Below are 57,138 nucleotides of genomic sequence, written 5' to 3' on the forward strand. Positions count from 1 at the left end.
ATTTTTCTCAAGATCTTCAACTTCATCACGTATAGCAAAAGCAATTTGTTGAGCGGTATCTTTTCTTGGCTGGTCATCTCTTACAAATGACCATTGAAGAATTGTTATTGGACCTGTTAACATTCCTTTAACAATTTTCTTTGTTTGGCTTTGTGCAAATTTTGACCATTTCACAGTCATTGATTCTGGACGAGAAACGTCTCCGTAAATAATTGGTGGTTTAACACATCGAGAACCATAACTTTGTACCCAGCCACTAGATGTAAATGTAAATCCTTTAAGTTGTTCACCAAAGTACTCAACCATGTCATTTCTTTCAAACTCTCCGTGAACAATAACATCGATGTCTATTTGTTCTTGTTTTTTTATAGCATCGATTGTTTTTGCTTTAAGAAAATCCTCATACTCATTCAGGCTTAATTCGTTTTTTTTAAATTTAGCTCGAGCATTTCTAACGTCTGTTGTTTGAGGAAAAGATCCAATAGTTGTTGTTGGATATAAAGGTAAACCAAAAACATCGCTCTGCATTTTACATCTTTTTTCAAAGCTAGATTTTCTATTTAGGATTTCAGCTGTGATATTTTTAGCTCTTTGTTTAACTTTGTCATCATGAATTAACTCAGACTTTTCTCTGCTTGTAATATCTTTTTTATTTTCATCTAAGTAATTTTTAATTTCATTATTGCCATTGTTTAATGAAATTTTAATATAATTAAGCTCAACTAATTTCTGTTTGGCAAATGATAACCATTTTCTAATTTTTTCAGGAACTTTAGTTTCTAAACCTAAATCATAAGGCGAGTGCAATAATGGACAAGAAGATGAGATCCATAAATTTTTAATGCTTTTTGCATATTCCGCAACTTGTTCAATCTTTTTATTAACATCAGACTTCCAAATATTTCTCCCATCAACAATTCCAATTGAAATAGTTTTGTTAGAATTTTTTAAAGCATCTATATTTGTGATTGTGCCACGTATTAAATCAAAGTGAACAGCATCGACATCACTTGTTAAAACTTCTTTCTCAATTTCAGAGTCAAGTTTCTCAAAGTAAGTTGTTAGTATAATTTTAGATGAACCGGCAAATTTCTTTAATTGATTTAAAGTTTTTTTGATCAATTTAATAAAATCAGCGTTCTGATTTTTTACTAAAATAGGCTCATCAATTTGAATCCATTCAGCGCCTTTTTTATTGAGCGTTGATAAAATTTCTCCATACACAGGAAGTAAATTGTTTAACAAATCAATGCTTTTAAAAGATTCATCGGTAGTTTTTCCAAGGCTTAAAAAGGTAAGAGGGCCTAAGATAATAGGCTTTGTGTTAAAACCTAATTTTTTTGCCTCATCAAGTTCATCAAAGGGTTTATTAGAACTTAATTTAAATTTTTGATTTTTTGAAAATTCGGGCACTAAGTAATGATAATTAGTGTCAAACCACTTTGTCATTTCAAGTGCTGGCACATCCAAATCTTTTGTTTGCGAACCACGCGCCATTGCAAAATAAGTTTTAAAAGAAACTTTATCGTCTTTATGTTTGTATCGTTCTGGAATTGCACCTAATAAACAAATAGCGTCCAAAACTTGATCGTAAAAAGAAAAATCATTTGAGCAAATATAATCAACACCATTATCTTTTTGTGTTTGCCAGTTTTTTTTTTTTAATTCACTAGCACATTTTAACAAATCACTTTCAGAGATCTCAGATTTCCAATATTTTTCTAAAGCAGTCTTTAATTCTCTTTTAGGTCCTATTCTTGGGTACCCGATGCAGTTTATTTTGATCATTATATGTATATCTCCTTTGTTTTAATAAATTGGTTTGTATTTTTATCGTATTCTTTTTTTTCTACTTTTTTTGTATTTAGTAAATTTTTACAAACCTCATATGACAATTCATATTTATTAAGTGTGTAAAAATGAAACTCGTTAACACCTTCTGCTTGCAATTTGTTTACAATATTGCAAGCAATATCCACGCTAACGAATTTCTGGTCTTCTAGATTAATTTTTGAATTAGAGAATTTATCTTCAATCCATTTAGGAATAGATGTTCCGCATTTTATACTAAAATCTTTTACTTTCTGAAAATTACCAATAGGTAAGATACCTGGAATGATGGGTGCCTTAATGCCATAAGCAATTGATTTGTCTCTAAATCTTAATAATTTTTCATGATCAAAAAAAAATTGAGTAATAATCTTATCACCGCCCTGTTCCACTTTAATTTTTAAATTTTCTAAATCTTCATTTTCATTCTTAGATTCAGGATGTTTTTCAGGATAGCCTGCAACAGCAATACTAAAGTTACCTAATTTTTTTAAACCCTTAACCATATCAGCAGCATTAATGTAGCCCTTTGGGTGTGGTTGATATTTTGAATTTTTTGTTCTTACATCTCCTCGCAAAGCAACGATATTGTTAATTCCGTTATTTAACCAATCTAATGCAATGTTATTAATTTCATCTTTACTCATATCAACACAGGTTAGATGACCTGCAACTGGAGTCTTTGAATTTTTTTTTATTTTTTTAACAAGATAATCGGTTTTATCTCTTTCCCCACCACCCGCGCCAAAAGTAACCGATACAAATTTTGGATCAAACACCTCTAATTTAGTAAAACTTTCCCATAGACCTTCATCACTCACCCTGTCTTTGGCTGGGAAGAACTCAAAACTAATATTTAAATCTTTGCTCATAATTCATTCTAAACAAAGGTTTTTTTGGAAAATTTCGAAAAAAACCACCAGATAAAGCGGCGGTTATTAAGTGCATCGCTTTAGCTGGATTTATAAAGCGCCCGCAATTTGAAAATAACTCAGCGCTGAAATTAAATAACTTTATTAAGATAATTAGTCAATATAGACCTAGATTTATCAATGATTCCAAACAATTTTTTACTGTTTGTTCAATTAATCACCATACTCTTCATTACCCCTGGGCCGCAGAGAATTTTAATTATTAGCAATTCAATGAATTATGGTTTTCCTAAAAGTTTATGGACAGGACTAGGAGATGTTTCTGCAAACGCAATTCAAATGATTTGCGCAACCTTTGGAGTTTATGCTCTCATAAAACCACATCCGCAGGTATTAGATACTTTTAAATGGATTGGTGGATTATATTTAATTTATTTAGCAATAAAGTTTTTAAGAAGAAAGAACAAAGTTTCAATAGATAAAGGCTTTGGAACTCGTTCAGCAATAGATTTATTTAAAGATGGATTCATTTCTGCTTTTTTTAGTCCAGGCGCTATAGTTTTTTTTGTTGTTATGTTTCCTAATTTTTTAGATCCAAATCATAATTTTATCATTCATTTTATTATTTTAATGGTAACCCATGTTGTTTTAGACTTTTTCTTTTTATCAATCTATGCAGGAGTATCTAGCAAGATTGCTATTTTTTTAAAAAACTATCCTAATTTAATAAGCAGATTATCAGGATGCGCTTTATTATTCCTGGCTTATAAAATTTTGAGCACAAAAATTAATTTATTAGCATGACTTTTAATCAATATTTTAAACAAGGTTGTATTGCTGGAGCAGGAATTCCCGGAATAAGTCTGGCAGCAAGTTTCTTTGCTTTAGGAGCTCTTTTTAAAAATGCAGGTTTGAATGCTACGCAAAGTTTTCTTTCAACATTAATTAGTTTTGCTTTGCCAGGACAAGTAGTGATGGCTGAGACTGTTATAGTTCATGGAACTTTCTTAAATATTTTTCTATCGGTATATTTAACAAACGCCAGATTGTATCCAATGACTATTAATTTAATTCCTGTCATTAGAGAGCAAGGCAGACCTAATTGGCACTATTATTTAATATCGCATTTAATAGCAGTCACTAGTTGGGTTCATATGCTTAATAATTACAAAACAATTGATAAAGGAAATCGTTTTAGTTTCTATTTAGGACTTAGCGCTACTCTTTGGATTTTATCGACTATTGCAACAGTTGTTGGTTTTTATGCCGCCGGAGCTCTCAGTAATAATATTTTTATTGCAGTTATTTATTTAAATCCAATTTATTTTATGTGTATGATTGCAGCTGGATTAAATAAGAAACATATTATCTTAACAGTTGTTTTATCAGTTATTTTATCTCCTCTTTTATTTTTAGTAACACCTAGTTGGTCAGTACTAATTTCAGGATTGGTATCTGGAATAATTTCTTATTTAATTTTTATTAGGTAAAACATGTCATCAAATTATATTTACATAGCAATTTTAATAGCATCAGTTGCAACCTATGCCTCAAGGCTTTTAGGAGCTATTTCTGCACATTATGTAAACGAAGAAGGCAAATTGTTTAAGTTTATATCTTGTATTTCTTATGGAATTTTAGCTGCTTTGATTTCTAGAATTTTTATTCATCCAGTAGGAGCACTTGAAGAAAGTTCGACCTTTGTTAGAATTTTTGTAGCAGGTCTTACTCTCGTTGTACTTTTCCTTTCAAAAAAAAATGTATTATTTTCATCTTTATTTGGGATTATCGTTTTTGGAATTATAAATTTTTACATTCAATAGAATGAAAAATTTAATAGTTATATTTTTTATTTTATTAGTTTCATCGTCAGGTTATTCACAAGAAAAAAAATATGCATATCTTGCGGGTGGTTGCTTTTGGTGTATGGAAGCTGCATTTGAGAAAATAGAAGGAGTAACTACAGTAATCTCGGGTTATAGCGGTGGCTCTAAAGTTAATCCTACTTATGAAGAAGTGCTCAAGGGTAAAACAGGTCACATAGAAACTGTCAAAGTTATTTATGATCCAAAACAAATTTCTTATTTAGAGTTACTCAAAAAATTTTGGATAAATATTGACCCATATGATGGGCAAGGTCAGTTTTGCGATAAAGGAAAAAGTTATGCTTCGGCAATTTTCTATCAAAATGAAGAAGAAAAAAAATTAATAGACCAGTCTATTAATGAAATGAAATCATTAAATAGAAATAAAATTAAAACAGCCTTTGTTGAGTATAAAAATTTTTATCCCGCTGAAGACTATCATCAAGATTTTTATAAAAAGAACCCAAATCATTATTATTCTTACTTGGCAGGCTGTGGAAGAGTGGATAAATTAAAAGAGATTTGGAAGTAAGATTATATAATTTTCCATGTGCCAGATGCAGTTGCAACTAAGTTGTCTTTCTCAAATAGTTCTGCCAGCACAAAAACTAAGGAATTAGTTTTTCTTGATATTCTAACTTTACCAATCAACTTATCGTTTTCTCTTGAGGCTGAAATAAATTTTATATCTAAGGCAATTGTCACACATCTTTTGCCATCTATAACTTGATGAGCAGCTGATCCCATTCCATTATCTAAAATAGCAGCAATATAACCACCATGACTTATTCCTGCTGAATTTAAATTAAAACTTTGAACTTTAGATTGAAATTCAAAAGTACTTTCGGAAATTTTTTTAAAATCAATCCCACCAATATGTTTAACAAAACCTTTTTTATTAACCCCGTCTGCGATGTTAGAATTTGTCATACTAACTAATTTTTCCCGGTACAAATTTTAATACAAGGCCATTATTGCAATATCTTTTGCCTGTAGGTTTAGGACCGTCATCAAATACATGGCCATGATGACCATCACATTTTGAGCAATGATACTCAGTTCTTGGATAAACTAATTTATAGTCAGTGCTTGTTTCAAAAGCCTCAGAGTAAGTTTCAAAAAAAGAAGGCCAACCCGTTCCACTGTCGTACTTCATTTTTGAACTAAAAAGCTTGTTATTGCATCCTGCGCAGTAATAATTTCCTTCTCTTTTTTCATCATTTAACGCGCTTGTATAAGCTCTTTCCGTACCTTCGTTTCTTAGAACATCATACTGCTCAACAGTTAGGATTTTTTTCCACTCTTCTTTGCTTTTGGTCACTTTTTCTTTTGCGGTTATTTTTTTTATTTTAATAAAATTACTTATTAACAGTATTGTAAATATTTTTTTGAAAAAAACTCTTTTATTCATATCGCATTAAACTAGAACACAATCTAGAGTAGAACAAAAAAATATATCCAGTTTGCGTTTTTTCTAAATTTATAATTTAATGAACTATAAACAATTTAAAAAGGATTTATATGTTTAAAAAAATATTAACAACAATCGCTGCATTGTTGTTTGCTATCAATACTTCAAATTCAGCAGAATTTATAAATATTCTAACAGGCGGAACTTCAGGAGTTTATTATCCTTTAGGCGTTGGAATTTCAAAAATTTACGGTGAAAAAATTAAAGAGGTAAAAGTTCAAGTACAAGCAACAAAAGCATCTGTTGAAAATTTAAATCTTCTTCAAGATGGAAAAGGAGAATTAGCATTTGTTTTAGGAGATGCTCTTAAAGATGCTTGGCAAGGAAATGAAGACGCAGGTTTTAAAGTTAAACTTGATAAATTAAGAGTGATTGGCGCAATTTATCCAAACTATATTCAAATCGTAGCTTCAAAAGATTCTAAAATTAAAACTTTAGCAGATCTTAAAGGAAAAGGTTTGTCAGTCGGAGCGGCTAAATCTGGAACTGAATTAAATACTAGAGCCTTATTTAAAGCGGCAGGTATGAGTTATAAAGATTTAGGTAAGATCGAGTATTTGCCTTACGCAGAGTCTGTTGAACTAATTAAGAATAGACAATTAGATGCAACTCTTCAGTCGGCAGGTCTTGGTGTGGCATCACTTAAAGATCTTTCAACTTCATTAGATATCGTTGTGGTTTCTGTTCCTGCGGAAATAGTAAAAAAAATGGGGGCACCATTTGTTGCTGCTAAAATTCCAGCGAACACTTACAAAGGTCAAACAGAAGATGTTAACACTGCATCAGTAATCAATTATTTGGTTACTCGCAAAGATGTTTCTGAAGCAACGGCATATCAGATGACAAAATTATTTTATGAAAGCCTTCCTGAAATGATTGCGTCTCACTCTGCGGCTAAAGATATTTCTTTAGAAAATGCAGCTAAGAACTCACCAGTTCCTTTGCATCCTGGTGCTGCTAAATATTATAAAGAAAAAGGACTTATTAAATAATTTTAATTTAATAAGTTAATTCATGAAAAAATCAAAAGGATCTAAGACAGCTGACAATAGTTCAGCTGTCTTATCTGATGCTATTATTGAAGATTTCCCAAGGACTACTGAAGGAAGAATCTTATTTTATATAGCAATTCTTTTTTCTGTTTTTCAGTTATTAACTGCTGCTCATATTATTGATTTCTCAAGCCAAGTTGTCCGGGCAATCCACGTTGGATTTTTAGGCTTAATAGGCCTTCCGCTGATTAGTTCTTTAAAAAAATATAGTTTAATTTCCAGAACTTTTTTCTGGATTTTAGGAATTTTAAGTTTTGGAATTGGTCTGTATCAACTTATTGAATACAAAGATTTAATCGTTAGAGCAGGAGATCCAAACACTACAGATATAGTTGTAGGCGTTGTAGCTTTAGTGGTACTTTTTGTTGCCTGTTGGATTTTGATGGGATCTTCACTTCCAATCATGTCAGGTTTTTTTCTTCTTTATTGTTTGTTTGGAAATTATTTACCAGGAATTTTTCAACACCGCGGATACGATTTCAAACAAATCATAGAACAAATGTCCTATGGTACCGAAGGTATTTATGGAGTGCCTATCTATGTTTCTTCTACTTATATTTATTTATTCATTTTATTTGGTTCATTTTTAGAGCGAGCAGGGATGATCAAATTATTTAACGATGTTTCCATGGGTTTAGTTGGACACATGACAGGAGGTCCTGCGAAGGTTGCGGTTATATCTTCAGGAATGATGGGAACAATTTCAGGATCAGGAATTGCAAACGTTGTAACAGTTGGACAGTTCACTATACCGTTGATGAAAAAATTTGGTTACAGATCTGCTTTTGCAGGTGGAGTTGAATCCACAGCTTCAATGGGCGGACAAATTATGCCACCTGTAATGGGAGCAGTTGCTTTCATCATGGCAGAAACTTTAGGAATTCAGTATTACGAAGTTTGTATTGCAGCAATACTTCCTGCTTTCTTTTATTATGCATCAGCTTTTTGGATGGTGCATTTAGAGGCGAGCAAAAACAATTTAGTTGGTTTACCAAAAAATAAATTACCCTCACCATTAAAAGCCTTAAAGCAAAAATGGTATTTAGTTTTACCATTAGCGGCTCTTGTTTATCTTTTATTTGCTGGTTATACGCCTTTGTATGCTGGAATTATTGGTTTAATTTTAACAACATTTTTAATTTTAGGAGCATCCATCACTCTTGGTTTTTCATCTAAAGTAAATAGATTTATTTTTTGGATCGCTTTAGGTTTTATTGCTTCTTCTTTCTTTAAATTAGGAACAACAATTATTATTGCAACTTTATTTATATTATTAGTTTGGAACTTTTTTGTTAAAGGCGGAAAAAAAACTTTAATAGATTGTAGAGACTCTTTAGCAGATGGAGCTAAAACAGCATTACCAGTTGGACTTGCCTGTGCAATTGTTGGAATAATTATTGGCGCCTTAACATTAACTGGAATTGCAAACACAATTGGTCAGTTAATTATTGAGATCGGAAAGAATAGTTTGATAGTATCTTTGTTTTTGACGATGATCGTTTGCATTATTGTTGGAACTGGTATCCCAACTATTCCAACTTACATCATTACTTCTGCTATAGCAGGACCTGCTCTTTTTAAGTTAGGAGTTCCTCTTTTAGTAAGTCACATGTTTGTCTTTTATTTTGGAATTTTAGCAGATCTTACACCACCGGTTGCTCTTGCCTGTATGGCAGCAGCGCCTATTGCAAAAGAAGATGGCAATGTAATTGCAAATGAGTCTATGAAAATAGCAGCAGCAGGATTTGTAATACCATTTATGGCAGTCTACGCCCCAGAACTAATGCTACAGAATCCAACTGGTAAAAGCTTAGATGCGTTTTCACTTTCAGTTATTTATATTTTTATAAAAGTATCTATCGCAATAATATTTTGGGGCATGGCTGTGATTGGACATTATAGAGTTACTCTAAGTTGGACCGAAAGAGCATTAGGTGTATTAGTTGCTGGATTATTTATTATTTCAGACCCAATACTTGATAAAATAGGATTTGTAATTACGGCTATCACAGTTTTTTTAATTTGGTATAGAATTAAAAAATTACCAAACACTAATGCATGAGTTTATGCGTTTTAACCGGAACAAAAGTTACAACGTTCGCACTTTCGTTTTTTACGTTGGTTTGGACTCATTCCATAGAGAAAGTGGAGTGGCAAGAAGATTGGAAGATTGTTAATTCAAAACTGAAAATTGTAGAAGCAAGAATTAAAGGTTCGGGTGCTGGAATGGAGCCTCCTCCTGACGCAAAACTAGTCAAGGGTTGGTGGGTTTATAAACCCAAAGTTAGCGCTAAAGATGAATTGATATTAGCAACCTCTGAAACTAATATTAAAAACTGGAGCATTTGCTTTGAAGGAAAGTGCGAAGAACTTCCAAGAAACGAAAATAAACCGTTGAAGTTATATGCCTGCGATAGTAAATAAATCTCGAATTTCTTTATGAGCAAAATTAATTCTTTTAAATCAAAAAAAATAATCAAAGCTAACGGAAAAGACTATGTTATTTACAGCTTAACTGAAGCTGAGAAGAATGGTCTTAAAGATATAAACAAACTTCCAAAGTCCCTTAAAGTTTTATTAGAAAATTTACTTCGTCACGAAGATAATAGTACAGTTGATAAGACGCAAATTAACGCCATCCAAAGTTGGTTAACGACTAAAACTTCGGATACCGAAATCGCTTATCGTCCAGCTAGAGTTTTAATGCAGGACTACACAGGAATTCCAGCAGTTGCAGATTTAGCTGCAATGCGTGATGCGGTGAAAGCAAAAAATAAAGATCCAAAAAAAATTAATCCATTATCGCAAGTAGATTTAGTCATTGATCACTCAGTGATGGTTGATAATTATGCAAATAAAGATTCATTTGATTTGAACGTTGAAAAAGAATTCTCAAGAAATGGTGAAAGATATTCATTTTTGAAATGGGGTCAGCAAGCATTTGATAATTTTAAAGTGGTTCCTCCAGGAACAGGAATTTGTCACCAAGTTAATTTAGAATATTTATCAAAAGTAGTTTGGTCTTCAGAAATCAATGGAGAACTAACTGCTTATCCAGATACTTTAGTAGGCACAGACAGTCACACAACAATGGTGAATGGTCTTGCGGTTCTTGGTTGGGGAGTTGGTGGAATTGAAGCTGAAGCTGTGATGTTAGGGCAACCTATTTCAATGTTAATTCCAGAGGTTGTTGGCTTTGAAGTTAAAGGAAAATTGCCAGAAGGCACAACAGCAACAGATTTAGTTTTAACCGTTACACAAATGTTAAGAAAAAAAGGTGTAGTTGGAAAATTTGTAGAGTTTTATGGTGAAGGTTTAAAAAATCTATCTCTCGCAGACAGAGCAACAATTGCAAACATGGCGCCAGAATATGGGGCGACATGCGGATTTTTTCCAATTGATGAAGAGACGCTCAAATATTTAGAATTTACTGGCAGAGATAAAGACTTAATTAAACTTATAGAAGTTTATGCAAAAGAGCAGGGACTATGGACAAGTTCAGGAATGGTATTTACAGATACTTTAAGTTTAGATGTAAGCACAGTGGTTCCAACAATTGCAGGACCAAAACGTCCACAAGATAAAGTTTTATTAACGGATGCTGCAAAAGACTTTGATAAAAACTTTAAAGAGACAATCAAAAGAACAGCGTTAAAAGAATATGCTGTTGAAAACGCAAATTATAAATTAAAAGATGGGAATATTGTAATTGCTGCAATCACATCTTGCACAAATACTTCTAACCCTAGCGTTTTAATTGCTGCAGGACTTCTTGCTAAAAAAGCAATTGAAAAAGGATTATCTTCTAAGCCTTGGGTTAAAACTTCATTGGCCCCTGGTTCTAAAGTTGTAACTGATTATTTAGAAAAAGCAGGACTTGATACTTATCTTAATCAATTAGGTTTCAATTTAGTAGGTTATGGTTGTACGACTTGCATTGGAAACTCTGGACCGTTGAACGACAACATTAATAATGCAATTACAAAAGGTGAATTGTATGTAGCATCAATTCTTTCAGGAAATAGAAACTTTGAAGGACGAGTGCATCCGCAAGTTAAAGCAAATTACTTAGCATCACCTCCACTTGTTGTGGCTTACGCTATCGCAGGTTCAATGACCTTTGATCTTTATAAAGATTCACTTGGCAAAGATAAGAGTGGCAAAGATGTATTCTTAAAAGATATTTGGCCGTCTAATAAAGAGATCGCAGACACCATCTTAACTTCAATTACAGCGCAGATGTATAGATCAAGATATGATAATGTATCTGAAGGTCCTGATAGCTGGCAAAAAATTAAAACAGTTGCGAGCAGCATTTATGATTGGGATCAAAAATCAACTTACGTTAAACGACCACCATTCTTTGAAAACTTACCTGATAAACCAGAAGGATTTAAAGCGATTAAAAACGCAAGACCTCTTCTTATTTTAGCAGATTCAATAACGACGGATCACATTTCTCCAGCAGGATCTATTCAAAAGTCTGGACCTACAGGTGACTATTTTATGCAACATCAAGTATTACAAAAAGATTTTAACTCTTATGGAGCGAGAAGAGGAAATCACGAAGTGATGATGCGCGGAACATTTGCAAACATTAGAATTAAAAATGAAATGGCTCCAGGAACAGAAGGTGGTGTTACAATGATTTATCCTGATAAAAAAGTAATGCCAGTATTTGATGCTTCTATGGAATATCAAAAAAGAAAAGTAGATCTTATTGTAATTGCAGGAAAAGAATACGGAACGGGATCATCGCGTGATTGGGCCGCAAAAGGTACAAAACTTTTAGGTGTTAAAGCTGTTATCGCAGAAAGCTTCGAGAGAATTCACAGATCTAATTTAGTTGGCATGGGAATATTACCTCTTCAATTTAAAGAAGGTTTTTCTAGAAAAACTTTAAATATAAAAGGATCTGAAATTATAAACATTCTTAATGTTGAAAAAGGTTTAAAACCTAGAGAAGAAGTAACCGTTGAATTCTTATATGAAGATGGAAGTTCTAAGAAAATAAATGTTCTTTCTAGAATCGATACTGATAATGAAACTGAATACTATAAGCACGGTGGCATTCTTCAGTACGTTCTAAGAAATATGGCTTAAATATTTTATTTATATTCCTTCAATATTAGAAATTCTTTTTTTTATTTTATCGAGATAAAGAGCAAATTGCTGTTCAGCAGCTTCTAAAGTTACAAGTTGAAAGAAAATTTCTTTGTTAGCGTTTTGTTGAATTAAATCATCATAATCAGATGAAATAATAGAACCTATTTTTGGATATCCGCCTGTTGTTGGATGGTCTGATAAAAGTATAATTGGATTTCCATCTCCTGGAACCTGAATGGCCCCTTTTATAATACCTTCAGAGGGAATATTAGAATTCACTAAGTTTTCTAGACTTTTACCTATAACTCTCATTCCCATTCTGTCAGTTTGCTTCGTGATTAAATAAGGAGTTGAAAAAAATTGCTTTTTAGAAGCAGCACTAAAATAATGAAATTGCGGACCAGGAAGTACACTGAAGATCTTTTTTTCTTCAAATTTTATATTTCTTATTATTTTATTTTCTGGAATTGTAGAGTTTTTAAAAATTAAGATCTTATCTTTTAATTCAATCTTTTTCCCATCATTAGGACCAATAAATGCTCGAGGTTGAGATGAAACTGATCCACAAAATTTATCTAGTTTAAAGCCTCCCTCAATACTTAGATAACCATAGACAGATGCCTTTGTTGCAAGAATATCTAATTGATCGCCTTCATTTAGATCGTAAGTGCGGTAAGGTTCACCATTAATTTCTGCTTTTTGAGAATATATTTTAAAAAAAACATTTCCTGTAATTGCAATTTTAGTTTTACCTTTAACTAACTTTAGCAGAGGACCTTGGTAAGCAAATTCTATTGCGCCCGTATTTTTTTCATTGTTTAACAAAACGTTAGAAAGTAGAAAAGATTGGTAATCCATGGCGCCACCAGGAGCCAGTCCCATATATTGAACACCAAATCTTCCTTTATCTTGAAAGGTTGAATTGATACCGGGTCTTAAAACTTCAAAATAACTTTGTTCCATTATTTTAATTCTGATTTATTAACTTTTTTAAATTTTATTATGTCTCCCGGTGAAAACAAACAGGGGTTTGTTAAATTTTTAGTATCAAATAATTTAACAGATGTTCTGCCAATAATATTCCACCCACCAGGACTTAAATAAGGATAGATAATGCAAAACTTTTCAGCGATAGCAACGGAACCTATGGGAACTTGAACTCTTGGTGACTGTAATCGACTTGTAAATAATTTCTTATCAAGATCACCCATATAAGGATGTCCTGGCATAAAACCAATCATGTACACATAAAACTCAGTCTCCAGATGTGTTTTGATAATTTCTTCTTTCGATAATTTAAGGGATTTGGTTAAATTTTCTAAATCAAGTGCAAATTCATCATCATAACAAACAGGAATAGTCCAAGCTTTGCCCGATTGAGATGTAGTTAATTTTTTAAGATCAATAGATGAAATTAATTCTTTAATTTTATGTGAGTTGTTTTTTTCCAAATCGAAATGGACAACTAACTTGTTGTAGGAAGGGATAATATTATAAATACCCTTAATCTCGTCTTTATTACTTTTTTCTTTAAGATAGTTAAAAAGACTAATAACTTTTTTATTAATATCCTTGTTTACCTCTTCGCCAAAATCACAAATAATTCCTTGATCACTGATATTAGTTATTTTTTTTATCATGGATATTGTATAAACTTTTAGAAATTTTAAATTAGCAAAAGCGAAATATAATGGAAGTAAATATTAATAGTGATCTTGGCGAAAGTTCAAAGTTTCATTCTACAGAAAATGATCCTGCCTTATTAAAAATAGTAAATTCTGCAAACATTGCTTGTGGTTATCATGCGGGCGATGAAGAAACGATGGAAAAAACCATTCGTATATCCAAAGATAATGGAGTTAGCATTGGATCACATCCTTCTTATTTAGATAGAGAAAATTTTGGTAGAAAGAGAATGAATATTTCACCAGAGGAAGTTACTAAACTTGTCATTGATCAGTGTGAAATTCTAAACAAAGTCGCAGATAAATTAAAAATGAAAGTAACTCATGTAAAACCACATGGTGCTTTGAGTAATATGGCTTGCGAGAATTATGAATTGTCCTTCACTATAGCTAAAGCCGTTAAGCAATTTGATCCAAATATAATTTTTTTAGCCCATGCACAGACTGAGATGGAAAAAGCAGGTCGTGATTTAAAATTAAGAATTGCTTGCGAAGTGTTTGCAGATAGAAACTATGAAGATAACGGTTATCTTGTTGCAAGATCTAAACCTAATGCAATGATCTTAGGCAGAGAAGAGTCTGCAAAACACGTTCTTAGAATGTTAGAAAATCAGGCTTTAAATTGTTATTCTGGAAAACAAATTCCTTGTGACATTGATTCAATTTGCGTTCATGGAGATGAAAAAACTGCAGTGGATAACGCTCAATATTTAAGAGAAGTTTTAATTAAGAACGGTTTTCAATTAAAATCTTTAGATAAGTTAAAAAAAATTAATTAATCCCAAAAAAAAAGGGACGATTAATTAAAACCGTCCCTTAATTTTTTAAAAATAATTACTTATTTTTTTTGTGCCCAAGTTGGCATAGGGTATTTCACTTCACAAGCAGCGAATTCAAATGGATAAATTGTACAGTATTGTCCATTTTGTACTTGCATTAAAATTCCTCTTTGCAACTCGTTATGTCCATTTGCTCCAAACTTCACACCTTTGTAAGGAATGATTAAGTTTTTAGCAGGAATATTCGTTTTTGTTAAAGCAACACGAATTTTCTCAGGATCAGTTGAACCAGCTCTGTTGATTGCGTCTACAAGAACCATGAATGCAGTAAATTCTCTTGCAGGAACATCAGATAAATCTCTTCCACCTGAATGTTTTTTAAATATTTCATTCACCTTAGCAAGGTTAGGAACTTTTTTGGCAAGATCGAAGTTGAAAGGTGATCTTGTGATTACACCTTCAGCATCTTTACCCATTGTAGACAAGAATGTTGGGTCTACATACCCAGCATTTTGCGCGATTAATAGTTTTGGATTGTAATCCAATTCTTTTGCTGTTTTTAAGAAAAGAAATGCATCAGATGTATAAGAAGAAGGAAGTAAAACATCAGCGTTGGACGCTTTTAGTTTTTGAACTTCTGAAGTTAAAGATGTTGCTTTTGAATTATAAGCAATTTTATCTAAAACTTTGTAGCTCTTTTCTTTTGCAAGTTTCTCTTGTGTAGTTCCGCTATCAGTTCCCCAAAGAGAATCTTCATGCAAAATGCTCACACTTGATAATTTAATATTCTTTTTCTTTTGCAAATCCGACATAAAATCGTACATCACTTGTGTAAATTCACCATCATGCGGAGTTACTCTAAAGAAATACTTTAGACCACGTTCGGTTAAATTAGGTGCTGTTGAAGCTCCGTTCACGTATGGAATTCCAGCTCTATCAGCAACTAAACTTGTTGTTGCAGTTACTGCTGAAAAGTAAGCACCAAATAATGCATGAACTTTTTCATTATTAATTAATCTCTCAGCTTCACCTTGGCCAATTTCTGGTTTTCCTTGGTGGTCAGCGATAACTAATCTAATTTTAGCGCCTTTTAATCCTGGCAAACCTTTTCCTTTTGCAAAAGGAAAATCAAGATCAACATCTTCGTTAACAATCTCTACAGCTGTTTTAAGAGCCGCAATTGAATCAAGACCAATTTGTGCAACTGGACCTGTTAATGGATGTAGAACACCAATCACTACTTCATTAACTTTTTGTTGCGCAACGGCAAATGAGTTAAATGAGAGAGAAAGGGCAGCTACAAAACATAATAAGTATTTTTTCATAGATCTCCGTTATTTTTTTAAATAGATTAGCTACAATTAAAAACTTTGTAAACACAAGTATTTGGGGATGACTTCACAAGCAATTGTACAAGCAATTATAAGCGGGATTCTGATGGGTTTAATCTATGCATTAATTGCTGCTGGGTTAAGTCTAATTTTTGGTCTAATGGAAATTGTAAATTTTGCACATGGAGACCATTTAATGATTTCTATGTTCTCAGCTTTTTGGTTGTGGGCATTATTTGGTTTAGATCCGATTTTTTCAATTCCAATTACTATCTTAATTATGGCGGCAATTGGTGTTCTCACGCATTATTTTATTATTAGAAAAATTTTAAATTCAACAATGTTAGTGCAAATTTGCGCAACGTTTGGTCTTGCCGTTACAATTAGAGCTTTGGCACAATTATTTTTTACTCCAGATTTTAGAACAATTAAAAATCCACTCATTCAAGGAAAGTTTGAAATACTTGGAATTTTTATCGGCAAACCTCAATTGTATGCAAGCTTAGTTTGTCTTGTTGCATTTGTTTTGCTTTATTTATTTGTAACAAAAACAGAAACTGGAACGGCATTACAGGCAACCTCCCAAGATAGACAAGCTGCTGAAATTTTAGGAATTCCTTCTAATAAAATGTTTGCACTTGGTTGGGCAATAGGACTTTCTTGTGTTGCTGTTGCAGGATCAATGCTTTCAAACTTCTATTATGTCTTTCCGGATGTAGGTGTAAATTTTTCTTTATTCGCTTTTGTCGCTGTAGCGCTCGGAGGATTTGGAAGTATTACCGGAAGTTTAATTGCTGGAATTATTATTGGAGTTGTCGAGTCAGTTGGTGGACTAGTAATCGATCCTTCATTTAAATTGTTATATGTTTTTGCAGTTTATTTATTTGTGGTGATTGTACGACCACAAGGAATCTTTGGGAGATATTAATATGATGAATAATATTTCAGCTAAATTATTAGAGGCAAAAAATGAACCGCTTTGGTACTTTAATAAAAACTCTCTTATTATTATTGGTATTATTGTTTTGGGTTTATTTTTATTTCCCTTCACCTCTCCTTCTAAATTTGCAATTCACTTAATGATGATGATCTTTATGCATGCCGTCATGGCTCAATCATGGAACGTACTTGCGGGGTTTTCAGGTCAAATTAGTTTGGGACATGCAATCTTTTTTGGCATAGGCGCTTATGCTTGTGCTTATTTTTATGTCAAATTTCATATTACTCCTTGGATTGGAATTTTAATTGGAATTGGAATTTCAGGATTTGTTGCAATGTTAATTGGAATTCCAATTTTAAGATTAAAAGGTCACTATTTTGCAATTGCAACATTATTAATAGGAATAAGTTTTCAAGTCGTTTTTCAAAGATGGCCTGAGGTCGGTTCATCATCAGGATTATGGATACCTATTAATAGAGAAAGTCCTTGGTCTTCAATGCAGTTTCACAAAAGCAAAGTCGCCTATTATTATATTTCGCTTCTATTCTTTATTGTCACATTCTTTTTAGTGTGGCTATTAAACAGATCTAAACTTGGATATCGACTGCGAGCAATTCGTGATCAATCAGATGCAGCTTCAAGCCTTGGAATTCATGTCTCTAAATATAAAATTATTGCATTCATAATTTCTGCAATGATTATGGCTCCGATAGGAAGTATTTACGCTCAATATGTTTTAATTGTAGATCCTAATAATGCCTTCAACGTTGATATATCAATCTTAGTTTTATTAATTGCAGTAATGGGCGGAGTTGGAAATATTTGGGGACCTATTATTGGTGCTGCAATCTTAATTCCAATATCAGAATTTTCTAGAATTTATTTTGGTGGGACTGGTCATTCGATTGATTTAGTTGTTTACGGAGTTTTAATTATTATCATTTGTATTTTTAAGCCCAGTGGAATCGTCTCCCTTATTCCAAGATCTTTTAGAGAAAGAGAAAAAGCTAAATGAGTATTTTATTAAAAGTTGAAAATTTAAGCAGATCATTTGGTGGCATTCATGCAAACAGTGATATTTCCTTTGATGTAAAAAAGGGCGAAATTCTTGGCGTCATAGGCCCAAATGGCGCTGGCAAATCGACATTGTTTGATTTGATTACTGGTTTTACTAAATCTGATCGCGGTCAGGTTATGTTTAAAGACAAGGATATTACAAATGTTAGACCCGATTTGATTTGCAGAATGGGTGTTGGCAGAACTTTCCAAAAACTAAAACCATTTGCTGATCAAACTTTATTAGAGAATGTAATTGTAGGTGCGTTAGTAAAAGAAAAGAGTTTAAAAGTTGCTCGTGACAAAGCTTTAGAAATTATTGATTTTGTAGATCTTATTGAAAAAAGACATCACTATGCAAAAGAACTTTCAACAGGACAACGTAAAAGATTAGAGCTTGCAAGAGCTTTAGCGACAGATCCAAAATTATTACTAATGGATGAGGTGACAGGGGGTGTTGATCAGAGAACAATTCCAGGTCTTGTAGAATTAGTTTTAAAATTAAAAAAGAATGGAATTACTGTTGTGACTATTGAACATAATATGAAAATTATTATGGATATTTCAGATAGAATTCTTGCTCTTAATCAAGGCAAAAGAATTGCATTTGATACACCAAAAAAGATTAGCGAAAACTCGCAAGTGATAGATGCATACTTAGGTAAGGTCGATGCTACTTAATATTAAAAATATAGATGTTGCTTACGATGATTACCAAGTCATCTGGAATGTTTCATTAAATGTGAAAGAGGGAGAAATCGTAGCTTTGCTTGGTCCAAATGGATCTGGCAAAAGTACAATTCTTAATAGTATTAGTGGATTAATCAAAACTAAAAAGGGTGAAATAGATTTTAATAATATTCCAATTCACAAACTCGAAACGTACCAAAGAGTGGGTGTTGGAATTTCGCACGTGCTTGAGAGAAGGAGAGTTTTTCCTTATTTAACAGTGTTACAAAATTTATTATTAGGTTCTTACCATGAAAAAGCTAAGGCAGAGAGAGAGAAATCTTTACAAGATGTTTATAATTTTTTTCCAAAATTAAAAGATCGTTCAAATCAAATTGCAAACACCATGTCAGGAGGTGAACAGCAAATGCTTGCAATCGGTAGAGGATTAATGGGAATGCCCAAATTGTTAATGGTGGATGAACCTTTCCTTGGACTTGCGCCATTAGTGATTGAAGATTTAAAATTAATTTTTAAAAAGATTTCAGATCGCGGTATTGCTATTTTATTTGTGGAACAAAATGTGAGACTAGCTCTAAGTATGGCTAATCGTGGCTATATACTTGAAAGCGGAAGATTAGTTATTGACGGTCCTTCTAAAGATTTAGTGGATAGCAAAGAAGTTAAAAGAGTTTTCCTAGGATCTTAATTGATCGCAGCAAGACTGCTGTTTAGTTTATCGGTAATTAGCATTGAGCCTGGTTTGTGAGTAATACAAAAATCAGGCTTGCAATTTTCAACAACAGACTGAGGAGTTACACCACAAGCCCAAAAAACAGGCACTTCATTATTTTTAATTGCTCTTGGAGCGTCACCATATTCTGGCTTCATAATATCTTTAATCCCAATCTGAGCTGGATCCCCTAAATGAATGGGGGCGCCATGTACCGCTGGAAATCTTGAAGAAATTTGGATGGCTTTAATAGTATCTTCCGCATTTAAAGGTCTCATTGAAACAACTAATTTTCCTTTAAAAGGACCTGCTGGAATACAATCAATATTCGTTTTGTACATTGGAACTGTTGTGTTGTTTTTAATATGCTGCATTTCAATTCCAGCTTCCATAAGTGGTAATTCAAATGACATGGAACAGCCTAATACAAAAGTCACCAAATCATCGTTCCAATATTTTTTAATATCAGTAGGTTCATCCACTACATTTCCGTTCTGCCAAACTTTATATCTTGGTACGTCAGTTCTAATATCAATATCACCTAAATCTCTAAGCATTGGATCGCCTTTAATACCAAAGCCAATCAACGGACATGGTTTGGGATTTTTTTGGCAAAAAGCTGCAAAATCTAGAGCGTATTTGCTTGGTAAAATACAAAGGTTTCCTTGCACATATTTTCCAGCAACGCCTGCTGTTTGCTTATCAAATGCGCCTGCTCTTATAATTTTTCTTGCCTCAGCTGGATCTGTAATATTAAACATTTAATTTTAAGAAACTTATTTTATTATAGACATTAATTTAAATGAAAAGATTACAAAATAAAAGTGTAATTATAACAGCTGCAGGCCAAGGGATTGGGAGAGAAACTGTTATTTATTTCTTAAAAGAAGGGGCAAATGTTATTGCAACTGACATTAATAGATCTAATAAGTTAGAAAAACTAAAAAAAGATTATCCTGAAATTACGACTTATTCTCTAGATTCAACAGATTCTTTGGCTATAAAAAAATTCGCAGATACCATTGATAAAGTAGATGTGCTGTTTAATTGTGTAGGATTTGTTCACCAAGGAACTATTTTAGAATGTGAAGAAAAAGATTTTGATTTTTCTTTTAATGTAAATGTAAAGTCAATGTACTTTATGATTAAAAATATTATTCCAAAAATGATTAAACAAAAATCCGGAGCTATTATTAATGTAGCTTCTGTTGTCTCAAGTGTAAAAGGTGTTAAAGATAGATTTGCTTACGGAACAACAAAGGCAGCAGTAATTGGTCTTACCAAATCTGTTGCTGTTGATTTTTTAAAATACAATATTCGTTGCAACGCTATTGCTCCTAGCACTATTCATACTTCTTCTTGGGAAAATAGAGTAAATGCACTTCCAGACCCTACCAAAGCAAAAAAAGAATTTATTGAAAGACAGCCCATGGGTAGACTTGGAAGGCCAGAAGAGGTTGCGGCGCTAGCAGTTTATTTAGCAAGTGATGAATCTGCTTTTTCTACGGGAGTTGTCTATTCTCTTGATGGCGGAATGACGATTTAAATAAAATAATCAACATGCACTCTTGAAGGTTGTAAATTTGATTCAAAATGGAATCAAAAGGGAATCAAAACGAGAACATCTGTCTAAAAATGCTTGATTTTCTGTGGGTAACTTAATCCTGCATCCAAGGATTTTTCTTCTTATCTTGAGGCTCGTTTAAAATTTTGAAGAAAGCTTTTTGAGGAATAAGTAGATTTCCAAAGAAGAACATTACAACAGCGCCAAATACAAACCCCCCAATGTGAGCGCCATAAGCAACGCCACTTTGTCCGCCACTAAATCCTGAACTTATAAACTGAAGAATAAACCAAAATCCTAAAACAAATAGAGCTGGAATTCTTACGAACTGAGAGAAAAATCCAAAAGGAATTAACACTAAAACTCTTTGTTTTGGATATCTAACTATATATGCACCTAATACTCCACTAATAGCACCACTTGCGCCAACCATTGGAATAGTTGAATTTACATTTAAATAAACCTGCGTGAGAGCCGCTGCAATTCCTGAGGCTAGATAAAATAAAATAAATTTTATTTTTCCAAGATCATCTTCAATATTGTCAGCAAAAATCCACATATAAAGCATGTTGCCAAGTAAATGCATAAAACCGTCATGCATAAACATTGAAGTAATTAAAGTAAGATAAGGATCAATTTTACTAACTTCTGCTGGTAACTGTTCAGAACCCAATAAAGATGCTGGCACTACTCCGTAAGAATAAAACAAAGCACCCGATTCAAAACTAGCAGAACTTAATTGTAATAAAAAAACTCCAATACAAATTCCAATGATCCAGTACGTAATAATAGGATTTGATCTTGTAAAGTTTTCGTCTTTTAATGGGATCACAATTTAGTTACCGCACTGTGCTCTGTGCATCATCAAATGATCAAGCAGAATACATGCAAGCATAGCTTCTCCGATTGGAACAGCTCTAATTCCAACACAAGGATCATGTCTGCCGCGAACAGAAATTTTTGTATTTCTTCCATTAGTATCAATGGTATCACGAGTATTTAAAATCGAAGATGTTGGTTTAACTGCAAACGATGCAACAATTTCTTGTCCTGTAGAAATTCCACCTAAAATTCCACCCGCGTTATTAGATAAGAATTTTGCTTTTCCACTTTTAGATCTTATTTCATCAGAATTAGTTTCTCCTCTCAAGCTTGCAGCATTCATGCCAGCGCCAATGTTCACACCTTTAACTGCATTGATACTCATAAGTCCCGCAGCAATATCTTGATCAAGTTTTGAGTAAATAGGGGCGCCTAGTCCAACTGGAACTCCTCTTGCTCTAAGTTCAATAACTGCTCCACATGAACTTCCGGCTTTTCTAATATCTAATAAGTATTGCTCCCAAGTAGGAACAGTTTCTTTATCAGGACAAAAGAAAGGATTTTTTCTGATTTCTTTGTCATTCCAAAGATTATGATCAATCATTAACGGTCCTATTTGTGTGACCGCACCAACGATTGAGAATTTTTTTCCAAGTAATTTATTTAGCACGACTTTAGCAATAGCTCCTGCTGCAACACGTGACGCGGTTTCCCTAGCGGACTGTCTACCACCGCCTCTAAAGTCGCGGTTTCCATACTTCATAAAGTATGTAAAATCAGCATGTCCTGGTCTAAACTTATCCTTAATGCTTTCGTAGTCTCTAGACTTAGTGTCTTCATTAAAGATGATCATTGAGATAGGAGTTCCAGTAGTTTTTCCTTGAAAGACTCCAGATAAAATTTGTACGTGATCTTTTTCTTTTCTTTGTGTTACGAATTTAGACTGACCAGGTCTTCGTTTATTTAACTCAACTTGAACGTCTTTTTCAGAAATAGCAATATTAGGTGGACAGCCGTCGACTACGCAGCCGATTGCAGGACCATGGGACTCTCCCCATGTAGTAAATCTAAATAGCTTTCCAAAAGTATTAAATGACATTAAATATATTTTATAAGGTATTTTTAGTTATTTATGAATCAAAAAAAATATAAATTAAACAAACTTGGACTGAATACATGCTTTCTTGATAAAAAAAATCCATTTGAGCTATTTAAGACGTGGATGGCAAAAGCTAAAAAAACAGAAATTAACGACCCAAATGCATTAGCGCTTGCAACGGTTAATCGAAAAAAACAGCCATCTGTTCGTATGGTACTTTTAAAAGGTTTAACTAATAAAGAATTTATTTTTTATACAAATTTAAATAGCAAAAAGAGTAATGAATTGAAGGGCAATCCAAAGGCTTCAATGTGCTTTCATTGGAAAAGCATAAGAAGACAAATAAGAATTGAAGGCTCAATTAAAAAAGTTCCAACTAAAGTGGCTGATAAATATTTTAATTCTAGACCCTATGGAAGCAGAATTGGTGCTTGGGCATCTATACAATCTAGACCTATGGAATCTAGATTAGATTTAATGAATAGAATTCAAGAATATAAAAAAAAATTTCCAAGTCATAAAAAAGTTCCAAGACCTCCATATTGGTCAGGGTTTGCTTTAAAAGCAAATATCATTGAATTCTGGTTAGATGGAAATAATCGAATTCATGAAAGACTTAGATATAAAAAATCTGGATCTCAATGGATAAAAGAAATATTATATCCTTAAATTTTTAATAAAAAAAATGCAAAACATATTAGATCCAGCAATTTTATTTTTTATTTTTGGAGTTTTTGCTGGAGCCGTTAGATCTAATTTAGAAATTCCACCAGCCATTACAAAATTTTTATCACTATACTTGTTGATGGCCATAGGTTTAAAAGGTGGTTTTGCTTTACAGAAGTCAGGACTGACAATGGATATAGTAAAAACTTTATCGATTGCTGTTATGCTTGCAATTATAATTCCAATACTTGGTTACAATTTTCTAAAAAGAAAATTAAATAGTTATGATTCAGCAGCTATTGCGGCAACTTATGGTTCTGTAAGTGCAGTTACTTTTATTACCGCCAGTCAATTTTTGGATCAAAACCAAATTACTTATGGGGGACATATGGCAGCGGCTATGGCTTTAATGGAATCTCCAGCAATTATTCTTGCAGTTTTTTTAGCAAGCGCTGCAAAATCAAAGAAAAAACAAAGCTCTTTGAATTTGTTGCATAAGTCTTTTACAGACGGAGCTCAATTACTTTTAATTGGTGCAATGATCGTAGGTCTTTTTGCCGGCGTGTCTGGTGAAAGAATTATGGCACCATTTTCTATCGATTTATTTAAAGGCATGTTGGCTTTTTTCTTGCTTGATATGGGGCTTATGGTTGCTAAAAATTTTAAACAAGTTTTGAATAAACCAGTTTATGTTTTAGTTTATGGGATTTGTGCTCCACCCGTTCATGCCTTGTTAGCTTTGTTTATATGTAAAATGGCAGACGTTGGTTTGGGCGAAACCATTCTTTTAATGATTTTATCTGCAAGCGCATCCTACATTGCGGTGCCAGCAGCATTAAAATACGCTTTACCACAAGCAAATCCATCGCTTTATTTTGGAATGTCATTAGGCGTAACTTTTCCTATAAATATTGTGATTGGAATTCCGCTATATGCTTATATTGCTAAATTCTTTTTTTAAAAAAAATATTTAAGATTTTCTTACTCTATTATAAATTTTCTCAAAGCCCTTATCTAGATTTTTGAATACTCCAGATTTTTTTACTCTATTTAAAAGCTCTTCATTAATACCACCTTTAGTTTGAAATTCTTTAATCATTTTATCCATAGAAGAGTTTGAATTTTTTATAGTCTCATTGTTTAGCGCTTTAAATAAATGACTTAAATATTCCATCGATTTATTTTTATTAATTCCTTTTCTTAAAAACCATTTATGCGCTGTATTGAATATTTCAAAATATGTTGCCATAAATGATGTCATCACCCATAATTTTTTATTTTCCTTTTCATTACTTGTTGAAATAACTTTTCCAAGTTTATTAAAGAAGCCTTCAATTACTTTGTTTTTTGGATAAATAATAATAGGACCTAGATTATGTTTAATCATAGGGAGAGGCGCAATTTTAAATATCTTTTTAGCAGGAGATATTGTGCCTTGTAATTCTTGATTATGGATAGTTGAAATAAAATTTAAAATTATATGACTGTTCTTAAATTTTAATTTTTTTAATATCTGCCTTCCAACTTTTGGAGTAATTGACAGCACAATCCAATTAGATTTATCTAGTACCTCTTGATTAGATTTTGCTATTTTAATTCTTGAAAATTTGTTCTTTAAAATTCTAGCGTTATTTTTATTTTTAGGGGAAAGAATTATTTCTTTAACGTTTACTCTTGCTTTAAAAATTCCCTCAACAACTGAAGTTGCAATCTTTCCAACGCCAATAAAACCTAATTTCATATTTTTAAAAATTTGATTAAATTAGATATATCATTCTTGCGTGCAATTATAAGATCTGTAAAACTTTTGTTTTCCACAGAATTAAACAAGTTAACGTTGCTAAAATTGACTTTTAACATTGGATAAAAGAATATGGGATTCGTAGGCAATAGACCTCTTAATAATTACAAAACAAGGATAGTTATTTGAAATTAGAGTTACTTTATAATCCGGGCAATGTTCTTTGTGATTATCTTAAAATAAAAGATGATCATAAATTTATATTAAGAGTTTTTACAAACTTAACTTATTATGGACATATATTAGCAGCACTTGCGCTATTTTATGTTAGGGCAACAAGTTAGTAATGAAAAAATCTAAATCAAAATCTAAAGGCTATTTAAGTTTATTTGTAATAATCGTTATAACTTTTTTAATAACTTTTCCTGCGGGATTTGTAACAAGGGCAGCATTAAATCCTTGGTATTATAATTTAGTAAAGCCTGAGTTCAGCCCACCGAATTGGATCTTTGGACCAGTGTGGACGGCTCTTTATATAATGATGTCAGTTGCTGCTTGGCTTGCTTATAAAAGAAGCAAACATTCAAATAAGATTTTAGTAGTTTATTTTATACACGTATTAATTAATGCAAGTTGGAGTTATGTATTTTTCTATTACAAACAGATTTTTCTTGCGAGCTTTGTAATCTCAATAATTATTTTTTTTATTTTGTATTTGATGGTTTTATATTCAAAATATAGCAAACCTTCCGTTGTATTAATGCTTCCTTATTTTGCTTGGTCGACGTTCGCGTTATATTTGAATAGTACGATCTATATTCTTAATTCAACCTATTAATTAAATAGAAAGAAAGTTCCTGTAGATTTTTTCTAATATCAGATTCTTTAAATATATTTAAAGAGTCTGAAGATACATTCGAAAAATGTTCTGCTCTTTTTTTGCAAATATTAATTACATCATATTTTTGAATTAGTGATAAAACTTTATTTAATTCTAATTCAGATCGTGTTTGTTGAGCAAAGTATTTCTTAATTTGTTCTCTTTCAGTTTCATTTGATTTTTGAAATAAAATAATTAATGGTAAAGTAATTTTTCCTTCATAAAAGTCATTACCAATGTCTTTGCCAAATGCTTTGGTAGAATTGTAATCTAAAATATCATCGCTAATTTGAAATACGATACCAAGGTTAACCCCATAAGATTGTAGAGCTTTTTTTTCATTCCCAGATTTATTTGCAAGACAACCACCCACTTTCATAGCCGCACCAAATAATGATGCGGTTTTTTGAGTGATAACATTTAAATAAACTTGTTCTGTAATATCTACTTCGTTTTTATGTTGTAGCTGAAGCACTTCCCCTTGAGCAATTTCCGCAGAAACATTTGATAATAATTTTAAAACTTCTAAAGAACCAACATCAACCATAATTTCAAAACATCTACTTAAGAAATAGTCGCCAACTAATATAGAAGGTTGATTACCCCAAATAACATTTGATGTTTTTTTACCTCGTCTTACTGTGCTGTTATCAATAACATCATCATGCAGTAAAGTTGCACTATGAATAAGCTCAACGCAGGCAGCTAGATGAATATCATGCTCTCCTTTGTATTCTGCAATTTTAGAACTTGCTAAAGTCATTATAGATCTTAATCTTTTTCCACCAGAACTTAATTGGTATAACGCCATTTTACCGATTAAATCGACTTCACTTAATAATTTTGATTTTGTGAATTCTTCTACTTTGTCCAAATCGTTGTTAAATATTTCCTTAAGAGAATCGTAAGGAGTTTTTTTCTGAAATTTTTCTAGTTGTACGATATTATTTTTCACCAGACGTTTGTAGCATTAATAAATATAAAGTATTATTAAATTTTTACTCTGGAATACTAATAATAAACGTTTAAAAGATATAAAATAAATATGTTTTCTTTTTTTAAATCAAAACCAACTGTTTCTTTAATCAGATTAAATGGAGTTATAGGCAATGTAGGTAGATTTAGCCAAGGAATGAGCCTTGCTAGTCAAAGCGATATTATTAAAAAAGCCTTTGCTTTAAAGAATATTAAAGCGGTGGTGATATCCATTAATTCACCAGGCGGATCTCCAGTTCAGTCTAATCTTTTATATGATCTTATTCGATCTGAGGCAGAAGAAAAAAAAGTTAAAGTTATAACTTATGCTGAAGATGTAGCTGCATCAGGTGGTTATATGTTGATGTGCGCAGGTGATGAAATTTATGCAAATGCGAATTCAATCGTAGGATCTATAGGAGTTATTTATTCAGCATTTGGATTTAAAGATTTAATTAAAAAAATTGGTGTTGAAAGAAGAGTGCATACAGCAGGGGAGAGCAAAAGTATTTTAGATCCTTTTTTAGATGAGAAAAAAGAAGATATAGAAAAATTAAAATCATTACAGAGAGATTTGCACGAAGAATTTATTAATTTAGTTAAGAATAGTAGAAAAGATAAATTAAAATCTGAAAATCATTCAATGTTATTTTCAGGTGAATTCTGGTCTGGAAAAAAATCTCTACAACTTGGTTTAATTGATGGGGTTGGAACATTACAGGAAATTTTAAAACAGAAATTTGGCAAAGAAGTTAAGGTTAAAAAATTTGAACAAGCTCAAAGTTGGTTAAAAAGAAAATTATCTTCACAACTACCAGGATCTTATTCAGAAATTATAAATGAACTAGAAGTAAGATCGATTTGGAACAAATACGGTTTGTAAATGGTAGCAAAAAAAAAACCAAAAAAAAAAGTTGTAGTTAAAAAGAAATCTAAGCCTTTAGACTTATCTTTTCAGGAAGTTATATTTAAATTACAGAAATTCTGGTCTGACTATGGCTGTGTAGTTATACAGCCTTATGATATGGAAGTTGGTGCCGGCACTTTTCATCCCGCAACGACATTAAGATCGCTAGGTCCAAAACCTTGGAAAGCAGCTTATGTTCAGCCTTCAAGAAGACCAACCGATGGTCGTTATGGAGACAATCCAAATAGGCTTCAACATTATTATCAATTTCAAGTTTTAATTAAACCATCACCAGAGAATGTGCAAAGTCTTTATCTTAGAAGCTTAAGCGCACTTGGAATTAATTATAAAGAACACGATATTCGTTTTGTTGAAGATGACTGGGAGAGTCCAACGTTAGGAGCTTCAGGGCTTGGCTGGGAAGTTTGGTGTGATGGAATGGAAATTACACAATTTACATATTTTCAACAGATGGCGGGATTTGAATGCAAACCTGTTTCAGCAGAAATAACTTATGGTCTTGAAAGAATTACAATGTTCATTCAAGGAGTAGATAGTGTGTATGATATTAGATGGAACAACGAAGGCGTTAAGTACGGTGATGTTTATAAACGTAATGAAAAAGAATTTTCAGCTTATAATTTTGAATTTGCTAACACTGATAATCTTTTAAAATCTTTTGCTATGGCGGAACAGGAATGCCAAAGTTTGTTATCTAAAAATTTAGCATTGCCTGCTTACGATCAATGCTTAAAAGCGAGCCACATTTTTAATACTCTAGATGCTAGAGGAGTTATATCGGTTACAGAAAGAGCCGGTTTTATTAACAAAATCAGAACTCTTGTTAAGAGCACAGCAGAAATCTGGATAAAAAATTCTGACTAATGTCCGATTTATTATTAGAATTATACTCTGAAGAAATACCACCTGTTCTTCAAGAAGACGCAAAGAACGGTATCACCGAAAACTTTAATTCATTCTTTGATAAACATGGGTTTAAAAAAATTGTAAGCGAGATCTATTCAACTCCAAAAAGACTAATTTTTTATTATAATAATTTACCAAATAATATTAAAATTGAAGCAAAAGTTTTAAGAGGTCCAAAGGTTGGAGCGCCAGAACAGGCTGTGCAGGGATTTATTAAATCAAACAATTTAGACCCAAAAGATGTTTATGAGGAAGAAACGGATAAAGGAAAATTTTTTTTTGCAAAAACACAAAAAAAGGAAATAGCCGTTGTCGAAGAAATAAGGAAAAATATTCCCCATTTTTTAAATGGTTTACAATGGAGAAAAAAGATGCGCTGGGGCGATCATGATCTTTCTTGGGGAAGACCTTTAAAATCAATTTTATGTTTATTTGATAAGGAAGTTATACCTTTTAATTTTTATCATTTGGCATCAACAAAAATTACTTATGTAGACGGCCCATTAGAAGATAAAGCGGTTGTTGTTAAAGACTACGTTCATTTTAAAAAAATATTAGAAGATAAAAAAATTATCTTTAATAATGCTGATAGAGAAAAATTAATTACTAAAAATATTTATTCATTTCTTAAGAAGAATGATTGTGAATTAGAAATTAATCAAAAATTATTAAAACAAGTCATTAATTTAGTTGAGGATCCCGTTGTTCTTAAAGGATCGTTTTTAAAAGACTTTTTAAAACTACCAGAAGAACTTTTGATTTTAACAATGCAACACCATCAAAGATACTTTCCAATGCGTTCCGTCAATAATCATAAATTAATCAGTAATTTTATTGTAGTTGCAAATAAAGATGACATAGCAAATAAGATTATCAAAGGAAATGAAAGAGTACTTACTGCTCGTTTAATAGATGCAAAATTTTTCTGGGAAAAAAACAAAAGTCAGAATTTAGTAAAACAAGTCAGCAAACTTAAAGGAATTACTTTTTATCAAAGTCTTGGATCTCTTCATGACAAAACTCAAAGAATAAGAGTTCTAGCTTCATTCATTGCAGATATTATTAATTGTAAAAAAGTTGATGCAGAAATAGCAGCATCGATCTGTAAAGCAGATTTAGTTTCAGATTTAGTAGGTGAATACCCAGAACTTCAAGGTGTTCTTGGAAAATATTTTGCACTGGAACAGGGGTTTAGTTCAGAAATTGCAAATGCAATCTCTGATCATTATTTGCCCATTGGTCCAGAAGATAGAGTTCCAAAAGAAAGAATTTCAATTGCAGTTGCACTAGCTGATAAGATTGACAATTTAGTTGGTTTCTTTGGTATTAATGAAAAGCCAACAAGCTCAAAAGATCCTTATGCTTTAAGACGATCTGCACTTGGAATTCTTCGAATATTGATTGAAAATAAAATAACTATTTCTTTAAAAGAGCTAATTAATAATTCCAAAAATTCTTATCTTACCCAAGGCGTAACTATGCAGAATCTCAAGTTTACTGAAGAAATTTTATCTTTTATTACCGACAGATTTAAAAATTTACTTAAAGATCAAAAAATTAGACCTGACATTATTGAGTCTGTTTTATTCAATAGTAGATCGGATGACTTCTTTTCAATATTTAATAAAATTAAAAATTTGCACAAAGCGATTAAATCAGACGATGGGCAAGTTGCTATCGCAGTCTATAAAAGATGTTTAAATATTTTAGAACAATCATCAAAAGGTACTAAACAAGAATTTTTTGGAGATCCTGATACCGTATTATTTAAACATAATGAGGAAAATTTTTTATTAGAAAAAATAAATGAGATTAGAGAACACTATACAACTCCTACACGATTAAGAACTGTGGAGCAGACAATGACTTTATTAGGTGGAACAAAAGGTTTTGTGGATAAGTTTTTTGAGAACGTAAAAGTTAATGATGAAGATGAGCAGCTTAAAAAAAATAGATTAGAGTTACTATTCCTATTGTGTAAAACCTTTGATACTTTTGCTGACTTTTCAAAAATTGAAATTTAAAAAAATGCCAAAGTGGGTTTATCAATTTAACAGTTCAAATTGCGAAGGAAACGTTTCGCAAAAACCTCTTTTAGGTGGAAAAGGCGCAAACCTTGCTGAGATGGGAAAATTGGGTCTTCCAGTTCCTCCAGGATTTACAATTACAACAGAAGTCTGCACAGAATTTTACAAAAATAATCAAAAATATCCAAACGATCTTAAAGTCCAAGTAGATGATGCGATTAGAAATATTGAAAAAATATTAGGAAAGAATTTTGGTGATGAAAATAATCCTTTATTAGTTTCTGTTAGATCAGGGGCAAGAGTATCAATGCCGGGTATGATGGATACAGTTTTGAATTTAGGATTGAATGACAAAACCGTTCAAGGGTTAATTAAAAAAACTAACAACGAAACATTTGCTTACGACAGCTATAGACGTTTTATTCAAATGTATAGCAACGTTGTGCTTGAGATTGATCATCATAACTTTGAAGAGTTACTTGAAAATTATAAGCTTACAAAAGGTGTTTTGTCGGACACAGATCTTAAAGCTGAAGATTGGAAAACTATTATTGTTAACTATAAAGATGTTGTTAAAAAAAATATAAAAAAAGATTTCCCACAAGATGCTAATGAGCAATTATGGGGAGCTATCAGTGCAGTATTTCAGTCTTGGCAAAATCAAAGAGCGAAAACTTACAGAAAATTAAATAACATTCCTGACGAATGGGGCACAGCAGTTAATATTCAATCAATGGTTTTTGGTAACATGGGTAATGATTGTGCAACGGGTGTTGCCTTCACAAGAAACCCTTCAACAGGTGAGAATAGTTTTTATGGAGAATATTTAATTAATGCTCAAGGAGAAGACGTTGTTGCGGGTATTAGAACACCAAGAAACATTACCAAAAAAGAAAGATTAGAATCTGGCGCAAAAGATTTGTCATTAGAAGAAACAATGCCAGAGCCTTTTGCTGAACTTACTAAAATTTATAAAAAATTAGAAAATCATTACCGCGATATGCAGGACATTGAGTTTACCATCGAAAATAAAAAACTTTGGATGCTGCAAACTAGATCTGGAAAAAGAACTGCAAAAGCATCCATAAAAATTGCGGTTGATATGGTTAAAGAAAAACTTATTAGTAGAGGTGAGGGATTGCTGAGAATTGATCCAAAGATGTTGGATACTCTTCTTCATCCAACTTTAGATCCAAAAGCTACAAAAAATGTAATTGCAAAAGGCCTTCCAGCATCACCAGGGGCAGCAACTGGTAAGGTTACTTTTAATGCTGATGATGCCGAACAATTAAAAGCAAATAATCAGAATACTATTTTAGTACGCGTTGAAACATCACCAGAAGATATTCATGGAATGAATGCTGCTGTTGGTATTTTAACTTGCAGAGGCGGGATGACAAGTCATGCAGCAGTTGTTGCTCGAGGAATGGGAAGACCGTGTGTTTCTGGAGCTGGAAATATTAAAATTGATTATGCCGCTAAACTTTTCAAAGTAGACAATACTGAAGTTAAAGAAGGAGATATTATAACTATCGATGGTTCAACAGGTGAAGTTATGTTGGGCGAAGTTAAAACAATTAACCCAGATATTTCAGGTGACTTTTCTGAAGTGATGAAATGGGCAGATGAAACAAGAACATTAAAAATTAGAGCAAATGCAGAAACGCCATTAGATTCTAAAACTGCAAGAGGTTTTGGAGCTGAAGGAATTGGATTATGCAGAACAGAGCATATGTTTTTTGATGAAGAAAGAATTTTATATGTAAGACAAATGATACTTGCAAAAACTAAAGAAGATCGTCTGAAAGCTTTAGATAAAATTTTACCATTTCAAAGAAAAGACTTTGTAGAAATCTTTTCAATCATGAAGGGTTTGCCTGTTACAGTAAGATTATTAGATCCGCCATTGCATGAATTTTTACCAAAGACAGAAAAAGAAATTGATATTGTTGCTAAATCTTTAAAAATTCATTCAAGCGAAATTAAAAATAGAATTAACTACCTGCACGAAGAAAATCCTATGTTAGGTCATAGAGGTTGTCGTCTTGCGATTTCTTTTCCAGAAATTTATGAAATGCAATGCAGAGCAATCTTTGAAGCTTTATATGAATTACAAAAACAAAAAGTAGAAGCAGTACTTCCTGAAATTATGATTCCTCTTGTTGCAACAGAAAGAGAAATTGAAATTTTAAAAGGATTGGTTGATAGAATTGCACAAGAAGTTCAAAAGAAAAATAACTTCAAAGTTGATTATTTAGTTGGCACAATGATCGAACTTCCAAGAGCAGCTCTTAATGCAAAAAATATCGCAAAGCATGCAGATTTTTTTAGCTTTGGAACTAATGATTTAACACAAACTACACTTGGAATTTCAAGAGACGATTCTGGAAAATTCTTAGATGATTATGTTGAGAACAAAATATTTAAAATTGATCCATTCGTAAGTATTGATCAAGACGGAGTAGGCGAGCTTATAAAGATTGCCTGTGCTCGCGGATTAGAAACTAAAAAAAATCTGAAACTTGGAATTTGTGGAGAGCATGGTGGAGATCCCGATTCTATAGAGTTCTGTCATAAAGCTGGCCTGAACTATGTTTCCTGTTCACCCTACAGGGTTCCTATCGCAAGATTAGCCGCTGCACAGGCAAGTATTAGATCAAAAAAGTAATATTTTTAGCCACTAAATTAAGGTCTTAAGGTATCTGTGATTTCAGAAATTGAGGCTTTTTTTGGTTCAAAAATTATTTACTTCATCATCTAAATTTTATAGTTTGCCCGACTAATTAACTTAACTTAAGTATAAAAAATGAAAAAAATACTAGCTATAGTACTTAGCACGTTTTTATTCGCTTCTTTTGCAAACGCAGCTGCTCCTACATGCGCTGACTTAACAAAAGATTTCGATGCAAAAGTAAAAACTGCAAAATTAGATAAAGCTGCTACTGACAAAGTAACAGGTTTACGTAAAGCTGCTGGCGATGCTGCTGCCGCTAAGAAAGAAGCTGATTGTGTTAAATCAATCAACGAAGCTTTCAAAGTTGCTGGCTTAAAAGCTGGTGCTGCTAAAAAAGAAGCTCCTAAAGCTGACGCTAAAGAAGCTCCTAAGAAGTAAGCATTCTTTTTAAAGTGCTAACTTCTGGTTAGCACTTTAAAACTCCCCCTTTAAAAATAATTTAAAATTTAGTTAAGACTTAGTGATTGTGATCGTCTTTAAGATCCTTTTTAATATCTTCGTGATCTCCAACTACGATGTGATGTTTACTTTTGGTAATAAATTTTTCAAATATTGGTATTAGTATTAGAGGAGTTAGCCCTCCTAAAAATATTCCAAGTGTCGCAGGTCTAATATCTGGGTCTATTAATGATGCTACAAGATCGGCAATGACATGCGCAAAGATTGCTCCAAAGATTCCAGCGATGTAACCATTGGATGCAATTTTTAATAAACGATTAATACTCCAGCCCGTATAATAGCCTATTACGATAAGACCAGCATGAATAACTCCAAAAGCATAACCACGTAGAAATATTTTGTCTTGAAAAAAAATAAAGTTATCTAATAAATGTTCCATATATAAATATTATACTCAATTAGTTCTTTTTTAAAAAAAATAGATAAGATCCAATACAACAGCACAATAAAACAGTAAATGAAGTTTGAAAAGCAGTTATTTCTGAATAGCCAAAACTTTTAACTAAATCAATTATTAATCCAATTCCCCATTGAGTTACAAAAGCGCCAATAAATATAAATAAGTTAAAAGCTGAAAGAGCCTTGCCAGCAATTTCTTTTGAAAAATGCATTCCAATAGCAGGTTGACCAAGGGTAGAGCTGATACTAAAAAATAAAAATAAAGTTAAATAAAATACTCCTGAATTTGTTCCTGATAAAATTAAATTAAAGAGAGCAATGAAACTTAAGGGTAAAAAATAAGTAATAATTTTGTCAATTGAAAATTCTTTTTTATAAAAATAAGGAATGACAAATCCCAATGCTAAAAACCCAAACATCATCGAAAAATTCATCCAAAATAAACCATGAGCTGCTTGAACCGGATCAAGACCGCTTATTTTTTCAAGCCATGGTTCAGCCCACAATGTTTGGATTGCTACAAATCCACCGTAATTAAAAAATGCAATAGGAGCAAATTTTTTAAAATAGTTGTCTTTAAATATATTCGAATAACTAGCCAGAAGTGAACTAGGTTGATCTGTTTTTATAGTATTATTATTTTCCCATTCTGGAACGTTTAAAAATATTAATAGAATTAACAAAAGAAATATCATCGCAAACCCAAAGAATATCCATCTCCATCCTATAATAGGTAGAAGAAACTGAACTGGAACAGTTGATACAAGCATTCCAAAAGATGCAAACATTAGCATCCATGAATTTAATTTTTGCTGAGCCTCAATTGGAAACCATCTCCTGTAACCCGTTAATGGAGCCATTAAGCAGGCAGCAACTCCAACGCCAATAAATATTCTAGAAATCAATAAATTGATAAAAGAATTGGAAATAGAAAAAGATATGCACCCTAAAGTCGCTATGCATAATAAAATTAAAATTACTTTTTTCGGACCGTATTTATCTAGCGAATAGCCAGTAGGAAGTTGCATTAACGCAAATCCCAAAAAATATCCTCCTCCTAATAACCCCAAGTCACGGGCTTGAAGTTCAAATTCAATTGTCAGCGTAGGGGATAGTGTTGCGGTAATTGCTCTAATAAGAGCAGAGGTAAAATATGAAAAAGCAAATATTAAAAATATTATGACTGCTTTTTTAAAACTAATTTTGCTTTCATTAATATTATTCACGAGAATTTTATCTATTAAGCTCATTAACAAGATTTATCTTTAAAGTCATAATAAATTTGTTTTTTTAATTTAAAAATAACAATAAGAACTTAATGCAATGAGAAGATTAACAAAAATGTTTCATGGTTTTGATAAAAATTTTATCAAAGGAGATCTTTACGGGGGTGTTACAGCAGGAATTATTGCTTTACCACTAGGACTTGCCTGGGGAGCAGTTTCTGGACTTGGGCCTTTAGCTGGAATTTATAGTTCAATCATTGTTGGGTTTTTAGCTGCATTATTTGGAGGAACTCCAGGACAAATTTCAGGACCTACAGGACCTATGGTTGTAATTATTGCAGCTGCACTTTTAGAATTTCGAGGACAGCCAGAAATAGTTTTCTTTTGTGTAACTTTATCAGGTCTTATTCAAATTTTTATCGGAGTATTTAGGCTAGGTAATTTTATTAATAAAATTCCTTATTGCGTCTGTTCAGGTTTCATGTCCGGTGTAGGACTAATTATTATTTCACTTCAGCTTACAGTTTTATTTGGTCTTGGATCAAAATCACAAGTTATTAGCGCATTAGCTAATCTGCAAAATATTTCGAATGTTAATGGACAAGCGCTATTAATAGGATCTATTGGTCTTTTTATTCTTTTCTTTATCCCCAAAAAAATTGCAAAGATTGCACCAGGATCAATTGTTGCTTTATTTTTTGGATCTATTTTATCTTATCTATTTTTTTCAAAACAAGATTTAATTGGCGAGATACCAAGCGGTCTGCCATCTTTCCATTTTACTTTACCAAAATCAGAACAATTTTCTTCAGTTATTTTTTATTCAACCGCATTGGCTTTAGTAGGGGTAATAGACAGTTTATTAACAGCGGTGGTTCATGACCGAATTACACTTACAAAGCATTTACCAAACAAAGAAACGATTGGACAAGGAATTGGAAATTTTGTTGCAGGTTTATTTGGTGCGTTAGCAGCAACGGGAGCTGCAATGAGAACAGTAGTTAATCTTAAGACTGGAGGAAAAACTCCAATGTCAGGAATGATCCATGCTGTCGTACTTGCTCTTATTATATTTGTATTTGCTCCGTTGGTTAAAGTAATACCGCTTGCAATTTTAGCCGCCATCTTAATTAAAACTGGGCTTGATATTGTTGATTGGAAATTTTTAAGAGAACTTAAAGGAAAAGAAACAGTTGATGTTCTTACAAAATTTATTGTTTTAATACTTGCTGTGTTTACAAACTTAATTCTTTCAGTTTTTGTAGGGGTTGTATTTTATTTTACTTTGAAATCCTTATTAAATTCTAGAAAAAAAGCTTAAACATATTGTTCCACTAAAAATTTTTAATGGTAATCTAAATTTATATGTTTTTGGGAATTCCTATAGAGTTCTATTTTTTCGCTCTTATTTTATTATTTGTAGCATTATTTCATAATCATGTTTTAAAAACTGCTCTTATAGGTCTTGCTATTGTTAGTTTATATAAGATTGGTTATGCAGAATTTAAAACAGGAACTGGCATTAATGGATTTGCTGGTCACTTAGTTCATGAATGGGTTGTTATAACCAACTTACTCTGCTTACTCGTAGGATTTGCATTGCTCTCTAATCACTTTGAAAGAAGCAATGTAACAGATACAATTTCAGTTATTTTGCCTAATGGTTGGCAAGGTGCATTCGTGTTGTTAGTGTTTGTTTTTTTTATATCTTCATTTTTAGATAATATTGCAGCTGCAATTATTGGCGCAACTATTGCCTCGAGACTTTTTAAGAGAAAAGTACATATCGGTTATCTTGCCGCAATCGTTGCAGCATCTAATGCCGGAGGATCTGGAAGTGTTGTGGGTGATACAACAACTACCATGATGTGGTTGGCCGGCGTTCCACCAATTGAAGTATTACATGGTTATATTGCAGCTTTTGTTGCTTTGTTTGTGTCAGGGTACTTTGCTGCAAAACAGCAGCATTCATACCAGCCCATTATAAGAAGTGATAAGTCTAAAAATAATATTGATTGGGGAAGAATTTTTATAGTTTTTTTTATTTTGATTACCGCAATCATTACTAATGTTGTCGTAAATATAAAATTCAATCATTTAGCCGATTACTTTCCATTCATAGGAGTTTCTGTTTGGATTGCTTTATTCATTTTAGTTCCACTTAGGAAACCAGATTGGTCAGTAATACCAGGTGCATTTAAAGGAAGTATATTTTTACTTGCTCTTGTTCTTACAGCTTCAATGATGCCAGTTGAAAAACTTCCACCTGCATCTTGGTATTCAACATTTGGACTTGGATTTTTATCTTCAGTGTTTGATAACATTCCATTAACAGCTCTTGGAATTAAACAAGACAATTATGATTGGGGAGTTCTTGCTTATGCCGTTGGATATGGTGGATCTATGATTTGGTTTGGGTCGTCAGCAGGCGTTGCGGTTGCAAATTTATTTCCCGAGGCTAAATCTGTTGGTCGTTGGGTTAAAGAAGGTTGGCACGTTACTTTAGCTTATATCATTGGCTTTGCGGCCATTATGTTAATTTGGGGATGGAATCCAATTCCAATTCCTAAATAAGTAAATGCTTCTAGAAAATTTCAGAAAACCTTTATTTATATTAATAGCAGGTTCTATTGTGCTCGCACTTGCATTTGGTATTAGACATTCCTTTGGAATTTTTTTAATTCCAATTAGCAAAAGCAATAATTGGGGCAGGGAAGTTTTTGCAATGGGACTTGCTTTTCAAAATTTAATGTGGGGAATTTGGCAGCCATTTGCAGGCAGAGTTTCAGATCGTATTGGCGCAGGTTATGCAGTTTTTATTGGAGCAATTCTTTATTCATTAGGATTGTTGCTTATGGGTATTGTCTCAACGAAGACAGGATTTGTAATTGCGTGCGGAATATTAGGCATTGGAATTTCAGGAGTTACATTTCCAATTTTTGGAGCAATCAGCAGATCCGTGGCACCTGAAAAAAGAAGCGTTTCAATTGGAGTTGCTATGGCATGTGCATCTTTGGGTCAATTTATAATGCTACCTGTTTCATTAACTTTGTTACAAAACTTTGGAGCCACTCTAGCTTTTATAATTTTATCTGCATTTTCACTTGTAATGGTTTTTTTATCTATTTCGATGTTTGAAAAACCAATCGAACATATCGAGGCTCAAGATTTATCTTTAAAAGAAGTGTTAATAGAGGCCTTTAATAATAAAGGATTTTGGTTTTTATGTTTTGGTTTTTTTGTTTGTGGTTTTCATATTCTTTTTATTATGACTCACGTTCCTTCATTTTTAATTGACAAAGGATTATCACCGCAAGCGGGTACAATTGTATTAGCTCTAATTGGTTTATTTAATATTATAGGAACTTATTCTACCGGTTTTTTTGGATCTAAAATTAGAAAGCCTTTAATCTTAAGTTTTATTTATGCCTCTCGTGCAATTATAATTTTAATTTTTATATTATTTCCTATCAGCAATCTAACAGCCTATGTATTTGCGGCTTTAATGGGATTGTTATGGCTTTCAACTATTCCACCAACTCAAGGAACTATTATTACTGTATTCGGCGTTAAGAACATGAGTATGCTTTATGGAATAGCATTTTTGTTTCATCAAGCTGGAGCATTTTTAGGGGGATGGCTTGGAGGTAAAGTTTATGATCTTACAGGCTCTTACGATATTGTTTGGTATGTCTCGATAGCGCTTGGAGTATTTGGTGCTATTATTAATTATCCAATCGAAGAAAAAGCATTAACTAGATTTGAAGGACAAGCGTCATGAAAAAAGCAGCAATCTTTTTATGGTCAGGATTTATTCTATTTCTTTTAGTAATTGCTTATTCTTATCAAACAAAAGGAATGGAGCTTTATTTTTTAATATCGAAGCTTTGTTCTTAATTATTTCTTGTTATTTTCAACCCAAGACAAAAATATAAAAAAAAGCACAGTAGCGGCTATTCCAACAATAAATAAAATTAGACCGGTTATTAGGCTCATGGTTAATTTTTTGGAATTAACATGTCTATAAAGCTAGAGATGCCTATTGAAATATACTCTCCAAACTCTTCGATTATAGAAAAATAATTTGCGCTATTAGGATACTGAACAAGAATTAAATCTTTAAATTGAAAGCTTGCAAATACTCCAATGACTAAAATAATTAAGATGGTAGAAAAAATTTTGCTAAAATCTGTCTTAGTCTTCTCTTTATATTTTATAGGAATATTTTTGACGCTTGTTTGTTTTTTAGAAGATTCTATTTTAACATTTTCGTCATCTTCTTTAATATAATTATCTTTTAAAGTTTTAAATTCTTCTAAAGTCGGAGGTTCTTGAAACCATTGTTTGTCGCAAACACCGCACTGAACCAACCTTCCGTCTTTGCCAATATCTTCAGCTCGTACAACAAATTTATATTTTTTACATTCGCAGCTTATAATCATTTTAATATTAGAGGATTGTTAGTTGTAAAAAATTTTTTTAATAATAGAACTTCTTGATTTTTTAAAACGTTTTTTAATACTAGGGCTGTTTCATTTATTTTTTCTACTACTTTTTTAGAATGCATTTTGTTAACAGCTGATAAAATTTCATTCATTTCTTTTACTGTTTCGCCTTGAGTTGGCTTTGTCGCATTTGATCCAAGAAGGTTATCAACTGCATTTAAGATTTCATTTATTGAGTAATTATTATTCTTCATGAAATATTTTAATTATCATATTTTTGAAAAATTTCCTTAAAAAATGAAGTATTTTTAGACTTGCTTAATGCATTTATTGTCTGTTTAATAGATTTTTAAATTTATAAGCCATCAGTTATTTTAAGAGACACAAAGCTACGAGGGAATCTTACCCAAAAAGATAGCATTACTATTGATGGACTATTATTAGGCGATATTAAATCTCAAGAAATTATAGTTAGCGAAAACGGAAATATTACAGGAAATTTAACGGCAGAACATAATATTGAAGTCGGAGGACAAGTTAATGGAGATATTTCTTCGGATAGGATCCATTTAAATAGAACTGCTAGAATTAAAGGTAAATTATTTCACAGATCTCTAGTTGTTGATGAAGGCGCTCAACTAGAAATTGCATCGACAACAAAAAAAAAATTAAACAATAAGAGCAACAATGTTTTTTAAGAAGTATAAAAAAAATCAAGAACAAGTAGATGGATTTTCTCATCTTGGCGAGAGTTCTCGTTTTGAAGGAGAAATAGATTGCAAAGGCGAAATCGAAATAGCTGGAAAAGTTAACGGCAATATAAAAGCAAAAAAATTAAGAATATTAGAAAGCGGAACTGTTAGAGGAGCAGTTTATGCAGAGGATGTAGAAGTTTTAGGTTACATCTCAGGCAATATTGAATCTCAGAATATTCATTTAGGAGAAAAGGCAATTGTTAAAGGAGATTTAAATTTTGAAAATAATTTAAGTGTTTTAGCAGGAGCTGATGTTTTAGGACGAGTGCAGAAAATAAAAAAAGATAAGTTAAAAAAAATAGATACTGATAAAGTTAAGTATTTAGACCATACTAAAGCAGCTTCTTAGTCATTTTTGCGAAACAAAGCCAAATTATCCTTCAATAAAGCTTTAAATAAAGCTGTTAACTGATAAAGGTAACTTCTTATTAAATAATTTTATTAGATTTTATCCATCCTCCCCAATTGCATGACTAATTTTGAAGGCTTCAGCCTCTCCCAACATTTAAAAAATTCATTGGCGCGAATGAACTTTGTAATTCCAACGCCTATTCAAATAAAATCTATCCCACTTGCTTTAGAAGGAAAAGATATTTTAGGTTCAGCTCAGACTGGAACTGGAAAAACAGCAGCTTTTAGTATTCCTTTAATTGAATTGTTAAGCAGATCAAAACAAGGTTCGGCTTTGATATTAACTCCAACACGAGAACTTGCAAATCAAGTTATGGAAGTAGTTATTCAATTACTTGGAAAAAATAATCCAATTAAGGCAGCTTGTTTAATCGGGGGAGAGTCTATGTATAAACAATTAGGACAGCTTAGATCTCATCCAAGAATAATTGTAGGAACACCAGGAAGAATAAATGATCACTTGGACAGAAAATCTTTAAAATTAAATGATACAGGGTTTTTAGTTCTGGATGAAACAGATCGTATGCTTGATATGGGCTTTGGAATTCAGATTGATAGAATAGTAAAATTTTTACCTGCTAAAAGACAAACTCTAATGTTTTCTGCAACACTACCTGAACAAATAGTACGATTGTCAGCAAAGTATTTAAGAAATCCTGAAAGAGTTTCTACAGGAGCAACGAATGTGCCATCAATAAATATTAAACAAGAAGTTATTCATTTGCAGCAAGAACAAAAATACAATGAGTTAATTAAGCAATTACAAGAAAGAACTGGTTCTGTTTTAGTGTTTGTAAAAACTAAACATAATTCAAAAAATCTAGCAGCAAAGCTTTGCAAGGAGCGTTTTAAAGCTGATGCTCTACATGGAAATTTAAGACAAAGTAAAAGAAATACAGTGATGAGTGCTTTTAGAAATAAGAAATTTACCATTCTGGTTGCAACCGATATTGCCGCTCGAGGTCTTGATGTTCCACATATTGAACATGTTATCAATTATGATCTTCCACAGGTTGCAGAAGATTATATTCATCGTATGGGTAGAACTGCAAGAGCAGGGGCCGTAGGCTCATCTTTATCTTTTGTGACAAATAGCGATAGAGAGAAATGGAATGCGATTGAAAGATTATTAGACCCCACTAAAAAGAAAGAAAATTTTTCTAAAGGAAGAAGCGGTGGTGGATTTCAGAGAGATTATAAAAATAAAAAAAGAGGCGGGAGTGGATTTAAATCTAAATCTAAATTCAGAGGCGGAAGATCTTCAGAAAAATTTGGAAGAAACAAATTTACAGAAAATTTTAAATCTCATAAACCAGAAGGTTTTAAAGAGCAAAAATCAACTGGCTTTAAAGAGCATAAATCACTAGATTTTAAAGAACATAAGTCATCAGGTTTTAAAGATCGTAAACCAGCAGAAGGCTTTAAAAGTGGTGGATTTGACAAAGATTACAGAAGAAAAAGCGACAGAGAAAAGCCAAAATTTTTTGGTAAAAAATCTAAAGGTTTTAATGATAGAAACTTTAATGCAGGGGATAGAAAAAAGAATAAGAACTGAGATTCTTTTAATTAAAAAGAGCAATTAAATGTTTTTTTTTAAAAAAAAAATTAAATTTTACTATTTCATATTTTTTCTCTCTCTTTTTATCACTTTTGTTTATAATTTAAAATTTTTCAAGATCCTTTATGGTAATATTGGATTTTCAAATTTTTCTTCTATCTATTTTTTCTTTGCTATTATTATTGCAATTATTTCAACTGTCTCAATTTTATTATTAGTTTTTGGACAAAAATACACCCTTAAGCCACTAGCTATTTTTTTAATTATACTCTCGTCTATTTTAAGTTTTTATAATCAGCAATTTGGGGTGACTGTTGATGAACAAATGATCGTTAACACTCTTCAAACTGATGTTAAGGAAGCGATGGATTTGATGTCTGTTGGATTTTTTACTCATGTTTTATTTTTAGGGATCATTCCAAGTATTGTTATTTATTTTATTCAGATTGAATATGGTTATTTGAAAAAAGATTTATTAATAAGAGGATCTTTAATTTTAGGGACCCTTGCCGTTGTAGCTGCTTTAACTTTTATTAATTTTAAGCAAGTCAGTTTTATTGTAAGAGAAAATAATACACTTAATCAGCATATTACTCCTTTATACACTTTAAATTCAGCTTATCGCTTAACTAAAAGTTCTTTAGTTAGCCAAGGTAAATTTGTTAAATTAGGTGAGGATGCAAAATTATTAAAATCTGAAAAGAAGACTATTGGAATAATGGTTGTGGGTGAAACTGCAAGGGCAGATAGATTTTCATTAAACGGATATCAAAAAGAAACAAATCCTTATCTTAAAAATAAAAGCGTTATCAGCTTTAAGAACACATTGTCTTGTGGAACTGCTACAGCTTATTCAGTTCCTTGTATGTTTTATTTAAATGGAGAAAAGAATTTTACCCAAGCAAAAGCTAAGAATGAAAGTAACGTTTTGGACGTTCTATCGTTTGCTGGAGTTAAAACGGTTTGGGTAAATAATAATTCAAGCTGTAAGAATGTATGCACTAGAATTGAATCTATTGATCTTATTAAAAATTCTCAAGGTGAAGATAAAAACAATAACTATGATGAAATATTATTTGACACTACAAATAAAATTTTAAAAGATAATAAAGGCAATTTATTAATCGTTCTCCATACAATGGGTTCACACGGACCAAGATATTATAAAAGATATCCAGAAAAGTTTGCTAAATTTAAACCATTCTGCAACAACGACACACCTCAAAACTGTAGTAAAGAAGACTTAAATAATGCTTTTGATAATACGATTGTTTATACAGATTACGTACTTTCAAGATTGATAGAAATTCTAAAAGACAAAAAAGATTATAATACATTTCTTCTTTATGCCTCTGATCATGGTGAGTCTTTAGGAGAAAATGGTATTTATTTGCACGGTCTTCCAAAAACTATTGCACCAAAAGAACAAAGAAACTTTGCGATGATTTTATGGCTTTCAGATAAAATTGTTAAAAATAAAAATATTAATCTTGCAAAAACTAAAAGTTTGACCAGCAAACAAGTAACGCACGACTATATTCCTCACACCTTATTAAATTTTTTTGGAGTTCAAAGTATTGTTAGTAAAAAAGATTTTAGTTTGATTAATTAATGGAACCGTACGTAATATATATTGGTTTCTTCTCTGGTTTTTGCACAACAATTGCTTTTGTTCCTCAGGCTTATAAAGTTTGGAAAACTAAAAGTACCAAAGATATTTCTTTGTTAATGTTCGTGGTATTTACGACCGGAATTGTAGGTTGGTTAATTTATGGAATATTATCAGATAATTTACCAATAATAATTGCAAATATTATTACGTTTTTTTTAGCATTATTAATTTTGATTGCTAAAATTAAATTTGATTAGAAGTTTAGCGAAATATCTAAATTTTGAGGACTGTGTGTTAATCTTCCAATGGAAATTCTGTTAACGCCTGTTTTAGCATAGTCGATAATATTTTTTTCATTGATATTACCCGAAGCTTCAGTTTCATATTTATTTCCAACAAGCGTTAAAGCTTTTTTAATTTCATCTGGCTTCATGTTATCCAGTAATAATCTATTAAAATTAAGCATTTGAATTAACTCTAATTGACTTATGGTATCCACCTCTACTGTTATAATTTTTCCGTTTCTATTTAATCTTAAAGCGTTCTGAACAAGATCAAATATATTTTGAGAGGCTGATATATGATTATCTTTAATAAAAATTTCATCAAATAAATTTAATCTGTTATTAGTCCCACCCCCTAAAGCGACAGCGTATTTTTGAATGACCCTTAAAGTAGGTAGAGTTTTTCTAGTACAGCAAATCTTAGTTTTATATTCTTTTACTAAATTAACATAGTAGTTGGTCTTTGTTGCAATTCCTGAGATTAAACCTAAAAAATTAATCGCAGTTCTTTCTGATTTTAAAATAGAACCTGTTAGTCCTTTAATTTCTGCAATAACATCATTTTTTTTTATATGAGCTCCTTCTTGAAGTTTTCTTTTAAATTTTGTTTTTTTATCAATTTGTTTAAAAGATTCTTCTGCAAAATCTAATCCACCAATAATTCCATCTTCATTTGCAACAATTTTGGCTGAGGTAATGGAATTTTTATTAACTAAAAGATCAGTCGTAATGTCTTTTTGAGCTTGATCCTCAAATAGTGCTGCGCCGACAATACTCTTAATATAACCGCTAGTAATAAGTTTTGATTTAGACATGTATTTAAGCGACTTTTTCTATGTATTCTTTTTTATTTAGGAATTCTAACATTTCTTTTAGCGTAATTTGTCTTCTAAACAAAAATTTGTTATCTGATTTTGGATAATCGCTTCTAAAGTGAGCTCCTCTGCTTTCTTTTCTTAAGTATGCTGAATAAGTTATTAATCTTGATACTAAAATCATATCCTTAAGTTTAGCAGATAAATCTTTTGCTTCTCTTTCTATTCTGTCAATTTCAATAAATGCCTTTCTAAGTTTTTGTTCATTTCTATAAACACCTACTAAATCACTCATAATATTTCTAAGCTGCCAAATATATTTTTTTGCTCTAATTCTTGATGATGTTTTTTCTTTTGGTAAATACTTTTGAAAATTAATTTTTTTATCTTCAGTATTATTAAGCACTTCTGAATTAATAGAGTTTGCTATTCTTTTTCCAAAAACAAAAGCTTCAAGTAAAGAATTAGAAGCAAGTCTATTTGCGCCATGAGCTCCCGTTGAAGAGACTTCTCCGCAAGCCCAAAGACCTTTAATGGAGGATTTTCCGTTTTCATCAACAAAGATACCGCCCATATGATAATGAGCCGCAGGAGTTACAGGTATCTTTTCTTTAGTAAAATCAATATTAGCTTTTTTCAAAAAATTATAAGCACTTGGAAACATAGTTTGTAATTGCTCATTTGAGAATTTTCTACAATCTAAAAATGTTGAATGGCCAAGATCCTTTAATCTTTGTAGTTCACGAGCAACAATATCACGAGGAGCAAGATCGCCGCTTGGGTGTACTAACTTCATAAATTCATTATCATTCTCATCAACCACCTTAGCACCATCTCCTCTCAGCGCTTCTGTTAACAGTGGCGTTGGATCAAGACCAACATCCATTCCTGTTGGATGGAATTGAACAAATTCCATATCAGAAAGAACAGCGCCAGCACGAGCTGCCATAGCAATTCCTTCACCATAAATATCTCTAGGATTTGTTGTGTGTTCGTAAATACTACCAAGACCCCCGGTTGCAAGAACAACATTGGGTGTTTTAAAAAATGTAAAATTATTAACTATATTTTTTCCAACATGACGACCAATTAAACCAATAACTCTATTATTTTCTGTTATAATTTCATCAATGGTTACATCTTCTAGAATTGTAATATTCTCTAATTTTTGAATATTATTTATTAAAGTTTTTATAATTTCTCTTCCTGAGCTATCACCGTTTACTTTTAATACCCTTCGTCTTGTATGAGCGGCTTCTTGAGACATTAAAAAATTTTTAAGATGATCTTTGTCAAAATTAACTCCTTTTTCTTCTAGAAACTTAATAATAGATGCAGCTTCTTCAGTTATAATTTTAACAATTTTTTCATCACTTAATCCTGAGCTTGCTTTAATGGTGTCTTCAAAGTGAATTTTTGGACTATCATCTTTGCCAACTGCAGCAGCAATTCCTCCTTGCGCCCAAGCGCTTGATGAAGCTTCACCTAATTTCTTTTTAGAAATTAAAGTAACTTTTCTAGGATAAAGACATATTGCAGTCATTAATCCAGAAATTCCTGATCCAACAACAATAACGTCAGTAGTGTGTAAACTTTCCATTAGGCAAGACTAGATTGGCGACCCACTTTAATCATACGCTCAATAGGAAGTCTTGCTTTATCTATAATAGATTTATCAATTAAAACTTCATTTGTTTCGTTCATTAGACAATCGTAGATTTTTGGTAATTGTATTTTTTTCATATGTGGACATAAATTGCACGGCCTAACAAAATTTGTTCCTGGATTTTCAACTTGGACGTTGTCGCTCATAGAACATTCTGTAACTAAAAATACATTTTTAGGTTTGCTATTTTTTACATATTGAATCATTCCAGAAGTTGATCCGGTAAAATCGGAAGCTTTAATAACATCAGGAGGACATTCAGGATGGGAGACAATTACTAAGTCAGGATAACTTTTTCTTAGTTGATTTAATTCTTCAGCTGTAAACTGTTCATGAACCATACACTTACCATGCCAGGGAATAATTTTAACTTTAGTTTGTGAGGCGACATACTTTGCAAGATAGACATCAGGTAAAAATATAACTTCTTTTACTCCTAAAGATTCAACTACTTTTACTCCATTAGCTGAAGTACAGCAGACATCTGTTTCGGCTTTAACTTCAGCAGATGTATTTACATAAGTAACTACTGGAACCCCTGGGTATTTTCTTTTTAATTTTCTCACATCTTCGGCAGTAATAGATTCAGCAAGGGAACATCCAGCGTCCATATCTGGAATAAGAACTTTTTTATTAGGAGACATTATTTTTGCAGTCTCTGCCATAAAGTGAACGCCGGCCATAATGATAATATCTGCTTCAGTTTTTCCAGCTTCAATTGCTAAAGTTAAGGAGTCGCCAACAATATCGGCAACGCCATGGTAAATTTCTGGAGTTTGATAGTTATGTGCTAAAATAACTGCATTCTTGTTCTTTTTAAGCTCATTAATTTTATAAATATAAGGAGCATATAGTGGCCATTCTAATTCTGGCACTACAGATTTTATTTTTTGGTAAATGCTTGCAGTATTTTTTTCAATTTCTTTTGTAAATTCTAACGAAGAACTCATAAATTTTTAATAATTTATTATAGTATAATTATACTTAAATTAGCTAAAACATTTAAATTTTTATCTTTTCAAATGTTTCAAATATTATAATAAGTTAAATATGTCAGGAGCAAGTCACGAAATACAACATAATTCTAATAATAAAAAAATTGCGCTATTAATAGCAGTGTTAGCTCTTTTTCTTGCAATCTCTGAAACTATTAGCAAGTCGTATCAAACAGAAGTTTTAATCCTGCAAATGAAGTCTTCAGATCTTTGGGCTTTTTATCAGTCAAAAAATATTCGCCAATCCAGCATGAAAAATTCCAAAGACATAGTTAATATTATTGGAAAAAATGATGACAAAACTAAAGAAGCTATTCAAAGATGGGATAAGGATATTGTGCGTTATGATTCGGAACCCGCAACGGGAGATGGAAAAGCTGAACTGATGGAAAAAGCAAAACAGGCCGAGCATGAAAGAGATGTTGTTCTAAAAAAATATCATCGACTTGAAATTGCATCTGGATTATTACAAGTTGCGATAGTTATAGCTTCAGCTTCGGTTGTGACTGGAGTTGCAATATTATTTTGGTGCTCCGGCGGACTTGGTATAGTTTCTTTATTCTTTATAACTTTTGGAATTTTTTTTAGTTAATATAAAATTATAACCAATTAGGTAAATTAAGTTCTATAGTAGAAGTTTCAGTTTTTAATTCTTTGTTCATTAAAGAGTTTTTATTTTCTTTGTTTATTTTAATAATTGCAAAAGGAAATTGACCATCAATTATAATTTTTCCAATTTCTTCATTCTCTATAGTTATTTTTTGATTCTCTTTAACTTCACCGGAAATAATTTTTATTGCAAATAATCTTTTATTAACTTTGTTTTTCAGATTCATTCTTGCGGTGTTTTCTTGGCCTATATAACATCCTTTTTTTTGATCAATTCCATTTAACTCTTGAAAATTTGCCTCAAGAGAAAATATTTGATTTTGCAATTTATTAATATCTTTAGAAGGAATTCCTAATTTAAAAAGTTTTCCTTCAAATAAATATTTTTCATTTGATACTTCAATATTTAAATCATTTAGAAAGTCTTTAATTTTAGATTGTTTAATAACTGCTCTTGCTAAAGTATTTTTAATTCTCGGATCTTCAAAAATTAAGTAAGTTTTATAGTTAATTAAATTTAAATTGTTAAAGTTTAGCTCTTTAAATTTTAAAAAAGGGATATCAATACTAGTTAAATTTTTTTCAATTTTAATTTCGACTTTAGATCTTAATATATAACTATTGAGCTTATTAAATAAATCCTTGGTTAGCTCTTCATTGCATTCAATTAAATAAGATTTTTCTCTTTTTAAAATTATGAATTCAAATAGAAATTTTCCTTGTGGCGTTAATAATGATGCAAATATACAATTATTGTCAGTTACTTTTTTAATGTCATTAGAGATAATATTTTGAAGAAAGTCAGGACTATCAATTCCTGAAACACTGATAAAACCTTTGGAGGCTACATAAGCTTTTTCAGTTTCCATTATTGTACGTTTAGCTACTTTGGTGTATTAAATTTTTAGATGCCCAATATATATGATTTAATTATAAAAAACGGCAATTGTTTTATAAATAATAATCTCACCCAAACAGATATTGGAATTAAAGATAATAAAATTATTAAGATAGGCACAATCAACGAAAGTGGCGACAAAATTCTTGATGCAAAAGGTCTTACAATTATTCCAGGTGCAATAGATACCCAAGTTCATTTTAGAGAACCAGGCAATCCCGATAAAGAAGATTTAGAAAGCGGAAGTAAGGCCGCAATTTTAGGAGGAATAACAGCTATTTTTGAAATGCCAAATACCAATCCAACCACTGATAATTTTGAAAGATTTCAAGAAAAATTAGACCGAGCAAAAAATAGAATGTATTGCAATTATGCATTTTATTTTGGAGCAACAGAAAATAATTTTGAACTAATTAAACAGACTATTAATTTAGAGGGATGCTGTGGGATTAAAATGTTCGTAGGATCGTCCACTGGAACATTGCTTGTTACTAAAGATGAGGCAATTGAAGAGGTTATTAGAATAAGCCCAAGAATTGTCTCGATTCATTCAGAAGACAATGATCTGTTAGAAAAGAAAAAATCATTAATTGAGAACGGAAATGTAAAGACACATTCTATCTGGAGGGATTCTGAAGTTGCAATTACTTCCACTAAAAAAGTAGTAGCTTTTGCAAATAAGCATAAAAAAAGAATACATATTTTACACGTGTCATCCAAAGAAGAAATAGAATTTTTGTCGAATAATAAAAAATATGCAACGGTTGAAACAACCCCTCAATTTTTAACTTTATTTGCACCAGACTGTTATGAACAACTTGGAACCTTAGCTCAAATGAATCCTCCAATTAGAACAAAAGATCATCAAGATGTTTTATGGAAAGGATTATTAGATGGTACAATTGATGTACTTGGATCTGATCATGCTCCCCATACATTGAAAGAAAAACAAAAACCATATCCCGAAAGCCCTTCTGGCTTAACAGGAGTTCAAACCATGCTTCCGATTATGTTAGATCATGTAAATAATAAAAAACTTACATTACAAAAACTAGTCGAACTTATAAGTATCAATCCTTGTAAAATTTTTAATATAAAAAAAAGGGGAGAAATTAAAGAAGGTTATTATGCAGATCTAACCATAATTGACATGAATCTAAATTTCAAAATTACTAATGATTGGATCGCAAGTAGATGTGGATGGACATCATTTAATAACAAAACAGTTAAGGGATTTCCAGTTGGAACAGTTGTAAATGGAAAAGTTGCCTCTTGGGATAAAAAAATTCTTGATACTAAATTGGGAAAGCCTTTAGAATTTTAAATTAGGCATCCAAAAAATAATGAAGGACAATGTGCGGTAGTGTTACTGAAGCAAGTGCAATAAAAATAATTTTTTGAATTACGTCCTCAAATATATCAAAATTGGAAAAAACATATAAACTTATAGACAGAGCCAAGGATACAATAATAGTTATAGGCAGACTTCTAAATATAAAAGTTTTTATTCCGATAAAAATATTAGAGTTTAATTCACTAGCAATAACAAGAATATTTTTGAGCGAATGTACAAAGCAAAAATATAAAGTAAAGGCGACAATTATATTAAACAAATTAAAAATTATTAGAGTTAAAAAAATCTCAAAAATAATAATACACATATCTGTGTAAGAAATTTTTTTTTTAAAAAGAACAGATAAATAAAATATAAATTGTAATAAAAGATTAATTGGCAGTAATATATTAACAAGATTATTTGAGATTAAAGTAAATTCCTTTGTAAAAAGAAGTTTATTAAATATTTCATTTGTTTCATTAAATTTAAAATATAGAGACGATAGAATAATTAGGGATCCCTTTAGAAAAAAAATAAATGAATTAAACTTGGATATTTTAGTTGTATAAATTTCTAGATCTTCTTTGCCAAAATGAAACGAGGAAATAATTAAAAAAGTAATTAAAGAAATCTTAGGATTTAAATACCAGGCATAAAAAACAATTAAAACTAAGCAGATATAAGTTAAATAAAATAATAATTCTGAAAATCTAATTTTTTTATAAAGAAATATTCTGGCTTTTTGACTATCATAAGCTCCATGCGACATTCCAATTGTAGCAATTAAAAAAAAACAAATCAGATATTTGTTTGTCAAAGATAAGTTAATTAAATCTTGCAAAAAAAATAAGAAGACGACTAACATAAAGAACAGAAAATTAACTTTACTAAAATATTTCTTAAGATTTTTTTTCATAAAGTTATAATTTTAATAATTTTTTTATAAAAATTAACTTAGGCATACTAAAAATTATTTTACAATCTTCATATAAACTACTATTGTTGGACAAAAAATTAACAATATCTTTTGTTTTATTTTTTTTAAATAAATTAAAAAAAATGTTTCGCATTTCACTTCTTTTTTCTAAAAGAACGTTAATAAATATATTGTCTAGAAAATTATATTTAATATTTAAATTTGATATATTTACAATTTTATTTTGTAATATATCCGATACTATTTTTTTGACAGATTTTTGAATATTTAAAAAAGTGTAACCAGTACTCTTTCTGGTTAGATTAGCAGAAGTTCCAATTGGTATTATTTTTTTGTAGCCAATATTATTTTGATAATGATGCATAGGAATAGATCCCATTTCAGAATATTTGATCTGATATTTTTTTTTATAATTTAAATTGTCTTTAATATAAGAATTTATTTCTGATAGGTAACGAGTTGTTAAAAAGTTTTTTTGATCCGATATCCAAGTGCTCTCAATAAAAATTTTCCCCATCCCCATTGGCAATGTATAAAAAAAGTGAACCCAGTTATCTTGTGAGCAATTAAAGTCCATTAAAACTGGATATTCCGGTAAGTTTATGGGTTCATTCAATTCAATTTCACAACCATAAAAATGTTGAAATAGCTCATGTTCTAAAGAGCTTTTGTTATCTAATGAGCTGTTAAATACCAGATTAGATCTAAAAATTTCATTATCAGAGTGTAATGTTACTTCCTTGTTATTTTCATAAACTCTATCAATAGATTTATTTAAAAAGAATTTAACATTCTTGTTTGTAGATAAATTATCTAAAATTTTTTTATAAAACTTTCCGCTATCAATCGATTGATATTCAAAATCTTCACAATTTAATATGACTTCTTCGTTATTATTTTTAACGATAAATTTATTCCATTTATTAATTAAGCAGTCGTTAAATGAATGTGTATCAACACCCCAATAAGACCATATTTTATCTCTATTAAAATTCTCTCTTTTATCGATAATCGCACATGTTTTATTTTCAAAAAGATTATTAACATTCATTTCAAAAGCCAGCGATAATCCAGAACACCCAGCGCCAATAATAATATAATCAAATCTATACATTAGTGATTAATTTTTATAATTCCCCTTAATAATAACAAAAATATAAAATGCTTTAATTGTTATAATAATTTTTTCTAAAAAGTTTAAGTAAGTATGTTTTGAAAAATATTCATCTTCATCATGATTAATTATTTTTTTCCCAATGCCTTGATATAATAAGCTTGCTAAAAAAATTGAAAATTTTATTGTTTTAGGTAGAAATTTTATTCCACTGTTTCCATTAACATAATATCTGTCTGCTAAAATAATTAATTTTTTAATAGCAAAAAATAAATCTTTTTTATTAAAATTATTATTAATAATATCTTCTGGGGTTACATCTTCCTTTAGAAAATTTTTGGGCAAGTATAGTCTTTTTAAATCTGCATCTTTTACTACATCTCGAGAAATATTAGTAAGTTGCATTGCGATTCCTAAATTAATTGCATGTTTGATAGCCTTTGAGTTTGTTGTATTAAAAATATAAGCCATCATAGCACCAACAGTTCCTGCTACGTAATATGAGTATTTTAAAAGTTCATTAGTTGTTTTTATTTTTACATTTTTTGTATCTAAACTGACGCCATAAAATAAATCCATTACATATTTTCTTGGAATTCGATATTTAGACTCAATTTTCTTAAACTTATTAATTACTAAATTTTTTGAATTTTTACTTTTATAATCTTGTATAAATTTTTTTATATTATTTTTAGAATTTGATTTTACATCTACTAAATTATCAACCACTCTGCAAAAGGCATATAGAATTGAACAATCGTCTATAATCTCTTTTTTTAGAAATTTTCCGGCCCAATAAAATGATTTTCCGTGACGTTTTATATAAAGTTCAGTTCTCATTTTGCTCTCGGTATAATTTTATCTAAGATCTTAGCTGACGATAAAACTCCTGGAATTCCAGCTCCAGGATGTGTTCCTGCACCTACAAAGTATAAACCTTTATAAATCTCAGATTTATTATGAAATCTAAAATAAGCTGATTGTGAAAATTTTGGCTGCACAGAGAAACCAGAGCCATGAAGAGTTTTTAGTTCAGTTTCAAAATAATCAGGAGTTATATAAAAGTCCTCTTCAATGTAATCTTCAATTTGCGGCAATAAAGTTGAACTTAGTTTTTTTATTATAACTTGTTTAAATTTTTCAGCTTCTTCACTCCACTTAATATTTGATAAGTTATTTGGCACCGGTACTAGCACATAAAAACAATCTTTATTATGAGGGGCCATACTAGGATCTGTTGCTGTAGGTCGATGCAAATAAAAACTTATGTCATCGTTTAATATTTTTTTATTAAATATTTCATTTAATAATTCTTTATATGAATCTCCAAAATAAATACTATGATGTTCAATATTATTGTATTTTTTTTTAGAGCCAAAATAATAAACAAATAATCCCATAGAGTAATCCATTCGTTTCATTTTAGTTTTAAATAAAAAATTATTTTGTTTTTTATCCAACAAGTGCTTATAGACAAATGGAGGGTCAGCATTGCAAACTACTATTTCTGAATTAATAATTTGGTTATTTTTAGTTATTACACCTATTACATTTTTTTTTTCTGTTATAATTTTTATCACTTCATCATTTTTAATAATTTTAATCCCAATTTCGCTCATTAATTTTTCTAATGAAGAAATAATTTTTCCAGTTCCACCTAACGCATAATGCACTCCCCATTTTTTTTCTAAAAATAAAATTAATGTATATATTGAAGTTGTTGAAAATGGATTGCCACCAACCAAAAGAGGATGAACACTAAATATTTTTCTTAATTTTTCATTTTTTAAAAATTTGGAGACTAGTTTGAAAACAGAAAAATAGCTTTTAAGTATTAATAAAGATGGAATTTGCCTCAACATAAACGTAAATTTTGAAAAAGGCTTATCCGCTAATTCTAAGTAACCTTTATTAAATATTCTTTCTGAAAATTTTATAAGTTTTTCAAAGCCTTTAATATCATCTGAATTAAATTTAGATATTTCTCTTAAATTTTCTTCATGATTATTTGAATAATTAAATTTTGATAAATCACTAAATATGAATTGGTACCAAATTTTTAATGGAATAATTTTTACATAATTATTGATGTCTTTTTTAAATAAAGAAAATAATTCCTCCAATAGATAAGGAGCTGTAATTACCGTTGGTCCGGCATCAAAGGTATAGCCATTTCTAATAAATGTTCTTGCTCTTCCTCCTAGGTCGGAATTTTTTTCAATTAAGGTAACATCATAATTCATAGCCCTTAATCTTATGGCTGAGGCTATGCCTCCAAAGCCAGATCCTATTACTATCGCTGTTTTATTAGTCATGAATTAATATTATTTACATATAAGATTGGTTGTATTGTTTAAAAAAACGCTAAAATTAACGATTTTTTTTATTTTATTAACTTTCAATAATTTGCGAATTACCTTAAGTTAAATTACTTAAATAACAAAAATAGGGAATAAATAAATGAAAACAGCACTTTTACAATCCAATGATTTAACTGGGATTTCATTCTGGTTAATATCAATGGCTCTTCTAGCTTCTACTTTCTTTTTCTTTATTGAAAGAAACTCAGTAAAAGCTTCTTGGAGAACTTCAATGACTCTATCTGGTCTAGTAACAGGTATTGCTTTTGTGCATTACATGTACATGAGAGAAGTTTGGGTAACTACAGGAACTTCCCCAACAGTATTTAGATATATTGATTGGCTATTAACAGTTCCATTATTAATGGTTGAATTCTATTTTATACTTTCAGCTGTTAAAAAAGTTTCCTCAGGAATATTCTGGAGACTGTTACTTGGAACATTAGTAATGCTAATAGGTGGATACGCTGGTGAAGCGGGATATATCGGTGTGAACGCAGGATTTATAATTGGTATGGGTGGATGGATTTTCATTCTATACGAAATATTTTCTGGTGAAGCTGGAAAAGAAGCTGCGAGATTATCAGGCGCCGCAAAAGATTGTTTTGTATTCTGTAAATGGATCGTGACAATTGGTTGGGCGGTCTATCCTTTAGGTTACCTTTTCGGATATATGACAGGATCAGCAAATGAGGTTACGCTTAATCTTGTTTATAACTTAGCTGACTTTATTAATAAAATATTGTTTGGATTGGTTATTTACAAAACTGCATCCAGCTTAAATGTGGGAAACAAATAATTATATTGTTTATTAAATTATAAAAGTTTCCGCAAAGTTTTAAAAAAGGCCCTCAAGATTTTCTTCAGGGCCTTTTTTATTTAGCCATATAAAATTTTTATTTAAAAATAAATTTCCATTCTTATAAGAAACCCCTTTTTTAAAATCATTATTTAAAAAATAAGCTCCATCGAGATCTAAAAAGTCACAATATTTTGCAAGTAAAATAGCAGGGACAATAGACAAAGAAGAACTTACCATACATCCTAGAAGTATTTTTTTATTTTTTTTTTTAACAAGTTTTATAATTTCTTTACTTTTATTAAGTCCTCCAAATTTATCAATTTTTAAGTTAACAACTTGATAATATTTTAAAATATTTTTTTTATTACTGACATGAAAAGACTCATCAGCACAAAATAATATTCTAGTTTTTATATTTTTAAGCTTATAATCTTGACCATATTTAAATGGTTGTTCAATAATAATTACATTCAATTTTTCTAAATCTTTAATTATTCTTTTTAGCAACGTAAAATTTAATCCCTCGTTAGCATCAATAATAATTTTAGACTTAGGACAATTTTTTTTTATAAATTTTGTGGTTTCTAAAATGTTATTTTTATTAACTTTTATCTTAATAAGGGGTATTTTTCTAAATTTACTAATAATCTTTTTAAGCTTTTTTATATTAGTTATAGGTAAAGTTATTGAAGTTAAATATTTGGATTTTAATTTTTGTTTTATAAT

At 31.0% G+C, this 57,138-nt stretch carries 58 protein-coding genes (2 of these 58 running past the window's edge); 33 read left to right on the forward strand and 25 right to left on the reverse strand.

All coding sequences use genetic code 11. The annotated features are described in order from the left end of the window. Positions 1-1,788, reverse strand: the 5' portion of a protein-coding gene (gene metE, locus AC8IG9_RS02735) for a 5-methyltetrahydropteroyltriglutamate--homocysteine S-methyltransferase (RefSeq protein WP_507425290.1). 492 nt of this gene lie to the left of the window's left edge; 1,788 of the gene's 2,280 nt are visible here — the first part of the coding sequence; its start codon is at positions 1,786-1,788; the stop codon falls past the left edge of the window. Further along, positions 1,788-2,702, reverse strand: coding sequence for a methylenetetrahydrofolate reductase [NAD(P)H] (metF, locus tag AC8IG9_RS02740; RefSeq protein ID WP_507425291.1), 915 nt, complete (start codon positions 2,700-2,702; stop codon positions 1,788-1,790). Before metF ends, metE begins: the two co-directional genes overlap by 1 nt. Positions 2,703-2,882: 180 nt before the next feature. Between metF and AC8IG9_RS02745 the strand changes: the two genes are divergently transcribed. The 4 genes from AC8IG9_RS02745 to msrA are packed head-to-tail and all read left to right on the forward strand — an operon-like array spanning position 2,883 to position 5,099. Beyond that, positions 2,883-3,506: a LysE family translocator gene (locus tag AC8IG9_RS02745; RefSeq protein WP_507425292.1), complete on the forward strand. Its 624-nt coding sequence runs from the start codon at positions 2,883-2,885 to the stop codon at positions 3,504-3,506. Beyond that, the gene (locus AC8IG9_RS02750) at positions 3,503-4,192 is read left to right on the forward strand and encodes an AzlC family ABC transporter permease (RefSeq protein WP_507425293.1); all 690 of its coding nucleotides are present in this window, start codon (positions 3,503-3,505) and stop codon (positions 4,190-4,192) included. The genes AC8IG9_RS02745 and AC8IG9_RS02750 overlap by 4 nt, the downstream gene beginning before the upstream one ends. Positions 4,193-4,195: 3 nt before the next feature. After that, positions 4,196-4,525 carry an AzlD domain-containing protein gene (locus tag AC8IG9_RS02755; RefSeq protein ID WP_507425294.1) on the forward strand — a complete coding sequence of 110 codons (330 nt, stop codon included), beginning with the start codon at positions 4,196-4,198 and terminating at the stop codon, positions 4,523-4,525. 1 nt (position 4,526) lies between these two features. After that, entirely contained in the window at positions 4,527-5,099 is a 573-nt protein-coding gene (gene msrA / locus AC8IG9_RS02760) for a peptide-methionine (S)-S-oxide reductase MsrA (protein WP_507425295.1), read from the forward strand. A gap of 2 nt (positions 5,100-5,101) precedes the next feature. On the opposite strand, the gene AC8IG9_RS02765 is transcribed toward msrA, so the two are convergent. Together AC8IG9_RS02765 and msrB are read right to left on the reverse strand one after the other, a co-directional pair. Then, a complete protein-coding gene (locus tag AC8IG9_RS02765; protein WP_507425296.1) occupies positions 5,102-5,497 on the reverse strand; it encodes a PaaI family thioesterase in 396 nt (131 codons plus the stop codon). Position 5,498: 1 nt separating this feature from the next. Then, on the reverse strand, positions 5,499-5,978 hold the full coding sequence (gene msrB, locus AC8IG9_RS02770) for a peptide-methionine (R)-S-oxide reductase MsrB (protein WP_507425297.1): 480 nt from the start codon (positions 5,976-5,978) through the stop codon (positions 5,499-5,501). Positions 5,979-6,088: 110 nt separating this feature from the next. On the opposite strand from msrB, the gene AC8IG9_RS02775 reads away from it, so the two are divergent. Genes AC8IG9_RS02775 through acnA form a run of 4 tightly spaced genes read left to right on the forward strand, consistent with a single transcriptional unit; the run spans position 6,089 to position 12,193 of the window. Then, a complete protein-coding gene (locus AC8IG9_RS02775) occupies positions 6,089-7,030 on the forward strand; it encodes a TAXI family TRAP transporter solute-binding subunit (RefSeq protein ID WP_507425298.1) in 942 nt (313 codons plus the stop codon). A gap of 22 nt (positions 7,031-7,052) precedes the next feature. Beyond that, positions 7,053-9,152 carry a TRAP transporter permease gene (locus AC8IG9_RS02780; RefSeq protein WP_507425299.1) on the forward strand — a complete coding sequence of 700 codons (2,100 nt, stop codon included), beginning with the start codon at positions 7,053-7,055 and terminating at the stop codon, positions 9,150-9,152. Next, on the forward strand, positions 9,149-9,514 hold the full coding sequence (locus tag AC8IG9_RS02785) for a DUF1850 domain-containing protein (protein WP_507425300.1): 366 nt from the start codon (positions 9,149-9,151) through the stop codon (positions 9,512-9,514). The genes AC8IG9_RS02780 and AC8IG9_RS02785 overlap by 4 nt, the downstream gene beginning before the upstream one ends. A gap of 15 nt (positions 9,515-9,529) precedes the next feature. Then, a complete protein-coding gene (gene acnA, locus AC8IG9_RS02790) occupies positions 9,530-12,193 on the forward strand; it encodes an aconitate hydratase AcnA (protein WP_507425301.1) in 2,664 nt (887 codons plus the stop codon). Between the two features lie 9 nt (positions 12,194-12,202). Here the strand turns inward: acnA and AC8IG9_RS02795 are convergent, their stop codons facing one another. Beyond that, positions 12,203-13,159, reverse strand: coding sequence for a 5-oxoprolinase subunit C family protein (locus AC8IG9_RS02795; protein WP_507425302.1), 957 nt, complete (start codon positions 13,157-13,159; stop codon positions 12,203-12,205). After that, positions 13,159-13,836, reverse strand: coding sequence for a 5-oxoprolinase subunit PxpB (gene pxpB / locus AC8IG9_RS02800; RefSeq protein ID WP_507425303.1), 678 nt, complete (start codon positions 13,834-13,836; stop codon positions 13,159-13,161). The genes AC8IG9_RS02795 and pxpB overlap by 1 nt, the downstream gene beginning before the upstream one ends. A gap of 50 nt (positions 13,837-13,886) precedes the next feature. Between pxpB and AC8IG9_RS02805 the strand changes: the two genes are divergently transcribed. After that, complete coding sequence (locus AC8IG9_RS02805) at positions 13,887-14,660, forward strand: LamB/YcsF family protein (RefSeq protein WP_507425304.1); 774 nt, start codon at positions 13,887-13,889, stop codon at positions 14,658-14,660. Positions 14,661-14,719: 59 nt separating this feature from the next. On the opposite strand, the gene AC8IG9_RS02810 is transcribed toward AC8IG9_RS02805, so the two are convergent. Continuing rightward, positions 14,720-15,985, reverse strand: coding sequence for an ABC transporter substrate-binding protein (locus tag AC8IG9_RS02810; RefSeq protein ID WP_507425305.1), 1,266 nt, complete (start codon positions 15,983-15,985; stop codon positions 14,720-14,722). Positions 15,986-16,052: 67 nt separating this feature from the next. Between AC8IG9_RS02810 and AC8IG9_RS02815 the strand changes: the two genes are divergently transcribed. Genes AC8IG9_RS02815 through AC8IG9_RS02830 form a run of 4 tightly spaced genes read left to right on the forward strand, consistent with a single transcriptional unit; the run spans position 16,053 to position 19,365 of the window. Then, on the forward strand, positions 16,053-16,919 hold the full coding sequence (locus tag AC8IG9_RS02815) for a branched-chain amino acid ABC transporter permease (RefSeq protein WP_507425306.1): 867 nt from the start codon (positions 16,053-16,055) through the stop codon (positions 16,917-16,919). A 1-nt stretch (position 16,920) separates the two neighbouring features. Continuing rightward, entirely contained in the window at positions 16,921-17,946 is a 1,026-nt protein-coding gene (locus AC8IG9_RS02820) for a branched-chain amino acid ABC transporter permease (protein ID WP_507425307.1), read from the forward strand. Further along, on the forward strand, positions 17,943-18,668 hold the full coding sequence (locus AC8IG9_RS02825; protein WP_507425308.1) for an ABC transporter ATP-binding protein: 726 nt from the start codon (positions 17,943-17,945) through the stop codon (positions 18,666-18,668). The genes AC8IG9_RS02820 and AC8IG9_RS02825 overlap by 4 nt, the downstream gene beginning before the upstream one ends. Continuing rightward, positions 18,658-19,365 (forward strand): ABC transporter ATP-binding protein, encoded by a 708-nt coding sequence (locus tag AC8IG9_RS02830; protein WP_507425309.1) that lies wholly within the window; start codon positions 18,658-18,660, stop codon positions 19,363-19,365. Before AC8IG9_RS02825 ends, AC8IG9_RS02830 begins: the two co-directional genes overlap by 11 nt. Here AC8IG9_RS02830 and AC8IG9_RS02835 read toward each other — a convergent pair. Next, complete coding sequence (locus AC8IG9_RS02835; protein ID WP_507425310.1) at positions 19,362-20,150, reverse strand: putative hydro-lyase; 789 nt, start codon at positions 20,148-20,150, stop codon at positions 19,362-19,364. The genes AC8IG9_RS02830 and AC8IG9_RS02835 overlap by 4 nt on opposite strands. A gap of 41 nt (positions 20,151-20,191) precedes the next feature. On the opposite strand from AC8IG9_RS02835, the gene AC8IG9_RS02840 reads away from it, so the two are divergent. Then, entirely contained in the window at positions 20,192-20,935 is a 744-nt protein-coding gene (locus AC8IG9_RS02840; RefSeq protein WP_507425311.1) for an SDR family oxidoreductase, read from the forward strand. 112 nt (positions 20,936-21,047) lie between these two features. Here AC8IG9_RS02840 and AC8IG9_RS02845 read toward each other — a convergent pair whose 3' ends face one another. Next, positions 21,048-21,785, reverse strand: coding sequence for a rhomboid family intramembrane serine protease (locus AC8IG9_RS02845; RefSeq protein WP_507425312.1), 738 nt, complete (start codon positions 21,783-21,785; stop codon positions 21,048-21,050). 3 nt (positions 21,786-21,788) lie between these two features. Next, positions 21,789-22,874 (reverse strand): chorismate synthase, encoded by a 1,086-nt coding sequence (aroC, locus tag AC8IG9_RS02850; RefSeq protein ID WP_507425313.1) that lies wholly within the window; start codon positions 22,872-22,874, stop codon positions 21,789-21,791. A gap of 33 nt (positions 22,875-22,907) precedes the next feature. On the opposite strand from aroC, the gene pdxH reads away from it, so the two are divergent. Both pdxH and AC8IG9_RS02860 read left to right on the forward strand, forming a co-directional pair. After that, entirely contained in the window at positions 22,908-23,543 is a 636-nt protein-coding gene (pdxH, locus tag AC8IG9_RS02855) for a pyridoxamine 5'-phosphate oxidase (protein WP_507425314.1), read from the forward strand. A gap of 16 nt (positions 23,544-23,559) precedes the next feature. Then, a complete protein-coding gene (locus AC8IG9_RS02860) occupies positions 23,560-24,501 on the forward strand; it encodes a sodium-dependent bicarbonate transport family permease (RefSeq protein WP_507425315.1) in 942 nt (313 codons plus the stop codon). 9 nt (positions 24,502-24,510) lie between these two features. Here the strand turns inward: AC8IG9_RS02860 and AC8IG9_RS02865 are convergent, their stop codons facing one another. Next, positions 24,511-25,281 carry a pyrroline-5-carboxylate reductase gene (locus AC8IG9_RS02865; RefSeq protein WP_507425316.1) on the reverse strand — a complete coding sequence of 257 codons (771 nt, stop codon included), beginning with the start codon at positions 25,279-25,281 and terminating at the stop codon, positions 24,511-24,513. Between the two features lie 346 nt (positions 25,282-25,627). Between AC8IG9_RS02865 and AC8IG9_RS02870 the strand changes: the two genes are divergently transcribed. Continuing rightward, positions 25,628-26,119 (forward strand): TspO/MBR family protein, encoded by a 492-nt coding sequence (locus AC8IG9_RS02870; protein ID WP_507425317.1) that lies wholly within the window; start codon positions 25,628-25,630, stop codon positions 26,117-26,119. On the opposite strand, the gene AC8IG9_RS02875 is transcribed toward AC8IG9_RS02870, so the two are convergent. Continuing rightward, the gene (locus AC8IG9_RS02875; protein ID WP_507425318.1) at positions 26,103-27,116 is read right to left on the reverse strand and encodes a polyprenyl synthetase family protein; all 1,014 of its coding nucleotides are present in this window, start codon (positions 27,114-27,116) and stop codon (positions 26,103-26,105) included. The genes AC8IG9_RS02870 and AC8IG9_RS02875 overlap by 17 nt on opposite strands. Positions 27,117-27,206: 90 nt before the next feature. Between AC8IG9_RS02875 and AC8IG9_RS02880 the strand changes: the two genes are divergently transcribed. The 5 genes from AC8IG9_RS02880 (at position 27,207) to AC8IG9_RS02900 (ending at position 34,109) form a co-directional block, all read left to right on the forward strand. Next, positions 27,207-28,019, forward strand: coding sequence for a S49 family peptidase (locus tag AC8IG9_RS02880; RefSeq protein ID WP_507425319.1), 813 nt, complete (start codon positions 27,207-27,209; stop codon positions 28,017-28,019). After that, positions 28,020-28,928 carry a glycine--tRNA ligase subunit alpha gene (locus AC8IG9_RS02885; RefSeq protein ID WP_507425320.1) on the forward strand — a complete coding sequence of 303 codons (909 nt, stop codon included), beginning with the start codon at positions 28,020-28,022 and terminating at the stop codon, positions 28,926-28,928. Beyond that, the gene (gene glyS, locus AC8IG9_RS02890) at positions 28,928-30,994 is read left to right on the forward strand and encodes a glycine--tRNA ligase subunit beta (protein ID WP_507425321.1); all 2,067 of its coding nucleotides are present in this window, start codon (positions 28,928-28,930) and stop codon (positions 30,992-30,994) included. The genes AC8IG9_RS02885 and glyS overlap by 1 nt, the downstream gene beginning before the upstream one ends. Before the next feature lie 4 nt (positions 30,995-30,998). Further along, positions 30,999-33,665 (forward strand): pyruvate, phosphate dikinase, encoded by a 2,667-nt coding sequence (gene ppdK / locus AC8IG9_RS02895; protein WP_507425322.1) that lies wholly within the window; start codon positions 30,999-31,001, stop codon positions 33,663-33,665. Positions 33,666-33,803: 138 nt separating this feature from the next. After that, positions 33,804-34,109: a hypothetical protein gene (locus AC8IG9_RS02900; protein ID WP_507425323.1), complete on the forward strand. Its 306-nt coding sequence runs from the start codon at positions 33,804-33,806 to the stop codon at positions 34,107-34,109. A gap of 79 nt (positions 34,110-34,188) precedes the next feature. On the opposite strand, the gene AC8IG9_RS02905 is transcribed toward AC8IG9_RS02900, so the two are convergent. Then, complete coding sequence (locus AC8IG9_RS02905; RefSeq protein WP_507425324.1) at positions 34,189-34,569, reverse strand: hypothetical protein; 381 nt, start codon at positions 34,567-34,569, stop codon at positions 34,189-34,191. A 19-nt stretch (positions 34,570-34,588) separates the two neighbouring features. Then, positions 34,589-35,839 carry an MFS transporter gene (locus tag AC8IG9_RS02910; RefSeq protein WP_507425325.1) on the reverse strand — a complete coding sequence of 417 codons (1,251 nt, stop codon included), beginning with the start codon at positions 35,837-35,839 and terminating at the stop codon, positions 34,589-34,591. A 73-nt stretch (positions 35,840-35,912) separates the two neighbouring features. Here AC8IG9_RS02910 and AC8IG9_RS02915 point away from each other — a divergent pair, with 73 nt between their 5' ends. From AC8IG9_RS02915 to AC8IG9_RS02925, 3 genes are read left to right on the forward strand one after another with little or no spacing between them, the layout of a single operon-like run. After that, positions 35,913-37,136, forward strand: a complete 1,224-nt coding sequence (locus AC8IG9_RS02915) for a SulP family inorganic anion transporter (protein ID WP_507425326.1) — start codon at positions 35,913-35,915, stop codon at positions 37,134-37,136. Positions 37,137-37,180: 44 nt separating this feature from the next. Then, positions 37,181-38,389 (forward strand): SLC13 family permease, encoded by a 1,209-nt coding sequence (locus tag AC8IG9_RS02920; RefSeq protein ID WP_507425327.1) that lies wholly within the window; start codon positions 37,181-37,183, stop codon positions 38,387-38,389. Positions 38,390-38,393: 4 nt separating this feature from the next. Further along, entirely contained in the window at positions 38,394-39,596 is a 1,203-nt protein-coding gene (locus AC8IG9_RS02925; protein ID WP_507425328.1) for an MFS transporter, read from the forward strand. Positions 39,597-39,813: 217 nt separating this feature from the next. On the opposite strand, the gene AC8IG9_RS02930 is transcribed toward AC8IG9_RS02925, so the two are convergent. Further along, positions 39,814-40,257 carry an MJ0042-type zinc finger domain-containing protein gene (locus AC8IG9_RS02930; protein WP_507425329.1) on the reverse strand — a complete coding sequence of 148 codons (444 nt, stop codon included), beginning with the start codon at positions 40,255-40,257 and terminating at the stop codon, positions 39,814-39,816. After that, complete coding sequence (locus AC8IG9_RS02935; protein WP_507425330.1) at positions 40,254-40,514, reverse strand: hypothetical protein; 261 nt, start codon at positions 40,512-40,514, stop codon at positions 40,254-40,256. The genes AC8IG9_RS02930 and AC8IG9_RS02935 overlap by 4 nt, the downstream gene beginning before the upstream one ends. Positions 40,515-40,631: 117 nt before the next feature. On the opposite strand from AC8IG9_RS02935, the gene AC8IG9_RS02940 reads away from it, so the two are divergent. The 5 genes from AC8IG9_RS02940 (at position 40,632) to AC8IG9_RS02960 (ending at position 44,853) form a co-directional block, all read left to right on the forward strand. Further along, entirely contained in the window at positions 40,632-40,958 is a 327-nt protein-coding gene (locus AC8IG9_RS02940; RefSeq protein WP_507425899.1) for a bactofilin family protein, read from the forward strand. Continuing rightward, the gene (locus AC8IG9_RS02945; protein ID WP_507425331.1) at positions 40,948-41,364 is read left to right on the forward strand and encodes a bactofilin family protein; all 417 of its coding nucleotides are present in this window, start codon (positions 40,948-40,950) and stop codon (positions 41,362-41,364) included. The genes AC8IG9_RS02940 and AC8IG9_RS02945 overlap by 11 nt, the downstream gene beginning before the upstream one ends. Positions 41,365-41,484: 120 nt before the next feature. Beyond that, on the forward strand, positions 41,485-42,981 hold the full coding sequence (locus AC8IG9_RS02950) for a DEAD/DEAH box helicase (protein WP_507425332.1): 1,497 nt from the start codon (positions 41,485-41,487) through the stop codon (positions 42,979-42,981). Between the two features lie 28 nt (positions 42,982-43,009). Then, on the forward strand, positions 43,010-44,596 hold the full coding sequence (locus tag AC8IG9_RS02955; protein ID WP_507425333.1) for a phosphoethanolamine transferase: 1,587 nt from the start codon (positions 43,010-43,012) through the stop codon (positions 44,594-44,596). Continuing rightward, positions 44,596-44,853, forward strand: coding sequence for a SemiSWEET transporter (locus tag AC8IG9_RS02960; RefSeq protein WP_017971983.1), 258 nt, complete (start codon positions 44,596-44,598; stop codon positions 44,851-44,853). Before AC8IG9_RS02955 ends, AC8IG9_RS02960 begins: the two co-directional genes overlap by 1 nt. Here the strand turns inward: AC8IG9_RS02960 and nadC are convergent. From nadC to nadA, 3 genes are read right to left on the reverse strand one after another with little or no spacing between them, the layout of a single operon-like run. Beyond that, positions 44,850-45,695 (reverse strand): carboxylating nicotinate-nucleotide diphosphorylase, encoded by an 846-nt coding sequence (gene nadC, locus AC8IG9_RS02965; protein ID WP_507425334.1) that lies wholly within the window; start codon positions 45,693-45,695, stop codon positions 44,850-44,852. The genes AC8IG9_RS02960 and nadC overlap by 4 nt on opposite strands. Before the next feature lie 4 nt (positions 45,696-45,699). Further along, on the reverse strand, positions 45,700-47,295 hold the full coding sequence (locus AC8IG9_RS02970; protein ID WP_507425335.1) for an L-aspartate oxidase: 1,596 nt from the start codon (positions 47,293-47,295) through the stop codon (positions 45,700-45,702). Further along, a complete protein-coding gene (gene nadA / locus AC8IG9_RS02975; RefSeq protein ID WP_507425336.1) occupies positions 47,295-48,311 on the reverse strand; it encodes a quinolinate synthase NadA in 1,017 nt (338 codons plus the stop codon). The genes AC8IG9_RS02970 and nadA overlap by 1 nt, the downstream gene beginning before the upstream one ends. Positions 48,312-48,411: 100 nt before the next feature. Between nadA and AC8IG9_RS02980 the strand changes: the two genes are divergently transcribed. Beyond that, positions 48,412-48,948, forward strand: a complete 537-nt coding sequence (locus tag AC8IG9_RS02980; protein WP_507425337.1) for a DUF4337 domain-containing protein — start codon at positions 48,412-48,414, stop codon at positions 48,946-48,948. 7 nt (positions 48,949-48,955) lie between these two features. On the opposite strand, the gene ygfZ is transcribed toward AC8IG9_RS02980, so the two are convergent. Next, the gene (ygfZ, locus tag AC8IG9_RS02985; protein ID WP_507425338.1) at positions 48,956-49,834 is read right to left on the reverse strand and encodes a CAF17-like 4Fe-4S cluster assembly/insertion protein YgfZ; all 879 of its coding nucleotides are present in this window, start codon (positions 49,832-49,834) and stop codon (positions 48,956-48,958) included. 39 nt (positions 49,835-49,873) lie between these two features. Between ygfZ and AC8IG9_RS02990 the strand changes: the two genes are divergently transcribed. Further along, entirely contained in the window at positions 49,874-51,187 is a 1,314-nt protein-coding gene (locus AC8IG9_RS02990) for a dihydroorotase (protein WP_507425339.1), read from the forward strand. Position 51,188: 1 nt separating this feature from the next. Here the strand turns inward: AC8IG9_RS02990 and AC8IG9_RS02995 are convergent, their stop codons facing one another. Genes AC8IG9_RS02995 through crtI form a run of 4 tightly spaced genes read right to left on the reverse strand, consistent with a single transcriptional unit; the run spans position 51,189 to position 55,565 of the window. After that, positions 51,189-52,115, reverse strand: coding sequence for a Brp/Blh family beta-carotene 15,15'-dioxygenase (locus AC8IG9_RS02995; protein WP_507425340.1), 927 nt, complete (start codon positions 52,113-52,115; stop codon positions 51,189-51,191). A gap of 4 nt (positions 52,116-52,119) precedes the next feature. Further along, on the reverse strand, positions 52,120-53,250 hold the full coding sequence (locus AC8IG9_RS03000) for a lycopene cyclase family protein (RefSeq protein WP_507425341.1): 1,131 nt from the start codon (positions 53,248-53,250) through the stop codon (positions 52,120-52,122). A 6-nt stretch (positions 53,251-53,256) separates the two neighbouring features. Beyond that, on the reverse strand, positions 53,257-54,090 hold the full coding sequence (locus AC8IG9_RS03005; RefSeq protein ID WP_507425342.1) for a phytoene/squalene synthase family protein: 834 nt from the start codon (positions 54,088-54,090) through the stop codon (positions 53,257-53,259). Further along, entirely contained in the window at positions 54,087-55,565 is a 1,479-nt protein-coding gene (gene crtI / locus AC8IG9_RS03010) for a phytoene desaturase family protein (protein WP_507425343.1), read from the reverse strand. The genes AC8IG9_RS03005 and crtI overlap by 4 nt, the downstream gene beginning before the upstream one ends. Positions 55,566-55,710: 145 nt before the next feature. Between crtI and AC8IG9_RS03015 the strand changes: the two genes are divergently transcribed. Next, positions 55,711-56,409 (forward strand): bacteriorhodopsin-like, encoded by a 699-nt coding sequence (locus AC8IG9_RS03015; RefSeq protein WP_507425344.1) that lies wholly within the window; start codon positions 55,711-55,713, stop codon positions 56,407-56,409. Positions 56,410-56,448: 39 nt separating this feature from the next. Here AC8IG9_RS03015 and AC8IG9_RS03020 read toward each other — a convergent pair whose 3' ends face one another. Beyond that, a protein-coding gene (locus tag AC8IG9_RS03020; RefSeq protein ID WP_507425345.1) for an enolase C-terminal domain-like protein crosses the window boundary here: on the reverse strand, positions 56,449-57,138 show its 3' portion. The gene runs 306 nt beyond the window's last position; 690 of the gene's 996 nt are visible here — the last part of the coding sequence; its start codon lies off the right edge, out of view; it ends in the stop codon at positions 56,449-56,451.

The organism is Candidatus Allofontibacter sp. (assembly GCF_040404065.1).
In the GTDB taxonomy this organism is placed as follows: Bacteria; Pseudomonadota; Alphaproteobacteria; order Pelagibacterales; family Pelagibacteraceae; genus Fontibacterium.

What these genes read in the sequence shown, in the direction of transcription:
- AC8IG9_RS02865 (WP_507425316.1), bottom strand. Translation starts at nt 25,281, where the DNA reads ATGAAATTAGGTTTTATTGGCGTTGGAAAGATTGCAACTTCAGTTGTT.
- AC8IG9_RS02835 (WP_507425310.1), bottom strand. Translation starts at nt 20,150, where the DNA reads ATGTTTAATATTACAGATCCAGCTGAGGCAAGAAAAATTATAAGAGCA.
- crtI (WP_507425343.1), bottom strand. Translation starts at nt 55,565, where the DNA reads ATGACTAATAAAACAGCGATAGTAATAGGATCTGGCTTTGGAGGCATA.
- aroC (WP_507425313.1), bottom strand. Translation starts at nt 22,874, where the DNA reads ATGTCATTTAATACTTTTGGAAAGCTATTTAGATTTACTACATGGGGA.
- AC8IG9_RS03015 (WP_507425344.1), top strand. Translation starts at nt 55,711, where the DNA reads ATGAAAACAGCACTTTTACAATCCAATGATTTAACTGGGATTTCATTC.
- nadA (WP_507425336.1), bottom strand. Translation starts at nt 48,311, where the DNA reads ATGAGTTCTTCGTTAGAATTTACAAAAGAAATTGAAAAAAATACTGCA.
- AC8IG9_RS02900 (WP_507425323.1), top strand. Translation starts at nt 33,804, where the DNA reads ATGAAAAAAATACTAGCTATAGTACTTAGCACGTTTTTATTCGCTTCT.
- pdxH (WP_507425314.1), top strand. Translation starts at nt 22,908, where the DNA reads ATGAATCAAAAAAAATATAAATTAAACAAACTTGGACTGAATACATGC.
- AC8IG9_RS02915 (WP_507425326.1), top strand. Translation starts at nt 35,913, where the DNA reads ATGAGAAGATTAACAAAAATGTTTCATGGTTTTGATAAAAATTTTATC.
- acnA (WP_507425301.1), top strand. Translation starts at nt 9,530, where the DNA reads ATGAGCAAAATTAATTCTTTTAAATCAAAAAAAATAATCAAAGCTAAC.
- msrB (WP_507425297.1), bottom strand. Translation starts at nt 5,978, where the DNA reads ATGAATAAAAGAGTTTTTTTCAAAAAAATATTTACAATACTGTTAATA.
- AC8IG9_RS02765 (WP_507425296.1), bottom strand. Translation starts at nt 5,497, where the DNA reads ATGACAAATTCTAACATCGCAGACGGGGTTAATAAAAAAGGTTTTGTT.
- ygfZ (WP_507425338.1), bottom strand. Translation starts at nt 49,834, where the DNA reads ATGGAAACTGAAAAAGCTTATGTAGCCTCCAAAGGTTTTATCAGTGTT.
- msrA (WP_507425295.1), top strand. Translation starts at nt 4,527, where the DNA reads ATGAAAAATTTAATAGTTATATTTTTTATTTTATTAGTTTCATCGTCA.
- AC8IG9_RS02820 (WP_507425307.1), top strand. Translation starts at nt 16,921, where the DNA reads ATGATGAATAATATTTCAGCTAAATTATTAGAGGCAAAAAATGAACCG.
- AC8IG9_RS02795 (WP_507425302.1), bottom strand. Translation starts at nt 13,159, where the DNA reads ATGGAACAAAGTTATTTTGAAGTTTTAAGACCCGGTATCAATTCAACC.
- AC8IG9_RS02785 (WP_507425300.1), top strand. Translation starts at nt 9,149, where the DNA reads ATGAGTTTATGCGTTTTAACCGGAACAAAAGTTACAACGTTCGCACTT.
- AC8IG9_RS02930 (WP_507425329.1), bottom strand. Translation starts at nt 40,257, where the DNA reads ATGATTATAAGCTGCGAATGTAAAAAATATAAATTTGTTGTACGAGCT.
- AC8IG9_RS02745 (WP_507425292.1), top strand. Translation starts at nt 2,883, where the DNA reads ATGATTCCAAACAATTTTTTACTGTTTGTTCAATTAATCACCATACTC.
- AC8IG9_RS02910 (WP_507425325.1), bottom strand. Translation starts at nt 35,839, where the DNA reads ATGAGCTTAATAGATAAAATTCTCGTGAATAATATTAATGAAAGCAAA.
- AC8IG9_RS02920 (WP_507425327.1), top strand. Translation starts at nt 37,181, where the DNA reads ATGTTTTTGGGAATTCCTATAGAGTTCTATTTTTTCGCTCTTATTTTA.
- AC8IG9_RS02905 (WP_507425324.1), bottom strand. Translation starts at nt 34,569, where the DNA reads ATGGAACATTTATTAGATAACTTTATTTTTTTTCAAGACAAAATATTT.
- AC8IG9_RS02780 (WP_507425299.1), top strand. Translation starts at nt 7,053, where the DNA reads ATGAAAAAATCAAAAGGATCTAAGACAGCTGACAATAGTTCAGCTGTC.
- AC8IG9_RS02750 (WP_507425293.1), top strand. Translation starts at nt 3,503, where the DNA reads ATGACTTTTAATCAATATTTTAAACAAGGTTGTATTGCTGGAGCAGGA.
- AC8IG9_RS02950 (WP_507425332.1), top strand. Translation starts at nt 41,485, where the DNA reads ATGACTAATTTTGAAGGCTTCAGCCTCTCCCAACATTTAAAAAATTCA.
- ppdK (WP_507425322.1), top strand. Translation starts at nt 30,999, where the DNA reads ATGCCAAAGTGGGTTTATCAATTTAACAGTTCAAATTGCGAAGGAAAC.
- metF (WP_507425291.1), bottom strand. Translation starts at nt 2,702, where the DNA reads ATGAGCAAAGATTTAAATATTAGTTTTGAGTTCTTCCCAGCCAAAGAC.
- AC8IG9_RS02825 (WP_507425308.1), top strand. Translation starts at nt 17,943, where the DNA reads ATGAGTATTTTATTAAAAGTTGAAAATTTAAGCAGATCATTTGGTGGC.
- pxpB (WP_507425303.1), bottom strand. Translation starts at nt 13,836, where the DNA reads ATGATAAAAAAAATAACTAATATCAGTGATCAAGGAATTATTTGTGAT.
- AC8IG9_RS02945 (WP_507425331.1), top strand. Translation starts at nt 40,948, where the DNA reads ATGTTTTTTAAGAAGTATAAAAAAAATCAAGAACAAGTAGATGGATTT.
- AC8IG9_RS02840 (WP_507425311.1), top strand. Translation starts at nt 20,192, where the DNA reads ATGAAAAGATTACAAAATAAAAGTGTAATTATAACAGCTGCAGGCCAA.
- AC8IG9_RS02955 (WP_507425333.1), top strand. Translation starts at nt 43,010, where the DNA reads ATGTTTTTTTTTAAAAAAAAAATTAAATTTTACTATTTCATATTTTTT.
- glyS (WP_507425321.1), top strand. Translation starts at nt 28,928, where the DNA reads ATGTCCGATTTATTATTAGAATTATACTCTGAAGAAATACCACCTGTT.
- AC8IG9_RS03005 (WP_507425342.1), bottom strand. Translation starts at nt 54,090, where the DNA reads ATGAGAACTGAACTTTATATAAAACGTCACGGAAAATCATTTTATTGG.
- AC8IG9_RS02810 (WP_507425305.1), bottom strand. Translation starts at nt 15,985, where the DNA reads ATGAAAAAATACTTATTATGTTTTGTAGCTGCCCTTTCTCTCTCATTT.
- AC8IG9_RS02815 (WP_507425306.1), top strand. Translation starts at nt 16,053, where the DNA reads ATGACTTCACAAGCAATTGTACAAGCAATTATAAGCGGGATTCTGATG.
- AC8IG9_RS02775 (WP_507425298.1), top strand. Translation starts at nt 6,089, where the DNA reads ATGTTTAAAAAAATATTAACAACAATCGCTGCATTGTTGTTTGCTATC.
- AC8IG9_RS02805 (WP_507425304.1), top strand. Translation starts at nt 13,887, where the DNA reads ATGGAAGTAAATATTAATAGTGATCTTGGCGAAAGTTCAAAGTTTCAT.
- AC8IG9_RS02925 (WP_507425328.1), top strand. Translation starts at nt 38,394, where the DNA reads ATGCTTCTAGAAAATTTCAGAAAACCTTTATTTATATTAATAGCAGGT.
- AC8IG9_RS02860 (WP_507425315.1), top strand. Translation starts at nt 23,560, where the DNA reads ATGCAAAACATATTAGATCCAGCAATTTTATTTTTTATTTTTGGAGTT.
- AC8IG9_RS03000 (WP_507425341.1), bottom strand. Translation starts at nt 53,250, where the DNA reads ATGTATAGATTTGATTATATTATTATTGGCGCTGGGTGTTCTGGATTA.
- AC8IG9_RS02960 (WP_017971983.1), top strand. Translation starts at nt 44,596, where the DNA reads ATGGAACCGTACGTAATATATATTGGTTTCTTCTCTGGTTTTTGCACA.
- AC8IG9_RS02885 (WP_507425320.1), top strand. Translation starts at nt 28,020, where the DNA reads ATGGTAGCAAAAAAAAAACCAAAAAAAAAAGTTGTAGTTAAAAAGAAA.
- AC8IG9_RS02870 (WP_507425317.1), top strand. Translation starts at nt 25,628, where the DNA reads ATGAAAAAATCTAAATCAAAATCTAAAGGCTATTTAAGTTTATTTGTA.
- AC8IG9_RS02880 (WP_507425319.1), top strand. Translation starts at nt 27,207, where the DNA reads ATGTTTTCTTTTTTTAAATCAAAACCAACTGTTTCTTTAATCAGATTA.
- AC8IG9_RS02755 (WP_507425294.1), top strand. Translation starts at nt 4,196, where the DNA reads ATGTCATCAAATTATATTTACATAGCAATTTTAATAGCATCAGTTGCA.
- nadC (WP_507425334.1), bottom strand. Translation starts at nt 45,695, where the DNA reads ATGTCTAAATCAAAACTTATTACTAGCGGTTATATTAAGAGTATTGTC.
- AC8IG9_RS02980 (WP_507425337.1), top strand. Translation starts at nt 48,412, where the DNA reads ATGTCAGGAGCAAGTCACGAAATACAACATAATTCTAATAATAAAAAA.
- AC8IG9_RS02935 (WP_507425330.1), bottom strand. Translation starts at nt 40,514, where the DNA reads ATGAAGAATAATAATTACTCAATAAATGAAATCTTAAATGCAGTTGAT.
- AC8IG9_RS02995 (WP_507425340.1), bottom strand. Translation starts at nt 52,115, where the DNA reads ATGAAAAAAAATCTTAAGAAATATTTTAGTAAAGTTAATTTTCTGTTC.
- AC8IG9_RS02970 (WP_507425335.1), bottom strand. Translation starts at nt 47,295, where the DNA reads ATGGAAAGTTTACACACTACTGACGTTATTGTTGTTGGATCAGGAATT.
- AC8IG9_RS02990 (WP_507425339.1), top strand. Translation starts at nt 49,874, where the DNA reads ATGCCCAATATATATGATTTAATTATAAAAAACGGCAATTGTTTTATA.
- AC8IG9_RS02830 (WP_507425309.1), top strand. Translation starts at nt 18,658, where the DNA reads ATGCTACTTAATATTAAAAATATAGATGTTGCTTACGATGATTACCAA.